Source organism: Exiguobacterium sp. s157 (assembly GCF_018618205.1).
Taxonomy (GTDB): domain Bacteria; phylum Bacillota; class Bacilli; order Exiguobacteriales; family Exiguobacteriaceae; genus Exiguobacterium; species Exiguobacterium chiriqhucha.
The window spans coordinates 1-43,770 of record NZ_JACSLQ010000011.1 but is presented as its reverse complement, the minus strand read 5'-3'; the positions used below and the strand labels follow the sequence as shown (position 1 = coordinate 43,770).

At 49.3% G+C, this 43,770-nt stretch carries 45 protein-coding genes and 2 riboswitches; of the genes, 15 read left to right on the top strand and 30 right to left on the bottom strand.

What is annotated here, in order from left to right; genetic code table 11:
• Nucleotides 1-348 precede the first annotated feature (348 nt).
• On the top strand, nucleotides 349-1,182 hold the full coding sequence (locus KNP67_RS14365; protein WP_029596119.1) for a VanW family protein: 834 nt from the start codon (nucleotides 349-351) through the stop codon (nucleotides 1,180-1,182).
• 20 nt (nucleotides 1,183-1,202) lie between these two features.
• Here KNP67_RS14365 and KNP67_RS14360 read toward each other — a convergent pair whose 3' ends face one another.
• The 6 genes from KNP67_RS14360 to KNP67_RS14335 all read right to left on the bottom strand — a co-directional run bounded on the left by KNP67_RS14360 (nucleotide 1,203) and on the right by KNP67_RS14335 (nucleotide 9,556).
• The gene (locus tag KNP67_RS14360) at nucleotides 1,203-2,564 is read right to left on the bottom strand and encodes an NCS2 family permease (RefSeq protein WP_035385692.1); all 1,362 of its coding nucleotides are present in this window, start codon (nucleotides 2,562-2,564) and stop codon (nucleotides 1,203-1,205) included.
• A gap of 88 nt (nucleotides 2,565-2,652) precedes the next feature.
• Nucleotides 2,653-2,754, bottom strand: a riboswitch (purine riboswitch).
• 137 nt (nucleotides 2,755-2,891) lie between these two features.
• The gene (gene guaA, locus KNP67_RS14355; RefSeq protein WP_029596121.1) at nucleotides 2,892-4,415 is read right to left on the bottom strand and encodes a glutamine-hydrolyzing GMP synthase; all 1,524 of its coding nucleotides are present in this window, start codon (nucleotides 4,413-4,415) and stop codon (nucleotides 2,892-2,894) included.
• A 112-nt stretch (nucleotides 4,416-4,527) separates the two neighbouring features.
• Nucleotides 4,528-4,628, bottom strand: a riboswitch (purine riboswitch).
• A gap of 39 nt (nucleotides 4,629-4,667) precedes the next feature.
• A complete protein-coding gene (locus KNP67_RS14350; protein WP_058765672.1) occupies nucleotides 4,668-6,764 on the bottom strand; it encodes a transglutaminase domain-containing protein in 2,097 nt (698 codons plus the stop codon).
• A complete protein-coding gene (locus KNP67_RS14345; RefSeq protein WP_021065164.1) occupies nucleotides 6,761-7,828 on the bottom strand; it encodes a DUF58 domain-containing protein in 1,068 nt (355 codons plus the stop codon). The genes KNP67_RS14350 and KNP67_RS14345 overlap by 4 nt, the downstream gene beginning before the upstream one ends.
• Nucleotides 7,825-8,778, bottom strand: coding sequence for an AAA family ATPase (locus KNP67_RS14340; RefSeq protein ID WP_021065165.1), 954 nt, complete (start codon nucleotides 8,776-8,778; stop codon nucleotides 7,825-7,827). Before KNP67_RS14340 ends, KNP67_RS14345 begins: the two co-directional genes overlap by 4 nt.
• A 172-nt stretch (nucleotides 8,779-8,950) precedes the next feature.
• Complete coding sequence (locus tag KNP67_RS14335; RefSeq protein WP_214756911.1) at nucleotides 8,951-9,556, bottom strand: flavin reductase family protein; 606 nt, start codon at nucleotides 9,554-9,556, stop codon at nucleotides 8,951-8,953.
• Between the two features lie 261 nt (nucleotides 9,557-9,817).
• Between KNP67_RS14335 and KNP67_RS14330 the strand changes: the two genes are divergently transcribed.
• Complete coding sequence (locus tag KNP67_RS14330) at nucleotides 9,818-11,656, top strand: ATP-binding protein (RefSeq protein WP_251130889.1); 1,839 nt, start codon at nucleotides 9,818-9,820, stop codon at nucleotides 11,654-11,656.
• Nucleotides 11,657-11,858: 202 nt separating this feature from the next.
• The gene (locus KNP67_RS14325; RefSeq protein ID WP_125318027.1) at nucleotides 11,859-12,176 is read left to right on the top strand and encodes a hypothetical protein; all 318 of its coding nucleotides are present in this window, start codon (nucleotides 11,859-11,861) and stop codon (nucleotides 12,174-12,176) included.
• A gap of 61 nt (nucleotides 12,177-12,237) precedes the next feature.
• Here the strand turns inward: KNP67_RS14325 and KNP67_RS14320 are convergent, their stop codons facing one another.
• Nucleotides 12,238-13,500, bottom strand: a complete 1,263-nt coding sequence (locus KNP67_RS14320; protein WP_058765668.1) for a tetratricopeptide repeat protein — start codon at nucleotides 13,498-13,500, stop codon at nucleotides 12,238-12,240.
• 273 nt (nucleotides 13,501-13,773) lie between these two features.
• Between KNP67_RS14320 and KNP67_RS14315 the strand changes: the two genes are divergently transcribed.
• The 3 genes from KNP67_RS14315 to KNP67_RS14305 all read left to right on the top strand — a co-directional run bounded on the left by KNP67_RS14315 (nucleotide 13,774) and on the right by KNP67_RS14305 (nucleotide 16,282).
• Nucleotides 13,774-14,448: a hypothetical protein gene (locus KNP67_RS14315; RefSeq protein ID WP_214756910.1), complete on the top strand. Its 675-nt coding sequence runs from the start codon at nucleotides 13,774-13,776 to the stop codon at nucleotides 14,446-14,448.
• Nucleotides 14,449-14,505: 57 nt separating this feature from the next.
• The gene (locus KNP67_RS14310; protein WP_214756909.1) at nucleotides 14,506-14,757 is read left to right on the top strand and encodes a hypothetical protein; all 252 of its coding nucleotides are present in this window, start codon (nucleotides 14,506-14,508) and stop codon (nucleotides 14,755-14,757) included.
• Between the two features lie 196 nt (nucleotides 14,758-14,953).
• On the top strand, nucleotides 14,954-16,282 hold the full coding sequence (locus KNP67_RS14305) for an N-acetylmuramoyl-L-alanine amidase family protein (protein ID WP_051627752.1): 1,329 nt from the start codon (nucleotides 14,954-14,956) through the stop codon (nucleotides 16,280-16,282).
• 23 nt (nucleotides 16,283-16,305) lie between these two features.
• Here the strand turns inward: KNP67_RS14305 and KNP67_RS14300 are convergent, their stop codons facing one another.
• Entirely contained in the window at nucleotides 16,306-16,830 is a 525-nt protein-coding gene (locus KNP67_RS14300) for a GNAT family N-acetyltransferase (protein ID WP_214756908.1), read from the bottom strand.
• A 35-nt stretch (nucleotides 16,831-16,865) separates the two neighbouring features.
• The gene (locus tag KNP67_RS14295) at nucleotides 16,866-17,708 is read right to left on the bottom strand and encodes a CPBP family intramembrane glutamic endopeptidase (RefSeq protein ID WP_214756907.1); all 843 of its coding nucleotides are present in this window, start codon (nucleotides 17,706-17,708) and stop codon (nucleotides 16,866-16,868) included.
• Between the two features lie 161 nt (nucleotides 17,709-17,869).
• Here KNP67_RS14295 and KNP67_RS14290 point away from each other — a divergent pair, with 161 nt between their 5' ends.
• Nucleotides 17,870-20,227 carry a bifunctional diguanylate cyclase/phosphodiesterase gene (locus tag KNP67_RS14290; protein WP_051627753.1) on the top strand — a complete coding sequence of 786 codons (2,358 nt, stop codon included), beginning with the start codon at nucleotides 17,870-17,872 and terminating at the stop codon, nucleotides 20,225-20,227.
• 77 nt (nucleotides 20,228-20,304) lie between these two features.
• On the opposite strand, the gene KNP67_RS14285 is transcribed toward KNP67_RS14290, so the two are convergent.
• The 6 genes from KNP67_RS14285 to glmS form a co-directional block, all read right to left on the bottom strand.
• Entirely contained in the window at nucleotides 20,305-21,450 is a 1,146-nt protein-coding gene (locus KNP67_RS14285) for a mannitol-1-phosphate 5-dehydrogenase (protein ID WP_214756906.1), read from the bottom strand.
• Entirely contained in the window at nucleotides 21,447-21,881 is a 435-nt protein-coding gene (locus KNP67_RS14280; RefSeq protein ID WP_058765661.1) for a PTS mannitol transporter subunit IIA, read from the bottom strand. Before KNP67_RS14280 ends, KNP67_RS14285 begins: the two co-directional genes overlap by 4 nt.
• 44 nt (nucleotides 21,882-21,925) lie before the next feature.
• Nucleotides 21,926-23,347, bottom strand: coding sequence for a PTS mannitol transporter subunit IIBC (locus tag KNP67_RS14275; protein WP_214716155.1), 1,422 nt, complete (start codon nucleotides 23,345-23,347; stop codon nucleotides 21,926-21,928).
• A gap of 166 nt (nucleotides 23,348-23,513) precedes the next feature.
• Nucleotides 23,514-25,541, bottom strand: a complete 2,028-nt coding sequence (locus KNP67_RS14270) for a BglG family transcription antiterminator (protein ID WP_214756905.1) — start codon at nucleotides 25,539-25,541, stop codon at nucleotides 23,514-23,516.
• Complete coding sequence (locus KNP67_RS14265) at nucleotides 25,531-25,800, bottom strand: PTS sugar transporter subunit IIB (RefSeq protein WP_021065180.1); 270 nt, start codon at nucleotides 25,798-25,800, stop codon at nucleotides 25,531-25,533. Before KNP67_RS14265 ends, KNP67_RS14270 begins: the two co-directional genes overlap by 11 nt.
• A gap of 144 nt (nucleotides 25,801-25,944) precedes the next feature.
• Nucleotides 25,945-27,741, bottom strand: a complete 1,797-nt coding sequence (glmS, locus tag KNP67_RS14260; RefSeq protein WP_214756904.1) for a glutamine--fructose-6-phosphate transaminase (isomerizing) — start codon at nucleotides 27,739-27,741, stop codon at nucleotides 25,945-25,947.
• A gap of 411 nt (nucleotides 27,742-28,152) precedes the next feature.
• On the opposite strand from glmS, the gene KNP67_RS14255 reads away from it, so the two are divergent.
• Nucleotides 28,153-28,488, top strand: a complete 336-nt coding sequence (locus KNP67_RS14255; protein WP_214756903.1) for a hypothetical protein — start codon at nucleotides 28,153-28,155, stop codon at nucleotides 28,486-28,488.
• Between the two features lie 30 nt (nucleotides 28,489-28,518).
• Here the strand turns inward: KNP67_RS14255 and KNP67_RS14250 are convergent, their stop codons facing one another.
• The 8 genes from KNP67_RS14250 to KNP67_RS14220 form a co-directional block, all read right to left on the bottom strand.
• The gene (locus tag KNP67_RS14250; RefSeq protein WP_214756901.1) at nucleotides 28,519-29,274 is read right to left on the bottom strand and encodes an endonuclease/exonuclease/phosphatase family protein; all 756 of its coding nucleotides are present in this window, start codon (nucleotides 29,272-29,274) and stop codon (nucleotides 28,519-28,521) included.
• On the bottom strand, nucleotides 29,271-29,417 hold the full coding sequence (locus KNP67_RS15440; RefSeq protein WP_251130888.1) for a hypothetical protein: 147 nt from the start codon (nucleotides 29,415-29,417) through the stop codon (nucleotides 29,271-29,273). Before KNP67_RS15440 ends, KNP67_RS14250 begins: the two co-directional genes overlap by 4 nt.
• Nucleotides 29,418-29,504: 87 nt before the next feature.
• Nucleotides 29,505-29,816 (bottom strand): AAA family ATPase, encoded by a 312-nt coding sequence (locus tag KNP67_RS15435; protein WP_251130887.1) that lies wholly within the window; start codon nucleotides 29,814-29,816, stop codon nucleotides 29,505-29,507.
• A gap of 35 nt (nucleotides 29,817-29,851) precedes the next feature.
• A complete protein-coding gene (locus KNP67_RS14240) occupies nucleotides 29,852-30,322 on the bottom strand; it encodes a hypothetical protein (RefSeq protein WP_214756900.1) in 471 nt (156 codons plus the stop codon).
• The gene (locus tag KNP67_RS14235) at nucleotides 30,315-30,824 is read right to left on the bottom strand and encodes a hypothetical protein (protein ID WP_214756899.1); all 510 of its coding nucleotides are present in this window, start codon (nucleotides 30,822-30,824) and stop codon (nucleotides 30,315-30,317) included. Before KNP67_RS14235 ends, KNP67_RS14240 begins: the two co-directional genes overlap by 8 nt.
• A gap of 244 nt (nucleotides 30,825-31,068) precedes the next feature.
• Nucleotides 31,069-31,539: a hypothetical protein gene (locus tag KNP67_RS14230; RefSeq protein WP_214756898.1), complete on the bottom strand. Its 471-nt coding sequence runs from the start codon at nucleotides 31,537-31,539 to the stop codon at nucleotides 31,069-31,071.
• On the bottom strand, nucleotides 31,523-31,972 hold the full coding sequence (locus KNP67_RS14225; RefSeq protein ID WP_214756897.1) for a hypothetical protein: 450 nt from the start codon (nucleotides 31,970-31,972) through the stop codon (nucleotides 31,523-31,525). Before KNP67_RS14225 ends, KNP67_RS14230 begins: the two co-directional genes overlap by 17 nt.
• A gap of 1 nt (nucleotide 31,973) precedes the next feature.
• A complete protein-coding gene (locus KNP67_RS14220) occupies nucleotides 31,974-32,402 on the bottom strand; it encodes a hypothetical protein (RefSeq protein WP_214756896.1) in 429 nt (142 codons plus the stop codon).
• Between the two features lie 637 nt (nucleotides 32,403-33,039).
• Between KNP67_RS14220 and KNP67_RS14215 the strand changes: the two genes are divergently transcribed.
• From KNP67_RS14215 to KNP67_RS14200, 5 genes are all read left to right on the top strand, one after another.
• Nucleotides 33,040-33,750, top strand: a complete 711-nt coding sequence (locus KNP67_RS14215; RefSeq protein ID WP_214756894.1) for a GntR family transcriptional regulator — start codon at nucleotides 33,040-33,042, stop codon at nucleotides 33,748-33,750.
• 151 nt (nucleotides 33,751-33,901) lie between these two features.
• A complete protein-coding gene (locus KNP67_RS15430; protein WP_251130886.1) occupies nucleotides 33,902-34,051 on the top strand; it encodes a hypothetical protein in 150 nt (49 codons plus the stop codon).
• Nucleotides 34,052-34,065: 14 nt separating this feature from the next.
• Entirely contained in the window at nucleotides 34,066-34,239 is a 174-nt protein-coding gene (locus tag KNP67_RS15425; protein ID WP_353048289.1) for a PTS lactose/cellobiose transporter subunit IIA, read from the top strand.
• Entirely contained in the window at nucleotides 34,236-35,024 is a 789-nt protein-coding gene (locus KNP67_RS14205; RefSeq protein ID WP_251130885.1) for a PTS transporter subunit EIIC, read from the top strand. Before KNP67_RS15425 ends, KNP67_RS14205 begins: the two co-directional genes overlap by 4 nt.
• A 339-nt stretch (nucleotides 35,025-35,363) precedes the next feature.
• On the top strand, nucleotides 35,364-35,546 hold the full coding sequence (locus KNP67_RS14200) for a hypothetical protein (RefSeq protein ID WP_211779991.1): 183 nt from the start codon (nucleotides 35,364-35,366) through the stop codon (nucleotides 35,544-35,546).
• Between the two features lie 48 nt (nucleotides 35,547-35,594).
• Here the strand turns inward: KNP67_RS14200 and KNP67_RS14195 are convergent, their stop codons facing one another.
• The 5 genes from KNP67_RS14195 to KNP67_RS14175 all read right to left on the bottom strand — a co-directional run bounded on the left by KNP67_RS14195 (nucleotide 35,595) and on the right by KNP67_RS14175 (nucleotide 39,817).
• Nucleotides 35,595-36,056: a WapI family immunity protein gene (locus KNP67_RS14195; RefSeq protein WP_214756892.1), complete on the bottom strand. Its 462-nt coding sequence runs from the start codon at nucleotides 36,054-36,056 to the stop codon at nucleotides 35,595-35,597.
• A gap of 2 nt (nucleotides 36,057-36,058) precedes the next feature.
• On the bottom strand, nucleotides 36,059-36,559 hold the full coding sequence (locus tag KNP67_RS14190; RefSeq protein WP_214756891.1) for a hypothetical protein: 501 nt from the start codon (nucleotides 36,557-36,559) through the stop codon (nucleotides 36,059-36,061).
• Nucleotides 36,560-36,651: 92 nt separating this feature from the next.
• On the bottom strand, nucleotides 36,652-37,557 hold the full coding sequence (locus KNP67_RS14185; RefSeq protein ID WP_353048288.1) for an ABC transporter substrate-binding protein: 906 nt from the start codon (nucleotides 37,555-37,557) through the stop codon (nucleotides 36,652-36,654).
• Nucleotides 37,558-37,784: 227 nt separating this feature from the next.
• Entirely contained in the window at nucleotides 37,785-38,798 is a 1,014-nt protein-coding gene (locus KNP67_RS14180; protein ID WP_214756890.1) for a LacI family DNA-binding transcriptional regulator, read from the bottom strand.
• A 146-nt stretch (nucleotides 38,799-38,944) separates the two neighbouring features.
• Nucleotides 38,945-39,817 (bottom strand): TetR/AcrR family transcriptional regulator, encoded by an 873-nt coding sequence (locus tag KNP67_RS14175; RefSeq protein ID WP_214756889.1) that lies wholly within the window; start codon nucleotides 39,815-39,817, stop codon nucleotides 38,945-38,947.
• Between the two features lie 155 nt (nucleotides 39,818-39,972).
• Between KNP67_RS14175 and KNP67_RS14170 the strand changes: the two genes are divergently transcribed.
• Nucleotides 39,973-41,466: a DHA2 family efflux MFS transporter permease subunit gene (locus KNP67_RS14170; protein ID WP_214756888.1), complete on the top strand. Its 1,494-nt coding sequence runs from the start codon at nucleotides 39,973-39,975 to the stop codon at nucleotides 41,464-41,466.
• A gap of 43 nt (nucleotides 41,467-41,509) precedes the next feature.
• On the opposite strand, the gene KNP67_RS14165 is transcribed toward KNP67_RS14170, so the two are convergent.
• Nucleotides 41,510-41,968: a hypothetical protein gene (locus tag KNP67_RS14165; RefSeq protein WP_214756887.1), complete on the bottom strand. Its 459-nt coding sequence runs from the start codon at nucleotides 41,966-41,968 to the stop codon at nucleotides 41,510-41,512.
• 93 nt (nucleotides 41,969-42,061) lie between these two features.
• Entirely contained in the window at nucleotides 42,062-42,706 is a 645-nt protein-coding gene (locus tag KNP67_RS14160) for a plasmid pRiA4b ORF-3 family protein (protein ID WP_214756886.1), read from the bottom strand.
• A gap of 337 nt (nucleotides 42,707-43,043) precedes the next feature.
• Here KNP67_RS14160 and KNP67_RS14155 point away from each other — a divergent pair, with 337 nt between their 5' ends.
• Nucleotides 43,044-43,553: a glucosaminidase domain-containing protein gene (locus KNP67_RS14155; RefSeq protein WP_251130884.1), complete on the top strand. Its 510-nt coding sequence runs from the start codon at nucleotides 43,044-43,046 to the stop codon at nucleotides 43,551-43,553.
• Nucleotides 43,554-43,770 lie beyond the last annotated feature (217 nt).

Below are 43,770 nucleotides of genomic sequence, written 5' to 3'. Positions count from 1 at the left end.
AATTTGATATAGCTCTTTAAAAATGACGAAGCTTGCGCTTCATTCAAACATTGTAAAACTTTTTTTGCCTCATCGTTCAGTTTTCAAAGTTCGTCTGTCGCTCTTGGCGACTAAATGATAATAACATTTATCATTATTGTGTGTCAACCAGTTTGTTTACTAAGTTGTAAGCAGCGCTGGCAACAGAGATAACTATAGCATCCCTTTCTATCACCTGGCAAGCATTATTCTAAAAAAACTTTAAAAGATTTTTCTCGTCCCCTTACTCGCATCTATTGTATTGGAGAAGGGGATTTTTCCCTGTCGACGAATACTCATCAATACCAACTTATAAGAAGGTGACACTTGATGCTCCAACTGCAGCCAAAGAAACGATCGAACCTGCGCATCTGGGCAGGAACACAGTATTACATATTAAAACGCCGAACACAATGGATGACGGATAAGAAGCGGTACACTTCTAAACGAGATACTGCACCACTGCCCCACCTCATCTATGAGCACCGCACCCCACTCTACCGAAAATTACGAGATATCGATCTCAAAATGCAACAGAATAAAGTCATTAATCTTAATATCGCCATTAAACAGTTAAATGGCATCATCGTTTCTCCAAATGAAGTGCTCTCATATTGGAAAGCCATCGGGCGACCTACAAAACGAAAGGGCTATGTGGACGGAATGATTTTGCATTACGGAAAGGTCACGACTGGAACCGGGGGCGGATTGTGCCAATTATCCAACTTGATTTATTGGATCACGCTCCATAGCCCACTCACAGTGACCGAGCGTTACCGCCACAGTTATGATGTCTTCCCTGATTCACGAAGGGACCAACCTTTTGGGAGTGGCGCCACATGTTCCTACAACTATTTAGACCTTCAAATCACCAATCGGACGGCACAGACGTTTCAACTCCTTCTATATATAGAGGGGGATTATCTCGTAGGGCAATGGCGGTCCAATATCCCACCAACCGTTCAATATGAGATATATGAAGAAAACCACCACTTCACGAATGAATGGTGGGGTGGAACAGTTCGGCATAACCAAATATTTAGAAGCGTCTTCTCCCAAGATGGCACATTCATCCGAAATGAGTTCATCACAGAAAACCATGCTTTAACCATGTACGACCCCTTCTTACCTGAAAACACTGCATACAAAAAAGCCGACTCATAAACCGAGTCGGCTTCATTTCATTACGCGTGCGGCAAGAATATAAAGTAAGCCAAGAAGATCACTAACATGCCGTACATGATTGGGTGAATCTCTTTCGTCTTCCCTTTCGCGACCATCATGAGCGGATACAAGATGAATCCGAGCCCAATCCCCGTCGCAATCGACGAAGTGAGGGGCATCATCAGAATCGTCATGAATGAAGGAATCGCGATTTCTAGCTTTCTCCAGTCGATATCGAGTAAAGCCGAAGCCATGAGTACTCCTACGATAATCAATGCAGGGGCTGTGACCGCCGATGTGACGACTGCCAAGAGTGGCGAGAAGAAGAGCGCCAATCCGAAGAACAAACCTGCGAATACAGCCGTCAAGCCCGAACGACCACCGGCCGCTACACCAGCCGACGATTCTACATATGACGTCGCAGTCGATGTCCCAAAGATTGCACCTGCCACTGTTGCTGTTGAGTCAGCCATGAGCGCTTTACTCGCACGTGGCACTTTGTTGTCTTTCATGATTCCTGCTTGACGAGCTACCGCTACGAGCGTACCCGCTGTATCAAAGAAATCAATGAAGAAGAACGTCAAGATGACGACTAGCATTTGGACCGTGAAGACTTCTGAGAAATTGATGAACGCTTGTCCGAACGTCGATGACATGCTCGGTGGTGCCGAGATGATGTCTGAGATGGCAGTCGGTGTCGGTACAAGATTGAAGATCATCCCGACAATTGCTGTGAGAAGCATCCCGATGAAGATACCACCTTTTACATTTCGAACCATTAACAATGCTGTCACTACAAGACCGAACACCGAAAGGAGTGTCGTCCCTGTTCCGAGTGAACCGAGACCGACGAGCGTCGCTTCGTTGGCGACGACGATACCTGCATTTTTCAAACCGATAAAGGCGATAAAGAAACCAATCCCTGCCGCGACCGCCATTTTGAGTGGTCCCGGAATTGCGTTGACGACTGTCTCACGAATACCTGACAGTGTTAAAACGATAAAGAACAAACCAGAAACGAGAACCCCTGATAGTGCCGTTTGCCATGGAATACCCATGCCGAGAACTACACTGTACGCGAAGAAGGCGTTAAGCCCCATACCCGGAGCGATCGCAATCGGATAGTTGGCGAACAAGCCCATCATGACAGAACCGACGAGGGCGACAAGACCGGTTGCCACGAAAACAGCGCCCATGTCCATTCCTGCTGCACCTAACACGTTCGGGTTAACGAACAAGATGTAAGCCATTGCCAGGAACGTAGTGAATCCTGCGATCAATTCCGTTTTGATGTTCGTTCCAAGTTCATTCAACTGGAAGTAACGTTCAATCCGGTTTCCTGATGGTTGGTGATTTGGTTCTTGCTTGAGCTGTGTGCTCATTGGTTTTCCTCCTTGGCTCGCCGTAAAACGAGAAAAGGTCCCCGATTGATAACCGGAGACCCCACGCGAAACATACAGGGACATAAGTCCCTGATCTATGTCTCGCCGTAGTGAAATCATTTAAGGTGATTTCGTAGAGACTCTCGGGCCATATTCCCGATATTATACGGCAAAATAATTTTTAATTGTTCGGATATGATAAGAACGTTTTTATCTTAACAACGGCAAAATCGAATGTCAACACAAATGACGGATTTTAATCAAATATTTCGATCTATTGTTCGGATTTACCAAATAAAAACAGAGGGGATTTCTCCCCTCTGATGGTTATTCCCACTCGATTGTTGCTGGTGGCTTCGATGTGATGTCGTACAGGACACGGTTGACGTGACTGACTTCATTGACGATACGAACCGAGATTTTCTCGAGTACATCCCATGGAATGCGGGCCCAATCTGAAGTCATTCCATCAATCGAGGTGACGGCACGTACGCCGACCGCATAGTCATACGTCCGCTCGTCGCCCATGACACCAACTGAACGAATTGGTGTAAGGACCGTGAAATATTGCCAAATATCACGTTCGAGACCGGCTTTCTTCACTTCTTCGCGCAGAATCGCATCTGACTCACGCACGATTTCAAGTTTCTCTTCTGTGATTTCACCGAGAACACGAATGCCAAGACCTGGTCCCGGGAACGGTTGGCGCCAAACGATATAGTCCGGTAAACCGAGTTCAGTCCCGAGTTCACGCACTTCATCTTTAAAGAGCGTGTTAAGTGGCTCAATCAACGTGAAGTTCATGTCTTCTGGTAGTCCACCGACGTTATGGTGCGACTTGATTGTTTGAGCCGTGTCCGTTCCACTCTCGATGATATCCGTATAAAGCGTACCTTGGGCAAGGAAGTCCATGTCCACAAGTTTAGACGCTTCTTCGTCAAACACGTAGATGAACTCATTGCCGATGATTTTTCGTTTTTGTTCTGGATCTGAAACGCCGGCAAGTTTCGCCATGAAACGCTCCTGCGCGTCAATCTTGATGACTTTCATATTGAAACCGTCCGCGAACGTCTTCATGACGCTGTCCGCTTCATTTTTACGAAGCAAACCATGGTCGACGAACATACATGTCAATTGGTCGCCGATGGCACGATGAACGAGCGCTGCGACAACCGATGAGTCGACGCCACCTGACAACGCGCAAAGAACTTGCTTGTCACCGACAATCTCGCGAATCTTCTCGACTTCGATATCGATGAAGTTCTCCATCGACCACTCACCTTTGGCACCACACACTTCATAGATGAAGTTTTTCAAGATGTCGTTGCCGTACTCAGAGTGACGGACTTCCGGGTGATACTGTACACCGTACATTTTGAGTTCATCACTCTTGATTGAAGCGACCGGACATGATGGGTTCGTCCCATCGACGATAAATCCTGGCGGTGCTTCCATGACGAGGTCGCCATGGCTCATCCAAACCGTATGTTCCACTGGGAGACCTTTGTAGAGCGCCGACGCTTCCGGTGTCGAGAAGAGCGTCGCTTTTCCGTATTCGCGATGTGCCGCTCGTTCAACACGTCCACCGAAGTGATGCGTCATAAGTTGCATGCCGTAGCAGATTCCGAAAATCGGAATGCCAAGTTCGAAAATTTCCGGGTCACAGCGATATGCGCCTTCCGCGTACACACTGTTCGGTCCACCCGAGAAAATAATCCCGGCCGGAGCCAGTTCACGAATCTCAGCAGCGGTCATCTTGTGGGAATGAAGCTCACTATATACACCAAGGTCACGTACACGACGTGTGATCAACTGGTTGTACTGGCCTCCAAAGTCGAGCACCAAAATCATCTCTTGTTCTATTTTCACAAAACCTCCACCTTTCTGCCTTCTTCTCAAAAAAAAGAGCGAGCTTCTCCCACGGATTCACTAAACCGAAGAAGAAGCACGCCCTTTTCTGTGTATACGAAACGTGCTCCTTCATAGTCGGTCCATTTACGGTGGTCCGGTAGAGACTCTCGCGCCAATTCGCGAGTATATACGAAGGAATGCTGTTCAATTATCTAACTAATGCGTCTATCTTACTGTATGCATCCGCCTACTTCAACTCATAATTCGACGAATCATGATTTTCCAATATTCTTTATATTTTGAATTCGGCGTTTTTTCGGCATAGATACTTTGTTCAAACAAACGGGTCAATCTCGTCATTTCCGTCGATTCATAATAAGCATCGACCTCTGCGGCGAGTTCGGACGGCGTGCGCCCGTCGACTTTGAAACCTGCTCCGCGGAGTCGTTTCACTAGATATCGATGCATGGCGACAAGTCGATTTTCATTCAATGGACGCCGTGTCCACCAAAGCATCATGACGAGGCGTTCAATCGATTTTCGGTTCCATACGAGAACGGCGACCGTAAAGACAATCACAATCCAACCCCACACCGGCATATTCCAGTTCTCCGTTGCCGCCTCTCCCGACGTCACATCATCGAGTGCCAAATCTTCTTGCGGACGATTCGTCGGCTCGTCGTCTTGCGACGCTTGTGGATCATTGGCCGCTGGATCGTCTGCATTCGCTTCGTCCTCCGTCTCGACTTGAAGCAAGTTGGCGTCCGAGAAACTGATGGTCGCCTCGAGCGGGACCCAGCCTGCGCCTTCCACGAAATATTCTACCCATGAGTGAGCGTGACGGTTCCGGACCGTGTATTCTTCTTCCCCTTGGATAATCCCGCGAGCATCACCCATCGTGAAACCTTTGACCCAACGCGTCGGCACTCCGCTCGCCCGGAGAAGGACGGCAGCCGAGGTCGAGAAGTTGTCACAGTACCCGATTAACGTATCGAACAAAAATTGATCGACGTAATCCGTATCACCTTCCGGGACGGCTACATCTTCCGTATTGTATTGGAAATCTCCAGATTGGAAGTAGGCTTGGACTGCTTGGGCTTGGTCGTAAGGTGTCTCACTGTCGCCCGTGATATCGGCCGACAAGTCGCGGACCCGATCCGGAAGTGAATCCGGCAATTGTAAGTACGCCTGCCGCTCTTCTTCCGTCAACGTCGTCACCGGCTCATTCAACGCCAGTTGCTCTTCTGTGAAGGAAGGGACACTGTAGCGAAGTTGAATCGTCTGAGGCGTCGTTTGCCCGTCATTGTCGAACACGATTTTCCCGGACGGTCGGATGTGAATCGTCTCGTTCGGAAACGGTTCTTCGATATTCCCGACTCGGAATTCGGTGCCATTGTCCGTCTCCGTCGCCTGTGGGTATTCTCCACCATACGGGACGAACGTTTGGCGCCGGTCAAATCGGAGCAACGCCTGTTCCGGTGTCGTATCGACAGCTTGGTCGACGAGTTGTCCGCGGTTATATTCGGAATCGAGGACCGGGGACTCGACCCAGCCTTTCCCCGTATAAATCTCTTTTGACTCGATGCGCCAATAGCGCGCCGGCACACCACGGGCGATGAAGACGATGCCGTCATCTTGCTCAAACGGTCCGCCGAGTTGTTCATCGTTCACCCCATAGCCGACTCGACCGCTGCCTGAGCCTTCATCGTTCCCAGCATTTTGGAAACTCGTCGTCAACCGATCGGACCAATCCCCTTCAATTGTCGGCGACACGCTCGCGAGCGCCAACACGACCGAAGCGAGGAGCGCGATACTGACATAGCGGACGAGCGATTTGCTCGGTCGTTTCGCCAGGTCGGTGACGAAGAGCAATAAGAGCGATGCTAAAATTGCGAGTAAAATCTTCCCTTCCCCGTCATAAAGCGTCCACGTGTCAAAGTAAGCCATCAGTCCGAGCGTCGAAACGATCATCCCGAGAACGAAGCCATAGCTCGGATACGTGCGTCCGACCAGGATGGCGAACAGTACCCCGATGAGTGCCATCGCCGAGAAGAAAATCGCCTCTTCCGGCAAAGCCCCGCTCAGTACCCCGCTCAAATCCTCTAACCATAGACCGAACCAATCCAGGATACTCCCGTGGTACACGTACAAGACGATAAAGAAATTGAAGACGACCACACCAATGAAACCATACCAAGGCAACAAGCTCGCAAACATCGGAACGAGAAGCAGGAACAAGAACGGCCAATTGACATCAAATGTCGTACTGCCCACAATCGGCTCGACCCAAAATGACAATAAGTAGGCGGCAAGCGCCGTATAGACGATTCGTTTCAACCATGCCGTCATGTCGTCACCTCGTTCGCCGTGTACAAGTGATAGCTGCCTTGTGTCTCATTCATGATCTCACGCACCCATTTCGTCTCGAGTGGGCTAATCAAAATCAAGTTCCCCACTTCTTGCGGCAGGTTGCGCTTCACTCGTTCGACAAGGCGCCCTTCCGGCTCCGGTGTCGCTGTCAGCAAGTAATGGCCGACCTCTGCGCTTTGGTCCGGCAAATGGAACAGACGGACCTGCTCTTCGATGACATACAGTTCGAACGGCAGATTTTTCCGCTCGAGTTGTCGGATTGCACCGACGAGAAGCGACAATGAACGTTCGAACGCTTCTTCATGCCCAGCCGTTGTCGATGGGACAAAGACAAGCGACAGTTTCTTCTCCTGCTCTTGGTCGAACGTTTTCGTCATTAAGTTTCCGCGTCGAGCCGAGGCTTTCCAATCGATTCGACCGATGCGGTCCCCGGCCGCATACTCACGGACACCACTCGTCGTATTGGCAACCTCGGTATATGTGCGCGTGCGGCGATACTGTTCGCCTCGCCCACCGACTTGCTCGTCACGCGGTAAGTCGAACGGAAGTTCAGCAGGTGAGACTTCAACGACCGTCTCGAGTCGCAACGTCCGTTTGCGGTCGAACAATCCGAACACGTCTCGCACGTGAAGGACAGTCCGATCGAACACGTGGATGCCGCGTCGAATCTGTTCGATTTCGTAATGGACCGTCTCTGTCCGTCGAAAGAAACGATCGACCGTGGTAATGATGACATCAGTGGATGTCGCGAGTCGCGGCGGCGGTGTCTCTTCTAACGTGACGACCCCGACAAGAAACGGGTATTTCCGCTCCACTTGCAGTTCCACGTCCATCGTTTGGCCCGAGACGAGTCGTTTCGTCGTCACACGGCGCGACACGTTCGCGGCTGTGACCGGATAAATCATGAAAATCGTCCAATAGGCGGCCAGGACGAAAAATGACCACCAGAGCGTCGACGCGACGATACTCCCTTCAATCCGGGCGAATGCGTAAAGTCCGAATGCCGCCGCCCACACAAGGAACAGCTTCATCCAATTTTTCATACTTCTTTGACCTCACGATCCATCGGGACCGGAAGTGTGTCGAGCCAACCTTTGACGAGCTGTTCGGCCGTCTTCCCTTTATAGCGCGCTTCTGCCGTCAGTAAAATGCGATGACCGAGCACACTACCGGCGAGCGCCTTCACGTCATCCGGTAGCACGAAGTCACGGTTGTGGATATACGCCCACGCCTGTGCCGCCTTCATCAAAGCGAGTGTCGCCCGTGGACTGCCCCCGAGATACGTGTTCGGGTCGTTGCGCGACTCGTGAATCAAGCGGACGATATACTGTTTGACGGCACTCGAAACGTGTACATCGCGCACTTCGCGTTGCATCTGTTCGACTTCATGTTTCGTAATGACACTCTGTAACGCCTCAAGCGGTTCTGCTTTCTCAAACCGCGTCAGCAGTGCAATCTCTTCATTGAAAGATGGATAGCCCATCTCGATTTTAAGGAGGAATCGATCCAATTGAGCTTCCGGGAGCGGATACGTCCCTTCATGTTCAATCGGGTTTTGCGTCGCCATGACGAAGAACGGGGACGGTAAAATTTTGACTTCACCGTCGACCGTCACGCTGCGCTCCGCCATCGCCTCGAGCAAGGCCGATTGTGTTTTAGGAGAGGTCCGGTTGATTTCATCGGCCAAAACGATATTACCCATCAATGGACCCGGCCGATATTCGAACTCTTTCGTCTTTTGGTTATACATTGAGATTCCGGTCAAATCAGAAGGCAACATGTCCGGTGTGAATTGGACACGTTTGAAATCCAAATCGATGGCTCGACTGAACGTCCGGACGAGCATCGTTTTCCCGACGCCCGGGACATCTTCTAATAACACGTGCCCTCCGGCAAGTAAAGCAGTCAAACTCTTTGCGATGACATCTTCTTTTCCGACGATCACCGTCTCAATGGCATTGATGATCGATTGAATGGCTGGACGATATGACATAGCCGACTCCCCTTTTTTCTCTGATCGCTGACGCGTTAGAAATTAGAATGTTCTGACTTTATTGTGACACATTCGAGCGCTCGTGTGAAAGAAAACCATCATGCCAATGGGCTCTCCATTCTTTACCCGAAAAAAGGCGCCTTGTCTCCGATTCGAGCAGGCACCATGGCATTTATTTCGGTCGTTCGATTTCGAACGTTTCGCCGAGCGTGGCATAGAAGTTTCCGGCGAGTCGACTTACCGGTGCCAATCGTTCGGCGTCGATACGTCCGGCTTCATAAAGCGCCGGGTCAATATGGAACCTCACGACTCGCGCAATCAATAAGTCAGCCGTCACTTTCCCGTCATGCTCAATCGGAACGTGATGGTGCAGTTTACATTCCATTCGGATTTTGGCTTCTTTCACGCCTGGCGTCTCGATGATATCACTTGGTGCGGTCATGAACGTCGTCCGATCAAGCTCACTCTCCGCTGGCCCTAAATTGGCCGCGGTCTCGTTGACGAGAGCCACGTTCGTCTCATCGACGATATGGATGACGAGTTCTTCTGTCGCGACCGCATTGCGGGCTGTGTCTTTCATGACACCGTTCTTACGTTGAACCGATACCGATAGTAGCGGCGGCTCGGACGCCACGATGTTAAAGTAACTAAACGGCGCAGCATTGATTGTGTCGCCGTTTCGAGTCGTCACGAAAGCGATCGGCCGCGGAACGATACTCCCGATTAAAAATTTGTACGTGTCTCGCTCGGTTAACGCTGAAGGTTCAATCGATAGCATAAGAGCACCTCTTCCATAGTCATTTCTTCTCTTTCAAGCTATCCTGTTCCCTTCGCATGTGTCAATCGGAAGCACATTTGAATGTGTAAGATGCTGAAATCCGGGGTATATCCGTCTAGATATGATATTTAAACAGAGAATGCTTGATGGCACATTGTTTGAGCAATTCGGTGTTCATCTAATTTTTCTTTTTGTATATTTCCGTTATACGACAATGGAATTGGAGTTGGTTTTTAGTTAAGGAAGGAAGTAGAGTGTATTATGGGCAAGTGGATTGAACAATTGAACAGTCGTCAAATTCTCGGCATCCTTTATGGTGTTTGTATCACCAGCCTCGTTTTAACAGCAATCGGTGCTTGGTTCGTTCGGGACGATACCGTCTCACCGACCGAACTTCTGACGTTGCGTTGGATCTGGATGACCGGGCTAGTCATGTTTATCACTGCTATTTTATTAATTGGACGTCCTTTGATTACACGAATGGTCAGTCAAAACGAAAATATGCGCGCGAAGCAAACAGAGATGCAGTCCGTGCTCGAGGCGTCGAAACAAAACGAGACCAAACTGCAGTATCGTAACGAATTGATTGAAGTACTCGCTTCGAAGGAATCGTTACTCGACTATTCGGCTGTCATCGAAAAAATCGTCTGGTTGACCGAGGCCGAGTTCGGGGCCGTATTGCTCGTCAAAGACGATGAAATCACGTCCGTCGTACCGAAAGGGATGACCACTGAACAACAAGAAGATTTGAAAGTACAGTCGCTCTTACTCAAACGCGTTATGATTTCAAGAACGCTAGAGGCGAGTTCAAAAAAAGTGGCCGACCAGCTTCACGGCTACCCGTACTATATCCATGAGACCGTCATCCCGGTAAAAGATCCATCAGACGGAACGATGATCGGTTGTTTATATTTGGCCTGTTACGATAAGCCGTTCGATGCGAGTGAAACATCAGAGTTGAACGCGTTCGCGAACCAGTTGGCCATTTCGCTCTTACGGACGCGGCTTTATCGCCAGATGCAACAGGATCGTAAAGAGACGGCACAATTAATCAACTCGGTCCGTGAAGCGATTCTTTATTTCAACTATGAAGAAGACACGATTGTCGGCAACCGCGCCTTTATCCGCATGTTCGATGAACTTCAATTCGAATACGCCGGTTATGAGGAACTGACAACGTTATCGATTGATATCGAACAGTTTGCCGAACGTGTCGATCAACAAGACCTTTTCATCAGTTATATCGAACGTGTCTTCGACCAAGAGCCGCCGGAAGACGGTTTATCGATTTCATTGGATCAAGGCGATTGCTTCCTCCAAGTCTATGCAGAGAGTATTTACCGAGACGGGAAGATTCACGGCACGATGCTCGTCTTGCGCGATGTGACGGCCGAAACTGAAATTGACCGAATGAAATCAGAGCTTGTCTCGACGGTATCTCACGAATTGAGAACGCCGCTGTCATCGATCTATGGATTCACAGAGTTGATGCTCGAGCGTGATTTGAAGGCAACCCGCCGCGAATTGTACTTGAAGACGATTCACGATGAGGCGAAACGTCTCTCGTACTTGGTCAACGACTTCCTCGACCTTCAAAAGATGGAGGCCGGAAAACAGACGTTCGAGTGGGAGACGGTCGATTTGCTCGAGCTCGCCCGCGACAGTATCAGCTTTTATCAAGAGACGACCGATTCGCATCATCTACACCTTGATGCCGATGTCGGACAAGACTTTAAAATCGAGGCCGACTTGGAAGGGATGCGACAGTTGCTCGGTAACTTGCTCAGTAACGCCATCAAGTATTCCCCAGAAGGCGGCAACGTGCTCGTCTCGTTGGAACGACTCGAAGGACAAGTCGTCATGAAAGTCCGCGACAACGGGATGGGTATCCCTTCTTCCGCCTTGCCGAACTTGTTCGGCAAATTTTACCGGGTCGATAACTCAGACCGTCGTAAAATCGGAGGGACAGGACTCGGTCTCGCCATCTGTAAAGAAATCGCGAAAGCGCACGACGGACATTTACACGTTGAATCGATTTACGGGGAAGGTAGCACATTTATTTGTGAATTGCCGACGTTGAAAGAAGCGATTCATCAATGAACACGACCGGAGTCGTTCCGGTCGTGTTTTTTACGCCTTAGCTTCTATTTTTAGCAGGAATGTTTTGGGATAATCTAGAAAAAGAGTAACATCGAGAAACGAAGGCAACATCGATTTACCCTTCCCATTTTTCTCGCAGGTTAAGTCTAGAAAAAGAGCTATACTAGTAAGGAAGAGACAGACAAGATTGGAGGTCATGAAGTTGGATCACCGCGACCCACCGTTTTCAGAACTAGGCGACTTTAAACAATGGGGACGTTTTGATATAAACGTGCCACTTCAAGGCGGGCAAGCCGAACTGCAAGCTGCCGTATCGATTGTTAGACATCATATTCCTTTGCGGTTGGGTGGGTTTTATATCATCGCGAGTGAAGATGGGATTTTGCGAAGCGGCTCTCACGATGCCAATTTGCAAAAACATATCATTCACCTGCTCCAACAAGTTCAAACGGGCCATGTGGAAGATGAAGCATTGATGAACGAACCGATTTGGACGATTCATTATTTCACCACTCCATAAACGACAAGAGACGATTCGGGCGTCTCTTTTTTTGTGCAAAAAAAGAACGCCTGAGGAGGCGTTAATCCCATCGAGACATAATCGCAATGGATTTCTCATAGTACTCAGTAGATAGTTTGTACTTCCCATTTTCACGTAGCTCACGCGCTAACCAAAGGGCGTATTTGTTTGTGTACAAATAGTCATCGAACGACTCAAAGTATTGAACAGCTTTTTTCAAACTACTAATCAGCTTTAATTTATCGAGTTCTTGATAACAATTTTTATAAACTTCAAAATGATGGTGAAATTCTTCTAACCCTTCATGGTTCCCTATAATTTCATATCCATTGTCAAGCCATTTTATAACCCCATCCGAGTCTTCTTGTTCAGCATAAACTTCAATCAAGGAAAGTACACTGTAAAGTTTACTTTTAGGATCCGACTTGTAAGACAGACTCTCAAGAAAGTACTCTAACGCCTTTTCTTGGTTCCCTAACAAAGAATAAATTTCACCCATGTTGTTATACAACATACCGTTATAATACTTTAAGTCAGTTGCACTGGTAACTTTAGTGGCTCGTTCGTAATGGGATAACGATTCTGAATAGCGCTTTCTTCTTTTATAAGAAAGCCCGATGATTAAATGACATTCAATGATTCGTTCTACATAAAAATTATCTTTAAAATAACCAAGCGCAAATTTAACATTTTCAATGGCTTGTAAATAATCCGTCGACTTGTAGTACAATCCTCCCATGATGTATCGCATATCTGCAATCTCCCAATCAGGGATATTCGATGTAGGCAATTGTTCATTTAATTGCTCTAAAAGCTGCAATGATGATTCTTTATCGTTTGATTGAAAATGGGTCAAACTTTGCATGAGCAAATATCTGATTTTATTGTCTCGATCTAATTGGTCTTCAAGCCACCCCAATTCGTTTAAATAACGCCCTTTTCCTCCAGGCATCAAATCGAATCTTGCCAATGTAATCAGCAGCATAATATATAATTCTTTTGATTGATTAACTACTGGATTAGAAATGTATTTTTCAATCTGCTTTCTTCTATCTTCATCTCTTCTCGTTAGAACTGCTTCTCTTAGAATACTTTGAATTTCCTCTCTGACTTTATCAACTTGTTGACTAAAATCAAAATAAACAGGGACATCTATATTTAACTTTTCAAAAATCAATTCTAGTACTTCTTCACTAGGTGTAGTTTGATTATTCTCAATCTTACTTAAATACGATATGGAACAAATACCTCTCGCTAAGACAGATTGCTTCATGTTCCTACGCATACGCTCTACTTTAATAAGGTTACCGTAGTTATATTCCATCTTAAGTAGTAGCTCCTTCGTCCCAAATATGATTAGTTTTTGTATAAATTATTCGCTATTTCCTGCAGTTTAGGAAAACGGAAGCTAAAAACCTCAAAAAAATCGATGCTTTTTGCACTAATTTTCCCAACCGACTACTAAACGAATGACCTAATATTCATGTTAAGATTTAAATAAGAACTAATATATTAGTTCTCAATTTAGGTCCATTGGTTTATTAACAATCTACCACCAGAAAATATGGACATTTAATAATGGAGGTGAATATAGCATATGGGAAAGTTAAACTTCTTGCTTGCTGAAGACTACATTAAACCAAAAATTTATTTTCAATCAAAACAACAAAATATCTTTGATGCATCATATTCTTCGTCTGATCGAAGCCAATTTGAAGGATTAGAACATTTAACCCAATTGTTACGTTCATCAACAGGTTTTATAGTTAACGCTTTCCAAGTTGATTACTATCAAACTTTACCACGACTCATAGCTAAAACATTGAAAGAAAACAAAATGTACAAGCGCGTTTATGTTTTAGGCCCTGAACTATCTCTTTCTATTCTAAAGCGCAGTTCTAAAACCGTCTATGAGAAACATTTCCAGGAATTCGGATATATAAATATAGAACAAGCATATGATAGTGTGCTTAAACAGTGTTTAACACTATTGAAAGAAGGTCATATCTTATATGTTCTTCCTGAAGCCTCTATTTGTTGGAATCCAGAACCACTTACACAATTTAAAAATAGATTTACTCCTTTGTGCAGCACCTTACTCAGTCAAGAAGCAAACGTTCCGATTTTGTCATCAAGCACAAAAGAAAATAATGACAAATTTATTTTACACGAACCAAATATGCCTCAACAGTACATTGGTGACTTAGAATCTCGCATTGAACAGCAATCTGATGCGATTTATTCGTTGCTAGAATCACCATTTTCTGAGTAAAATCATACTAGGGACTGCAGCTTACAAAATACACCACCCTACATTGGAGGAATTATCATGAAAAAATTAACTGGAATTCTCTTTATTGCCACAGCACTCTTTTTACTCGGAACTTCTTTCAAACCACTAGCAGACGATTTTCCACGCCTGACGAAAATCGATATGATTGTAAAACCTGCGGCGGATGACTTTCCACGTTTAACTAAACTTGAGGCTCCAATTCAGAAATTTGCAGATGATTTTCCACGTCTTACGAAAATCGAAGAGCCTGTCAAAACATTCGCTGATGATTTCCCACGCCTTACGTGATTATTAAAAGAGACGCCCTCGTGCGTCTCTTTTTTTATTTCCGAAACTCTGGAAATAAACTTATTGAAAAAAAGTCAAACAATTTACATATTAACCTCCATTTTTTTCTTGTTTCCTTATATAATAACGGAGACATGATGACGATTTCATTTCACAGCTACTTCACCTATCTTATGAATAAAGGAGCGGATCTCGATTGAACCAAACGAAATCATCTTGGAACTTGAAACTGTTGCTTAGCTCTTCCCTCGTCATTGGTGGCATGGCCATCGCCCCATTCGACTTGACGCCGAACGGTTTCGAATCGAGCCGAGTCGAAGCTGCCTCTACATACACGACGACAGCGAACTTGAACCTTCGTTTAAGTGCCGCCACATGGAGTCCTGTCCTTTTAACGATTCCAAATGGGGCGACCGTCAAATATGTTAGCAAGTACGGCTCTTGGTACAAGGTCAGCTACGGTGGCAAGACCGGCTACGTCGCTTCGCAATACGTGAAAGTTTCGACTCCCTCGACGATGACGCCGAGCTCAGCCTCGTACTACAAAACGACGGTCAATTTAAACTTGCGATTGACGGCAGCCTCGTGGAGCTCGGTCTTGACGACGATCCCGAACGGCGCCACCGTCAAGTATGTCAGTCGTTATGGCTCTTGGTATAAAGTCAGTTACAACGGAAAGACGGGCTATGTCGCTTCGCAATACTTAACAGCCACCGGAGCCCCGACTACGACGACTTCTACCACGTCCTACCAAACGACGGTCAACTTGAACATGCGCTTGACGGCAGCCTCGTGGAGCACGGTGTTGCTGACTATCCCAAACGGTGCGACCGTCAAGTACGTCAGCAAGTACGGCTCTTGGTATAAGGTCAGTTACGGCGGCAAGACGGGTTACGTCGCTTCGCAGTATTTGAAGCCGGCCACGACGACGACACCAACAACATCAACCGGTTCAGGTCGGACGATCGTGATCGATGCTGGACACGGCGGGAATGACCCAGGGGCTGTGTACGGATCAGTGTACGAAAAAGTCATCGCTTTCGATATCGCCGCACGTCTCGCGAGTACGCTCTCGAATACATATGGCTATAACGCACGGATGACGCGCTCGAACGACGTGTACTTGTCGCTCGCACAACGCGTTGAATTGACAAAATCGTATAAAGGTAGCGCCTTCGTCAGCATTCATAACAACTCGTCGACGAATACGTCTTACCACGGTCACGAAGTCCTCGTCCCGACCGGTGAAAGTTATACGACGAACCCATACATCTCGGCTAGCCGCAGTTTAGGGGCAGCCATCAACCGTGAACTCGGTGTCCGAATCCCAACGATTCGTAACCGTGGTGTGAAATATCAAAACGTTTATGTCGTCGGCAAGAACAGCGTCCCATCGACCCTTGTCGAATATGGTTTCATCAGCAACTCGAACGACCGCTCGCACTTGACGAGCACCACATACCGGCAACGGATGGCAGATGCCACCGCTTCTGGGATTCATCAATTTATGAGCACTTATAAATAAGCAAGAGACCTGATCGCATGCGATCAGGTCTCTTTTTCACTGGCGGGACAACGCCAAATTTTATGATGCGCCCCCGGACCCCAATAGTGCTCAATCGTCACGAGCGGCGGACCGAGCCGCTTCTCCCAATAGGCTTGTGACGTTGGAAAGCCGGCATCTAAATAAAATGCCGTTTGTTGATTTGCCACGAGTTGCCGTCTCATATTGTCTATCAAGAAACGACCGACACCTTGGCGTTGGGCACCAGGTGCGACGTACATGCATCCGATTTCAGGAACGTTCGGCTCGATGTCGACGTGTGCGGTAATGATGTCATTCGGAGGCAAAATCGCGGCCGTCCCTACGATGACGTCGTCTTGGAGCACCACAAAAATTTGAACGGTCTCGTCTTCGAAACTGTCTTGAACGGTCGTATTCAACCGTTCGACTTCTTCATCCAGCAAGTCGGCATCTTCAAACTGTTCTCGGCGAATCAAATCACTCAGACTCTCCATAAACAGCCGTTGGAGCGGCTTTACATCTTCACGTTCGAGCGGGCGAAAGTTCAATCTCTCCACTTCCCTCTGTTCCTGAATGATACCTGCTAGTCTTTACCCGCGTCCGCTTCTGGCGTAACGTTCGGTTGATGCGACCCTTCCACCGCCTCGAGTTGCTCGAGATGATCGTAACCGAGATGTCCATGCGTTCTCCAGATGAGGACAATTGCAGTCGTGACGAGCAATAACGTCAAATGGAGAAAGCCGATCGGAAACATGCCCGGCTTCATTAGTGGAATGAGTGCGAACGAGACATTGAACATCGTATGGAGCAAGAAAACGGACCATAAATTCATCGTCGTAACATTGTAGAGCCAGGATATGATGAACGTGAACGCGAGAATCGCCATGGCGTATGCCCAAAACGGGATGAGCGATTGCCCGGTCCCCTCCATCAAAAAGAGTGGTGTATGCCAGACGGTCCAAATGCTCCCTACGAACAAACTCGCTTTGATCGGGGTCGTCTTCAATTGACACGCGTTGAGCAGATAACCGCGCCATCCGTACTCTTCTTGCATCGTGCCGCCTAGGAACAACATGTAGAAGAACGTCGGCACGACGAGCCACGGACGCTCAAACAGCAACGCCCCTTCTGCATCGGACCACCAATAGGCAATGAGGAAAACGAAAGGAAGGAACAACAGGCCGAACGCATAGTATCTGCCTGCCATCCGCCACTCGAATCCCCGCTTCCATAACGTCGTGACACCTTCCCAACCGTTCTCCCGGAACGCCATGTAACTCCCGGCAAGACTTGGACCGAACGCTCCGATCAGCACAATCGCTTGAATCGGTAACTCGGTCCCAATAAATAGTCCCCACCACGCCAACCATGAGAACCCGAACGCGATGAGGAGAAATAAGATGATTTCTTTCTTTGTCGGTATCATTCGTCTCCTCTCCTTCTATCCGTAGTTTACCCGCTTTCCGAACGACTTCCCTATTTCATGCAAAAAATATTTTTATTATATGAAGCAAAATGATAGATGGACTTTTGAATTCCAAGGTATAATTGAAATTACAACAAAATTACATTCATAGTGAGGTATATATGGAACCAGTCGTTGAACACTCGATGAGTCACAATGGGTTTCTCGTGATTCTGTCTTATCTGATTGCCGCCGTTTCTGCTTACGCCGCCATCGAACTGGCCCGACGTGTCAATTCAGCGAACCGTTCCACCCAAAACGTCTGGATCATCGCTGGTGGCGCGACACTCGGTCTCGGCATTTGGTCGATGCATTTCATCGCCATGCTGGCCCATGAGGTATTGCGACCGATCACGTATTCGGTCCCGCTCGTCCTATTGTCCGTCGTCATCGCCATGGCCGGTTGTATGTTCGGCTTCTTGATTGTCTCGCGTCGCACGACTCGACCAGCCCTAATCGGTGCCGGACTAGTCATGGGAGGCAGTATCGCCAGCATGCATTACGTCGGGATGGCAGCGCTCCAAGGCGTCACGACTTCCTACAATCCATGGTTGGCGACGCTATCGATTTTGATTGCGCTCGGCGCCTCGCTCGGCGCCCTATGGATTGGCTTCTTTTCGAAGTACACACAGAAAAAGATGCATATGGAACTGAAGGTGTTCTTCTCCCTTTTGATGGGTGTCGCCATCTTCGGCATGCATTTCGTCGGCATGCTAGCGGCGACGTTCACGTTCGTTGAGACAGACAGACCTTTCGCCAATGCGATTGAGCCTTCACTGCTCGCATGGCTCGTGACGGCGATTACGATTCTCTTGTTCGCCATCTTCTTCTTATCACTCACGCTCGATCGTCATCTCCGCAAACGAGAATTCATTCAAGCGACGATTCTTGATTCGACGACGGATGCAGTCGTCACGACGACGAAAGACGGGATGATTCAATACGCGAACACAGCCTTCTATCGCTTGTTCGATGAAGTCGAGCAGGATGCCTTCTTCCAAGACTATCATCCGTCGCTCACAATCAATCAACCGTTCCATGAACCGAGACGCGTCGATCTCGACGACCGGACGATTGAAGTGACGAGTTATCCACTCAAAGGGGAAACAATGGACCAAGTACTTTGGTTCTTGCGTGACGTCTCGGAGACAATTGCCTCACAGCGGCTCGTCGAACATATGGCGTATCACGATACGCTCACGGATTTACCGAACCGGCATAAGCTCGAACGGATTTTAGCCGAACATATTCAAATCGAAGACCCGGTCGCTTGTCTCTACATCGACATCGACCGGTGGCGTTTCTTGAGTGACATGCTCGGGCATCACGGCTCGGACGAACTGACGATGCAAATCGCTGAGCGTCTGCAAGTGACCATTCACCCGGATGACATTTTGACGCGCGTCGGTTCATCCGAATTCATCATCTTGCTGTTTGATAAGCGGAGCACGCTCGCCAAACAGAAAGCCGAGAAGTGTATCAAGGCGATCTCGCAACCGTTCGATATCGACGGGACGACCGTCGAACTGACGATGAGCGCCGGCATCAGTCATTATCCGAAAGATACGAAGTCGGCCGAGGAGCTCGTGCAATACGCACGCCTCGCCGTCCACGAGTCGAAACGGACCGGTAAGAATCAAATTAAAGAATTCGAAGACGAGTCGAAGCATCAAATCCTTCGTACCGTCGAAATCGAAAAGGCGCTCGCGCAGGCGCTCGACCGAAATGAGTTTTCACTCGTGTACCAGCCGAAAGTGTCACTTACGCAAAATCGACTCGAAGGCGTTGAGGCGCTCCTGCGTTGGAACAACCGCGAGCTCGGTCACGTGTCACCGACAGACTTCATTCCAATCGCGGAGAACACCGGCCTGATTCACTCAATCGGCAGTTGGGTCATGCGTGAATCGTGCCGAGCCTGGGTCCGTTGGAAGAAGTCGGGCGTGAAACCATTCACGCTTTCGGTCAACGTCTCCCCGCTCCAGTTCGCGCGTGAGGATTTTGTCGAGTCGCTCCAGGCCATCTTGGATGAGACCGGTATGGACCCGATGTTCCTCGAGCTCGAGGTAACGGAGTCGTCGATGCTGTCATATGAAGAATCGACGCGAGAGAAACTCACCCAGCTCCATCAGTTCGGGATTTTAATCTCACTCGACGATTTCGGGACGGGCTACTCGTCGTTCCGTCAATTGCGTGAGCTACCGGTCCAAGTGTTGAAAATCGATCGGTCGTTCATCGTCAACTTGTTCACCGATCGGAACCAGGAAGCCATCGTTCGCTCGATGATTCAACTCGGTCATAACTTGGGTATGAAAGTGCTCATGGAAGGTGTCGAGACGTCGGATCAGCTCGAATGGTTACTGAACGAACAGTGTGATTACGTCCAAGGTTATTACTTCAGTCGTCCACTTCTTGAAAAGGACGTCGTGAAACATGTCAAATCGGTCACGACGTACATCGAGTTTGGAAAGACACGCGCTTGATCAGACTGCAGCCCCTGCGCTGCAGTCTTTTTTGTATGCCAAAAATCTCCCATGCCACCAGGCACGGGAGAATCGTTTTACGAGACTTGCGCTTTTTCTTGCTCGCGAATCAAGTGGTATTGTTCGAGGATTAGCTTCGTCAGCGTGTCATCCTCATGCAATTGGAGATATTTTTCTACCGTCGAGACGATGCCGTCTTCTTCGATGGAAAGATTAAGTTCAGAAGATTCTGAATCCTCAGGGTTATAATAGGTCAAGGCAGCCGCGATTCCGTAGGCCAGTTCATTCGGTTCGATGCCGTTATCGATGAGTTCGCGGGCTGGTTTGACGAGCCGATCACTCGGTCCGAGCTTACGGATTGGTGAGCGGGCGACACGTGAGACTTCATCTTTCAACTTCGGATTCTCGAATCGTTTGATGATCTTTTGAATGTATTGGCTGTGTTCTTTCGCCTCGAACCCGTACTTCTCGAGGAGGAGCCAACCAGTCTCATACAACGCGCCTTGCACAACTTGACGGACACGGCGGTCTTTGAGCGCCTCGTCGATCGTCGCTTTCCCGAACAAGGAACCGATGTACGACGCGATGGCGTGACCGGTGTTGACCGTGAACAGCTTCCGTTCGATGTATGGCCCAATCTCGTTGACCCACGTCACACCTTGAAGCGGGGGCCGCTCGGCCAATCCTTTCGTCTCGATGACCCACTCGTAGAATGTCTCGACCTCGACGAATAGCGGGTCTGCGTGTTGTTGCAACGGGACGATCCGGTCGACGGCCGCATTCGGGAACGAGGCATTGGCCGTCCCGATACCACCTGACGCTTCGATCGCTTGATGAAGTGATGCGCTACCGCCAATCATGTTCTCGCAAGCAATCACATAAACGGGTGCCGACGTCACGCGTTCACGGAGTCCTTCGCTGATGAGTGGCGCGACTTTCGGCAACAGCGTCGGTCCGACCGCGGTCGTGACGAGATCGGCCTCCGCGATGAGGGCGATGACCCGCTCCGGATCGGTCAAACTGTTGACGCCGCGGACCCGGTCGACGAGGACGTTGTCGACGCCTTCTTCGGCGAATCCGACTTCATAAAATCGCTTGTCTTCTAACGCTTGGATGACGGTATCGTTAATATCGACGAACGTGACCTCGTAACCACTCTGATTGAGCAGCAATCCGATAAATCCACGTCCGATATTCCCTGCCCCAAAATGTACGGCTTTCATGACGCCACCTCTTCCATGAATAGCGACAAAATCTCTTCTTTCGTCTTCGCCTGTACAAGACGCTCGACGTTATCCTCATCTGAACAGATGACCGCGATTTGGGACAGGAGTTCCAAATGTTCGTCATCCACACCAGCAATCCCGATGACGAGTTTCGCCGTCTGGCCACCGAAATCGACGCCGGCCGGCACTTGGAGGATGGAAATCCCCGTCTTTTGAACGGCGGATTTCGCTTCCTCGGTCCCGTGCGGAATCGCGACTTGGTTCCCGATATACACGCTCGAGAGCGCTTGACGTTCGTGCATCGCTTTGACGTAAGCCGGAGATACGCATCCGGCTGCTTCTAACACTTCACCGGCTGCGTCAATCGCTTCGGCCGACGTGTTGAACGATTGGTTGAGTCGAATCATCTCTGTCTGAATGAATGGCATTTTAGTTCCTCCTATACCTTAACCCTTGTCTCTGTTTACTTGTGTTATGAGATTTTGCTGCGTTCTGCTTTAATTTCTTCGATCAATTGATCGTAATAGTCGGCGTTCAAGAAGTTCGTGACCGAACGGTGAATCGCATCTGGCACTTGTGCCTCGGCCCGGTCCGTCAAATCCTCATGGGTGATGATGAATTGGGCGTCTTTCGGCAATTGGCTAATCGATGTGTTCGTGACTCGAATCGGCAAGTTCGCTTTATTCACTTTATTGCGAAGCACCGACGCGCCCATCGCGCTCGAACCCATACCGGCGTCACAAGCAAAGATGATGTGATCGACTTTATCGAGACGGTCGTGAACGAGAGCTGACGCATATGACTGTTTGCCTTTCATCGCGCTGACGTTTTGTGTCGCTTCTTCAAGTGACACTTCTTCTGCCGCGCTCGATTTCAAGATGACACTTGCCACGGCGAACGTGACCGCTGCCGACAAGAGAATCCCTGTGACGAGCCCGAGGTACGAACCGCGTGAAGCCATTGCGAGGATTGCGAAGATACTACCTGGTGACGCTGGTGCGACGAGACCGACATCGAACAAGACGAATGTGAAGACCCCAGTTGCCCCCCCTGCGATCATCGCAAGGATTAAGATTGGTTTCATCAAGACGTATGGGAAGTAAATCTCGTGAATCCCACCGAGGAAGTGAATGATCGCTGCCCCTGGTGCCGTACGTTTGGCCGCGCCTTTCGCGAACACCATGTAAGCGAGCAGTAAACCAAGACCTGGTCCCGGGTTTGCCTCAAGTAAGAACAAGACCGATTTCCCGGCGTCCGCCACTTGGTCGACACCGAGCGGGCTCAAAATCCCGTGGTTGATGGCGTTGTTCAAGAACAAGATTTTCGCTGGCTCGATGAATAGACTTGCGATTGGCAACAGTTTCGCACCGACGATCCAGTCGACACCGGCTGCCATGACTTTATCAAGGCCGCTCATGATTGGACCGAACACTTCGAAGCCACCGATCATGAGAAGACCACCGATGATTCCGACCGAGAAGTTGTTGACGAGCATTTCGAATCCAGCTTTGACTTTGCCTTCGATGAGGCGGTCAAATTGTTTAATGACATATCCACCGAGTGGACCCATGATCATCGCACCGAGGAACATCGGAATGTCCGTCCCGACGATGACCCCCATCGTGGCGAGTACCCCGACGACTCCGCCTCGTACATCATGAATCAACTTACCGCCGGTGAACCCGATTAAGAGCGGTAACAGATACGTGATTGTCGGACCGACGAGTTCTGCTAATTTTTCATTCGGCCACCAGCCCGTTGGAATGAAGAGGGCGGTGATAATCCCCCAGGCGATGAAGGCGCCGATGTTTGGCATGACCATCCCGCTCAGGAAACTCCCGAACCGTTGTACTTTGACTCGAACCCCGCCCGAGCCAGCTTGCGCATTCGCCATGTATAAAACCTCCAGTCGATTATTGTGAAAGGTAGATTGTTGTAGTGTAGCTAACCGGTTTGTGCTCTACACTCGTATTGTAGTCTCAGCGTAAGCGCTTTCTCAATTCAATCCAGTTCACACTTTGGCAACATTCTCTGCCAAATAAAAAAATGACCACGGCGGGTCATTTCTCGTGCAACGTGTCTTGAATCATTTTCTTCATACATTCATGAAGCAAGAGACGCAGTTCTTTCTTTGAACCGTTACTGTATGAGTTCATATGTTGTTCGCTCTCAATCAATGATCCACTGACGGCACTGAGGAACTGGAGTTCGACGTCCTCTGCCTCTTCCGGTGCGAGCAAGACGAGCAGACGGGATACCGGCTCGGTCGATTGGTCCATCATGAGGAGCGGGATCGATTGATTCAAATCGAAAGCGAACACGCTCGCCCGTTCGATCGAGGCGTGACGTCCATGGAACAAGGCCAGTTTCGTGCCCGGAATCCCGAGCCCGGCCACTTCGTGACGCCGGAGCAATTGGGCCGATAACTGGATACCGCTTTGGACGAGTCCACGTTCTTCTAGATGCGTCCCGATATCGAGCAAAATGTCTTCCAGTCGGTCGCTATTATCGAGCGTGACGAGATCGAACTGCCGGTCCATCCGTTCGAACGTCTCGACGAGAGCACCGAGTTCATTGAAGTCGAGCATCGTCGAGTGGCTCTTCTCTTTCGTCTGGAACGACTGCGGGAGCGATAACAGCAAGTGGCGGACGCGTTGCACTTCTTCGTTCGTCAACAGCGGGTTGACGATGAGCGTCGGCACCGATAACGGCGGCAACGGCACGGTCGACAAAATGACGTCATAGTCGTCGAGTCGATGCTGTTCGAGACCGAACAACGACGAGTTGACGACGTCCTGCATCTCTGGAAACTCTTGTTTGACCCGGTTGACGAGCATCTTCGAGGAGCCTAGACCGGCCGAACAGACGACAAGGGCTCGATATTCCCGACGCCGGACCGGTTTGACGAGCGCGGCGGCGAAATGCATCGCCCAAAACACCGTCTCTTCTTCCGTGAACGTGTTTGTCCCGAAGACAATATCGGCCGCCTGTTGAATGGCCGAACGTAAATGCGGATAGTCACGGTCGATGTGCGGACGAACCGTGTCCGTATCCGGAAGGGCTTGGGTGTTCATACTCGACAAGATATGGGCGAGGAGCCCCTTCTCGAGCGCGGCGTCGTCCGTGAAGGCGAATCCGTGAATCAGTGAAACGTGATGGATGAGCTTATGGACACGGATCTGCATGACCCAACGCTCTTCCTCATCTTCTTTCATCTGTTCCTTCAACGACCGGAGCCGATTCGCTTCCTCGGCGAACCAGACCCGCTCCGCCATCGAGAACGGCGTCCCGAGGGCCGTCTCCATATCAAACGCGACTTTCAAGTAATCGTCCGAGCGTCCTTTCGTATACATCTCTAGGAAGAACCCGGCGTCCAGACGGGCTTGTTGCACGCCATAGGCGAACGTCACCCGCATAATCGTCCGGTCGTCCATCCGCTCATACGGATGTTCCTTTAGATAGTCGTAGCCGTCACGAAGCGCCTCGAGCATGACGTCACACGGGACGGTCTTCAAAAAGGTCGGGATGTAATCATCCTCCCCGCGGACAAAGCGATAGAACGCGAGCGTGTCCCAATGAGCGAGCAGCGCATTGATCATCAGCTTCCGCTTCTCGGCTTCGAGGCCGAGCACCCGCGCGCCGACCCCTTTCTTCCGCTCGACTTCAAGGTGATACTCGTCGAACCAACGATCGAGTTTCTCAAGGTCTTGTGTGAGCGTGCTCGGTGACACGTGCATCTGTTTCGCGACCGCCTGCAGCTTGAGCGTATCTTTTTCAAACAGGAGCCTCCAAGCGAGCTCGAAGATGCGGTCCTCCGCCGTTGGAATCGCCTCGGCCGACAAAATCAAGTCTTCGCGCAACTGTTGCTTCGCATCGGAACGACCGATGAGACTGAGGCCGTGCCCGCGCTGCCAAGCGAGTTCCAATTCGAACTCGCGCAGGATGCCTTCGAGCAGTTGACGTTCCCGTTGAATCGTCCGCTCAGACAAATTGACCGCTTGCGCGATTTCCGCGAGCGGGGTCGAGGTCTCCGTTGCCAATAGATGTAGTAAAATCGAGCGCTCTCGGGCGCTCCACTCATGTTTCATATGCATTCACCCATTCCTCGACGAGTTGTCGATATTCCGTGAGCGATAACATGTGTCTGACCGAGCGAACGTGCGCGGTCGGATGATCGACCGTCTCAGTCCCGGCTTGATAGATAATCCAATCCACGTCTTCCGGGATGTCTCGATACGTGCCGTGTTGAATCACACACGACAATTTTCCCGAACACGCTTCGGCAAACAGCTTCGCCGCCATCGCGCTCGTGACGAACCCGCATGGACAGGCAATATATACGTTCATGTCAGACCTTCTTTCATCGCTTATCTTTATCTAACCATACGATGCAACCGCTTACTTCACCTACTATTTTGCTTGTTGGCAAAGATATCGGCAAGCAGTAAAAAGCACCTCTCTCTTTAGAGAAGTGCTTTGACAATCGCAGTGTTATTCTACCGTCACCGATTTCGCCAAGTTACGCGGTTTATCGACGTCACAGCCACGTGCGAGCGCGGCGTAATACGCCATGAGTTGAACCGGTAACACCGTAATGAGCGGGGCGAGAATCGGTTCGACGTGCGGCAAGATGAACTCATCGTTCTCGTGCTCGACGCCTTGCATCGAGATGATACACGCGTTCGCACCACGGGCGACGACTTCTTTGACGTTGCCGCGGATGTTCAAGTTCGTCTTTGGTTGCGAGATGAGCGCGATGACCGGTGTGCCGTCTTCAATCAAAGCGATCGAACCGTGTTTGAGCTCTCCGCCCGGATACCCTTCCGCTTGGATATACGAGATCTCTTTTACTTTGAGCGCGCCTTCGAGACAGACCGATGCATCGAGTCCGCGTCCGATGAAGAATGTGTTCGGCGTCGTCTTCAAGTAACGGTCCGACAAATCTTCGAACAGCTCTTTTTGCGACATGATCGAGTCCATGATCGTCGCGACGCGCGCGAGCTCCGGCATCAACTCGAACGGCAACTCTTTCCCGTTCGCACGGGCGATATCATACGCGAGAATCGCGAGCACGGCGATTTGGGCCGTGTATGCTTTCGTCGACGCGACCGCGATTTCCGGGCCGGCGTGGAGGAGCATCGTCTCGTTCGCCTCACGCGAGAGCGTCGATCCTGGTACGTTCGTCATCGTGAGCGCCTTGTAACCGCGCTTCTTCACTTCGACGAGGACGGCCCGGCTGTCAGCCGTCTCTCCAGACTGTGACAAGAAGACGAAGAGCGGACGTGAACTTAAGAGCGGCATATTGTAGCCGAACTCTGACGAGACGTGTACCTCAGTCGGGATGCCGGCAATTCGCTCAAGGATGTCTTTTCCGACGAGCCCAGCGTTATAACTCGTGCCACAGGCGACGATATAGATGCGGTCCGCTTCCGAGACGAGCGAGCGCACGCCTTCCGTGAGCTCGATGTCACCGGCGTCGTTCTGGTAGTGCTGGATGATGTTGCGGATGACGGCCGGTTGCTCGTCCATCTCTTTCAACATGTAGTGCGCGTACGTGCCTTTCTCGATGTCTGACGCATCGATCTCGGCCGTATACGGGGCACGTTCGAGGACGTCGCCGTCGAGTGTCTTGATCGTCGCCGATTCGCGCGTCAAGATGACGATCTCGCCGTCGTGGAGCTCGAGGTACTGGTCCGTCACTTGGAGCATCGCCATCGCGTCAGACGCCACGACGTTGAACGTGCCGTCGCCGAGTCCGACGAGGAGCGGTGACTTGTTCTTGCCGATATAGAGGCGTTCATTGTCCTCCGAGTCGATCATCGCGATCGCGTACGAGCCGTGGAGCTCAGCCAACGTCTTGCGGAACGCCGCCTCGACGTCATTTAGCACGACGAAGTTCTTCTCCATCAACTGGACGATGACTTCCGTGTCCGTCTCCGAGAGAAACGGCACGTCGAGCGTCGCCTTGATCTGTTCATCGTTCTCGATGACACCGTTGTGGACGAGCGTGAAGCGGCCCGTCGTGCTCTGGTGCGGGTGGGCGTTCGGGACGCTCGGCACGCCGTGTGTCGCCCAACGTGTATGGCCAATCCCGATGGCGCCTTCCGCTTCGACCGGTACGATGTCACGAAGTGCGGCGATGCGGCCGACTTCTTTGAACACATGAACATCATCACCGACGAGCGCGATTCCGGCTGAGTCGTAGCCCCGATACTCGAGCTTTTCCAACCCTTTCAATAAAATCTCTTTCGTTCCGACTTGACCAATCATTCCTACAATTCCACACATAACAATTCTCCTTATCGATTCGATTTCTCGAAAAAGGAAACGGGCTTTTTTGAGTACTGTCAACGTGTTCCTCGTTGTCCGTCCGGTCACCCGAACGTTTTAAAAGAACACTTGTAGTCGTGACAGGCGACTAGGAGGCATCCGCCGAAACATCGATTACCCCCACCTCGTCAACTCCGCAGAGTTCTGGCGCTTTTCTTTCATAGCTGGCCGTTTCTCCAGATACCCTTTCATGCTAGCGGTTCTAGATGTAAACGAATAGCGATTTTGTCACAACGCGCTTCAATACTTTTTTACTGTTCATGCAAAAGTCACCACTTTCACTAAAAAGCCACTTCTTTTACAGGCTTGTCCCATCGACCTCGTTCGGGCATGATAAAGGTATCTATTAGATGAAGTGGAGGAATGGCTATGAATATCGTCTTTCTCGTCATCGGCATCATCTTATCAACCGCATCCAAATGGCTGCAAATTGAAGGACAGAGTGAACTTGGCGATTTTCTCGTGTTTCCAGCCGCCTTTGTCTTGGCGCTCGCACTCTTGTTCAGCTTCCCGTTCTTTAAAGAATGGTGGGACGACCCGTCGCTTCGTCCGAAAGCGTATCGCTTTGCCGGACTTGCTGCCGGCGGTGTCTTATCGTTTCAGCTCTTCGCTTGGCTTCTGTTCGGACAAGGGGAATGGCTCGGGGCACTGTTCCTCATCCCGTTCCTCATCTGTCTCTACTTCGTCATCCGCACGTTTAAATGAAAAAGGGGAGCGCCTAGGCGTTCCCCTTTTTTAAGATATGTCGAGGTCGAGTAGCACCCCATAATGATCACTCGGCACCACGTTGGCGTCGGTGACGGACGTCTTCCCAAACACGTCCACGTTCAAGATGAGGGGGTCATCTTCGACACAACGCAATAACATCCAATCATAACGCGACGGTCGTTTCAGCAAGGCATCCTGTTTCAAATACGGATTGTGTCTATAATCCAACGTCGGCTCATCCCCACCACGACCATGCATGGCGACATCCATCCAACGATGCCCGGTCAAATCGCGATGGATCTCCGACTGTGGGTCGTCATTGAAGTCCCCGCATAACAGCTCGTAACGTTCTCCCGCATCGATCCACTCGCGGACGGCCCGCACTTGCGTTTCCCGAATGTCCGGCGACCGCCAATTCAAATGGACGTTCGTCAATCCGAACGCGTGACCTCCTGCTTGAAACGTCACCCGCATCGCACAGTAGTTCGCTTCTTCTACCTCGTGGTGCCAAATCGCATCATTCGTATCGAGCGGAATATTACTTAAGACAGTGAGCCCTTCATCGGGTGAGTCCGGATAGGCGAGAAATACGCAAAACGGATAGCCCGTTTCGTTGGCGATTTGCTCGGCCACACTGATGCCTTGCTCCCCTTCCACATACGTTTTGACTTCTTGAAACGCCAGCACATCGGCGTCAATCATCTTCACTGTGGCACAGATGGACTCGATCCGCTCCGACCATAATGTCGGATTGTTCCAGAGGTTGAACGTCGCAATCCTCATGTACTGGCTCCACTTTGTTGCAAATCTGTCAGCACGAATTGTTCGCTTTCTTGAAGCTGTTGAATCATTTCGCTCAACTCACCGACCGTGTTGTCTAAATAGTAACGGTCCGGTGCACCCGAGCTTAGAAACTCGTTCCGCAATATGATGACCCGCTCGCCCATCTGCGCATCGCTCGGCCGGTGTTGATCACGTTGGACGTGAACGTCTTGCTCCGCCCATAAGATGACCTAGCTCACTTCAATACCTTGTTCAATCCAGTGCGCCGTGTAGCGCTTCACGTCTTGCCAAAATGCGACCCAGTCGACGACGACATCATATCCCGCTTCAAGAAAATTATCGGTTAAAGATACGATGTTCTTCCATACCAGGTCGTTCGCCCGCTCCGATTCCCATGGCCTTTCACGACCGGACACCGTCATATGACTGATGTCGTCACCAGACACATATGCACTCTTCTCCATGTCTTGAGCGAGCCGTCTCGCCGTCGTCGACTTTCCGACGCCAGCCGGTCCCGAGATAATCCATACCTTCCGCTTCATCAATTGTTCCCCCTTCAACATGTAAAAGGAAGCGCCTAGGCGCTCCCCCACTTTTGCTCTTCTCGTAATTCGGCTTCCGTGACGTAGTGATCGTCGAGCTGAGCCATGTGACGCTCGTACAGACGATGCTCAAGAATAGCGAGCCCGTATGCTCCTAGCCCAATCAAAGCGAACGTTTGGAGTGTAATCAAATCCGTGAACAATGCATAAACCCACACTAGGAAGAATGGTAGCGTCACGAGCCCGAAAATGGAGTTAAGATGGATGAGGCGCTTTGCTGCATCCGACTTCAAAAACTGCTTTTTGATGTTCTCGCGTTGCCACATCTTACGAAAATCAGGAAGACCCGCTGCGACACTGAGAAATATGACTGTCATGGGTGAGAGCCAATTATACTCTAATGAGAAAAAGAGAAGCGCGGCAAACACCGCTGACAAGAATACTTGTGTGGAATGCTTTCTCTGATCGAACGCCGTCAATTCTCGCATTTGGCTACGCTTATCCATGCTCTCGCTCCTGCTCCATCTCACGGGCTTCCCGAATCAACTTTAAATCCTCTCCCGTCAAATAATGACCGTCATGCTTTTGGATGATACGGTCGAGCCATCTCCCCAAAAAGGCAGCTCCCCAGAAAAAGGCTTGCGACAACAAAAATGCCTGGAACGTTTGTGGCTGTGTCGTCTCATAAAATACGACGACCCCGTAGTATCCGATTGCGCTAAACCCAATCAAATAAACCGTGTACCGCAACGTGAGCAGCTTTCGTGCTTTTTCGTTTTTCACGAATCGGAGCCACATGAGGAATCGAGTCGTTTCGATGCTAATCAACATAGCGAAAATCGCTACTAAGAACACTAGAAAAAACGAATCGGGCATCTCCCAGTACGATGCGTAAACGAGCATCCCAACGATTGCAGAAACAGCCACGATGCCAAAACCCCAACCGGTCCACTTTTCAAATCGAAGAATCGTATCAATTTGTTGTTTTGATTGTGGTGATAACTCCATTCAACTCATCCTTTCGATTACTTGATCATATGCCGGCATCGTCGGATCACACGCCGTTTTTTTTGCTAAATGACACACTCGAACCGTTTTATCAAATACTTGACCGCCGGAAAAGTAAGGTAAGAAGCGAGGAACATATAGAAAGGTTGTGAGCCCGTCGATTCACTCGTCAAAAGTATGGCTAGCATCGTAAACCTTTCGTCACCACACTTCTACTTTTTTAAAATCGTATTGATTTGTAATTTTATTTTTGGCGATAATTCCATGAGTCTTTCTCTTTTTCCAATATATCTGAATAGGTTAGCAACTGCGGTTGATGCAGCTCGATTCGTTGTTTCCATTTTTTCTCCCGATAAGATCCTGTTAAATTCCAAAGGGCGACTACGCCGCCAGTTAAAATAAAGGCACCCTCGTTTACGTACAGCGGAATGAACAGCGCAAATAATGAAGCGGCTCTAATCCAGCAGTCAATGAGTCGGTAACGTAACACCTGCACGACAGCTTGATGTTCGGCAAAATGACGTACGACTCGATATTCCATGTATCCTTTATAGGCCATTCCCATAGATACGACTAACATGACTGGGATGACCCACGTCGCCTGTGTCCATAACATAACGACTAACGAGATCAAGAAAATGAATAGTATCGGCCAGCCAAAGAGCCGTTCGAATTGTTTGGCACGTTCTAACGAGATATCAAATTGACGATCCATTTGGGACCTTCCCTTCAATCACTTCCTCATACGTTGGCATTTCTGGTTCGACCTGTTTGAGTTTTTTGACAAACCACTTCTGCCGAATCGGACTCAAGGCTCCCCATATCCCAAAAAAGAGACCGATCAAGAGACCGAGATCTTCCGCTGTCAGCAGCGTCACCATGAGTGTCGTCAACAAAAACGCGTCCATCAGTTCAAACACGTATTGGAGAATAAGGATTCGATGAGCCTTAGGATGCTCCGTCATCCTCCACATGAGGCGCATTTCTTTATAGCCTGTCGCGATGATTATGAAAGAGACCGAACCCATGATGGGAATGAGCCACATTTTCTCCAGCAAGAGGGCGACGATGACGGCTGTGACATATAGTATCAACACCGGAACACTATATCGCCGCATCTGTTGAATCCATTTCATATCTCGTTCCATCTTAGATCGCCTCCTTGTCTAAATGTTTATACTCTATATCATGACGTTTCGTTTGCATTTCAACGTTCCACGTCCATAGTACGGCCCCTCCGATGAAGGCCGTGACCCACACATAAGTCACGTTTGCCGTGAACAAAAGTTGATGATTTAACGCGAGAAAAAAAGCGACACTGTTCACGCCGTCTCGCGCAAGTTGGCGTCTATACAATCCCTTCAATTCTGGGTGGAGTGTTAGGCGCATACGATAACGTTTCATATATAAAATATTGAGTGGAATGAGTGTAAACGCGATGTACAAGGCGCCCCACTTGAGGTCATCCATCCACAAATCAATCGGTAGCATCAGGACGAAAAATGTTCCAAAAAGACCAAAAATCCATTGATCAAAAAGTCGGTTCCATGCCCTCTCTTGTGTCATCCGCTCATTCATCGCTTGTGTCGTTCCTTCTCTGATTGCTCTAACAATGGGAGACGTTCACTTAACTGCTTCTGGAATGATCGACCGAACACTACCCATAGGAGCAGTACAATGAATATCGTCAAACTGTCATATTGCAAGAAGAGGAGCGCTACGGTTATTGAAATGAGAATCGTCGAGTTCACCAAATCATATACGAAATCCCACTTAAGTAAGCGCACTAAATCTTGTTCGCTTATATGCGCACGCCGCATTCGATACGTTTTCACATCCAACACAATCATGGCGATTCCAATCACGACAAGCGGAATGGTCAACCATAAATAACTTCCGAAGAAGGATATAGCGAGCGCCATCAATGCGAACGCAAGGGAAGCATAGCTTATGCGAAGAGGTGACTTCCCCCATGTGTCCTCCTCCATATACCAACGTGTCTCTTTCACTTAAGGCACACCCTTTCATTACAATCCTTACCTTACTGATACGTGCCCTATCCTCTAATTGTTTCATATTTTCCAAATATTCTCGCAATGAATCGTTCGACTTTTTCAACAATTGCTAAAGGATCGTCCGCCACCCTGATTCAATTTCTGATATACTGATAGCGTATTCATACCTACAAATTTTGTTGCGAAAGGTGCAGAAAGTCATGGGTCCAAAGTATAAGCAAGTCGCTGAACAGATTGAGACGGATATTATGAATCACGTCTATCAACATACGAACAAGCTCCTCACCGAGGAAGAATACGCCACGAAATACGGCGTCAGCCGCAACACGATCCGAAAAGCGATTGAGATTCTTGTCAATAAAGGCTACGTCTATCAAGTGCAAGGGAGCGGTGTCTTCGTCCGTGACCATTATATGAGCGATTATGTGAACCTCGAGAAGTTGCAAGGTCTCACGAGTGACTTCAGTGGACGGAAAGTCGAGACGTGCGTCCTAGATTTCGAATTGACGACAGCGAACGATGAAGTGGCCGAGCGGATGAAGTGTGATATCGGCACACCCGTCTATTACGTCAAACGCCTTCGTCTCGTCGATGACCATCCGTTCTCGGTCGAGGATTCGTATTTCCGGAAAGACCTTGTCGTCTATCTCGATCGGAACATCACCGAGAAGTCGATTTACAACTACTTCCGCAACGACCAAAAACTCGCCATTGGTTTCGCCGATCGTGTCATTTACGCCGACTTTTTGAACGCAGAAGATGCCAAACTACTCGGGTTGAACGAAAACGATCCGGCCCTCCTCGTCGACAACACCGTCTATTTGACAAACGGTCAAATCTTCGACGTATCGCGCTCGACACATCATTTCCGTCATGTGAAGATGCTCAAAGTCTCAAACATCAAGTCCTAAACGCGCTCGAGAGATTGTTCTCGTGTGCGTTTTTTTATGTTCGCATTTCGGACAAAAGAAAGGGTTTACATGTAAGCGGTATCGTGCACTATCATCTTTTTATAATTTGTAACTATGAATTTTGGTTATCCATACAAAAAGGAGAGATAATATGGTTTCTGAAACAATTGAAATTACTCCCAAAGATATCTTCGGTTTAATCGCCCTTTCAGGCGACGCGAAAGCAAGCTACCATCATGCGATGCTGTTGATGCAAGAGAAGAAGCGGCTGAAGCGGTCAAAGCTGGTGACGCGACATTAAAAGAAGCACACGCCATCCAGACGAAATTCGTCACACTCGAGGCACAAGGGAAAACGGCTACGGTCGGAGTCCTCATGGTGCACGCGCAAGACCACTTAATGAACACGATCCTCGTAAAAGAGATGCTCGGCTATATGATGAACATGCAAAACGAAATCAACCAATTGAAAGGAATGGATCAAAAATGATGAAAATCGGACTCTTCTGCGCAGCAGGTATGTCAACAAGTATGTTAGTCGAAAAGATGAAAGCGGTTGCCGAGCATACGTTCACAGAAGTCGTCTATGACGTGCTTCAAGCACCACTTCAAAACTTGACCGACACACTTGCCGGAGCCGTCATCATCGTGGTGCTCATGTCAGTCATGTGGTGGTGTGGAATTCACGGTGCTGCCATCCTCATGGGGATTAAGGGACCACTCCTTACAGCTAACACGCTCCAAAACCAAGCACTCCTCGATGCGGGTGAAACACTCCTTGCCGGTGAGAACGCGAAAATCGTTACAATCCAGTTCCTCGACGTGTTCACGAAGCTCGGTGGATCAGGCATCACAATCGGGTTCATTATCGCAACACTCATCGTCGCCCGCTCGGCTCACTTGAAGCAACTCGGTAAGCTCTCGCTTGCACCAAGTTTCTTCAACATCAACGAGCCGGTCATCTTCGGGATGCCGATTGTGTTCAACCCGATCATGTTCGTACCGTTCGTCATCGTTCCTGCCATCGCATCGTTCATGGTGTACTTCTCAATCCTTTGGGGCTGGGTCGACCCGTTCAACGCGCTTCAAGTGCCATGGACGACACCACCAGTAATCTCCGGTTTCTTAATCGGCGGATGGCGTGCAGCGCTCTTGCAGATTGTCACGATCGCTATGGCCGTAGCCGTCTACCTCCCGTTCGTCCGCATGCAAGACCGCGTGTCGTATGGTGAAGAGTTGAAAGCACAAGAAGACGCAGACAAAGCGTCAGCCTAAGCAAAAAACGACAGCCCTTCTCAGCGATGAGAAGGGCTGTTATATTTAGGGAAACAAGTAATAATGTGGATGGTCCTCAAACATTGTCCGCTCAGTCGCCACGACTTAGAAATGAGGAAAGATCTCTATGACAAGAAAAAATATGCAATGGATCGCGTTTGCTATCGCTATTTTGCCTACGTTCGCTCTAGCGATGGCTATGATTGTCGGATTTCAGTTATCAAGAGAAGACACGAGAACTATCTTGTCTATAGCTTACGGGCTATCGGTGGCCCTACTCTTGATTTCTCTTCTTCTACCTAAGATAGTTACTAACAAATAGATAAGGAGTAACTGGATATGAAAAACTACACCCCTAGCTTCATGATCTTATCGAGTGCAGCGCTCACCTTCGGGCTTGGGTTCAAATCCATCGTCCCGTATGCGATGTTGATCGGCATCGGGCTACATATGATTTTTCTTCTATGTGCCGCCTACTCGTTAGGCAAGTACCGGGCCAATAAATCACAACTCGATTCGTAACGCCATGACACTTACTGTCACGGCGTTTTTTTCATCTGTTTCGTCTTATTACAAATCACTCTCACGTTCCCGGACCGGAAATTCAGCAGCGATGTCTCGCAAGCCTTTTAGAAAGTGCTCCACGTTCGCTACAGAAGTTTCAAAGTTAATATCAAGTTCTTCCGTCTCGTCCCCGAGCGGGTGCTCCAGATGGCCTCGCACGTCCACTTCGTCCCCATCGCCGCCTCTCCTCGTCACCGTCAAGCGGATATACGGTTCTGTCGGTTCGAACTCGACTTTTTGTGTGTCACCGGCAACGAACGACTCGAACACCGGTATGTAGTGTGCGACGAGCAAACTGTCGAGCATGATGTCATCGAACGTGATGCGATGGTCCGGCGTATGGAGCCCGACCCAATTCCGATGCCACGCCGCATCATGGATGTCATCGGCGTCAGGATAGGCATACGCATAGCTCTCGATCGTCACATCAATCGTTTCGTCGCGCGACGCCAACTTCGTGAGCGCCATCGTCAACCGTCCTTCCTGAGCGAATAGCCGTCAATCTCCAAGAGGCGCATCCGTTTCTGATCCACCGCTGCGTGGACGATGACCGTCACGCCTGGATTGAGTTCCATCATCTTCTTGATTTTCGTCAAGTCGTCCCCTTTGATTTCGACCGGCAAGACGAACTCGCCTTCCTTCAAATGGATGAACTTGATCTTTCCTTTGTCGTCATAACCTGTCACTTCATACGTTGCATACTCGCGTTTCATCAACATCTCCCCTTCTTCCGAATCAATCTCCACACCGAGATCACGAATTTCCCGTTCCCGTTCAATCCGTTTATTCCGTTCCAACAGTCCTCTCACGCCTAAAAGAGAAGAGAACAACACAAAAAAGATCACGAGGACATTCGAATAGACCAACCCATAGAACAACCCGTACATGAACCAGCACAGCAACGACATCATCATAAGCGTGGTCGTCTTACCCTGTTCCCGCTCTTGATTCGTTCTATGGTGTGACGCCATCGTCCGTCCTCCTCTCCCTACTTCATACGTTCCCCGCTTGAATCGGTTCCACACAAAAAATCCATCCCTGTAGCGGCAGGGATGGATCCATCTTACGCCTCGACGCTATCCGCGTGTTTGGCTTTATGGTCACCGATGACGCCGGCGTACCATTTCGCGCTGTCTTTCCAGACGCTGTGGAGACCCCATGTCGGAAGGACGTAAGAGAAGACTTGTGTCTCTGTCTCTTTGCCGCCTTCTTTAACTTTGATCGGCTTCGACATCCCTTCGAACCAAGATGGTGACCATTCTGGAGCGAGTGCCGTGTATTGTTTCTCACGAAGCTCCTTCGCGTAGTCCATGTAGTTGATCTTGTCTTCTGTCAAGACGAGTTCGTTCTTGTCGTTTACCCATGCTTCTGGGTTCGCGCCTTGTGAGAACCAACGAATCGCGCCTTCGTCCGGGAACATTTTGTAGCCTTTTTGCTTCATCTTCTCTGCAACTTCGAAGACGCCGTCCATCGAGCTCATCATGTTGCCGATTTCAGCCGGATCGTCCATACCGAGCACTTCTTTCGCTAAGCTACGTTTGTAGTAGACGCCACCTGGTGTCGTTTGCCACGAAAGCGCGCGCACGTTGCCATCTTTATCTTTCCCGAGGTCGAAGACGTAAGGGATGTAATCGTCTGAGATATCGTCGACGTTATAAGGCTCGTCTGAAAGGTTTTCCCAGTATCCTGCGTCAACCCATTGCTTGAGGAACGCGATTTCTCCTGTGAAGACGTCCGGTGCCCCAACGCCGCTTTCAAGTGCCGGCTTAAGTTTTGTCGGATAGTTCGCGATTGGAACGATTGTCAATTCAACCTTAACGCCGTTCTTCTCTTCGTATGTTTTGATTGGCTCTTTAAGCTCGTCCGTGAACGACCAAACTTTAAGTACGTCGTCTTTGCCGCCTGTCGCTTCTGAAGATCCTTCGTCGTTTGAGCACGCGCCTAAGACGCCGACTGATAGTGCTCCGATCGAGAGTAAGCTAACTAATTTTTTCGCATGAGTGAACCGTCCTTTATAAGTAGTTTTTAGAAAGCGTTTTCAAGAAGAGGTAATAATTCATCGAAAGCGCTTTCTAAAATAACTAAATAAAATATCGAAAGCGGTTTCGATTCGAGGTAAATGATTTTCGAAATCGCTCTCTCCTCTCCATTCCGCTGAAGCGAACAAAGCGACTTCGAAACATCATCGTGACTTCTTTACTTTTTAATCGGTGCGCATGACGCCCGTTCAATCAAGCGGACTGGGATGACGCGTCGTTCCGTGCGTCGTTCTTTGGCCGTCATCTGTTCAATCAACAGCTCGGCCGCCGCTTCCCCGATTTCGTCCGTATCTTGACGAATCGTTGTCAGCTTCGGAGTGATGTACTTGATCATCTCGATATCGTCGTAACCGATGATCGAGATGTCTTCTGGCACCCGGAGGCCATGTTTATGAACGGCTTCGATCGCGCCGATGGCCATTTGGTCACCTGCGACGAAGACGGCAGTCGGCGGAGATGGGAGTTGCAATAGCTGCTCCATCGCTTGTTTGCCTTCCTCGACCGAGAAGAACCCGGCGTTCACCAAGTATCCTGGTTGAATCGGTAAATCGAGCGCGTGCATGGCAAGCTCATACCCCTTGACCCGGGCCGCCCCAGCGTCAATCGACGAATCGCCGGCGATATGTGCGATGGCGCGATGGCCTAACTCATACAAGTAGTTCACAGCCATGCGGGCCCCTTCCGAGTTGTCGGAATAGACGACGCTACAGTTAGCGCTGTCCATATCGACCACGACGATCGGGATATCGCTTTGCATGAGCTCTTGCACTTGTTCATCCATTCGGTCCGAACAAATAACGACGATACCGTCGACCGCTCGGTGTTTGAAGTGCTCGAGGTAACTCATGTCGCGGTTGCGGAGGTTACGCGAGGCGAAGATCAAATCATATCCGTGTTCCTCAGTGGCGTGACGGAAACTTTCAATGATGCCATTGAAGAACGGATGCTTCATTCCGACTTCGTTCGCCTCCGAGAACATGACGCCGATCGCCCATGACTTCTTTGTCGATAACGACTGTGCGTGTGCGTTTGGCAAATAATCCATCTCAGCGGCAGCTTGTAATATTTTGGCTCTCGTCTTTTCGCTGACGTCTTTATAGTTATTCAACGCTTTAGAGACGGTCGTAATCGAAAAGCCGGTTTTTTTTGCTAAATCATAAATCGTACCCATGTCAGTCTCCTCTTCCCGAAAGCGCTTTCGGTAATTTGATTGTAGCGTACGAATTTGTAGGAATCAATTCTTTTTCGTGGAATATTTTAAGATTTATTTTCGTACCGTGTTTCTTCTATATTAACGGATAAAATCACTTTTTGTCGTTAGTGTGTCCGCGTGTATAACCAAACGAGGTTCGTGAACTTTTGAACTTCCGTCTCTCCCGTCTCACCTTTGAACAAACGTTGGAACGGTTTCAGCAACTGTTCAAGGACGATTTTCCGGAGCCGGTCTTGATGGAGCTCGTACGTGATTGCTTCGAATAAATCGGCTTGTTCCTCGGTCATCTTCACGTGCTCATGGATGCGCGCCGCCATCCCAATCAACTCATCTTTCGTGACGAGATTCTTATCCGTCGTCCCCCGCATTTGATCGACAGTGACCGGGTTCAAGATATGTTCTCCGGTGTCGACCATACGCGCCGCCATCAACTCGACGTAGGCGTACAAATTACGAATCAATCGCTGAATCGAGTAGGCCGTGTTCGTGATGCGGAGTGTGAACAGGATATGTTGCAACATCCCGTTGAAGAGCACGGTCAACTCGACCGAGTACGGACGAATCTCCTCACCGATAATCTCGGTCAAACGCATGGCGAGCCACTCGATCTCATAAACACGGTGCTGCAAGACGAGCTTCTTCAGCTCGGGCTCATTCGCCGACATGATCGACTCAAATAAGGCGTGGAGGTTCCGCTCTTCATTTAATTGAATGAGGATGGAAATCTGCTCGATAAAGACGTCCTTGTCACGCTTGTCCCGCCCCATCTGCATCTCGATGCGGCGCTGGCCGGCGTCATAGCGCAAGTTCTCAAGGATATTGGCGACACAGTCCGTCTTCGAGGCGAAGTAATTGTAGAACGTCCCTTTCGAGATGTTCGCCCGTTCAATGATTTCTTGGACCGACGTCTGTTGGACCCCGTTCTCAATGAAGAGATTCATGGCGACATCGGCGACTTTTCGTTTCTTATCTTTCATATCATTTCCTGCTCCGTTCTGTTTCATTTATAGATTCAGTATATCATTTTGAACTGATAGTACAAAATGGTTGATTTATTTATACGACGGGTATAAAATCACTACATCGACACTTACTAGTATATAACTATTCAGAACATAAAGGAGCAACTCGTATGAAACCAGAATTTCAAAAGAAACCGCCGTATCTCATGCTCGCGGTCCTCTTTGCCGGGGCGTTCATCGCCTTCCTCAACAACTCTTTATTGAACGTCGCACTCCCATCAATCATGGTCGATTTGGAGATTGCCGACTACTCGACCGTCCAATGGCTCGCGACCGGCTTCATGCTCGTGACGGGTGTGCTCGTCCCGGCATCAGCCTACTTGATCACCCGGTTCTCGAACCGAAGCCTATTCATCACCTCGATGGCGATTTTCGCTGTCGGGACGGCCATCGCCGCCTTTTCACCGAACTTCGGCATCTTACTCGCCGGTCGGATGATTCAAGCGGTCGGTGCCTCGACGATGGGTCCACTCCTTATGAACGTCATGCTCGTCAGTTTCCCGCGTGAAAAACGTGGAACAGCGATGGGGATTTTCGGTCTCGTCATGATCTCCGCACCAGCCATCGGACCGACGCTTTCAGGTTATATCGTCGAGTATTACGACTGGCGCGTCTTATTTGAGATGATTCTCCCGCTCGCCATCATCGGTCTCGGCCTCGCCATTTGGAAAGCTGAGAACGTCATGGTCCAAAATAAAGATCAATCGCTCGACTATTTGTCACTCGTCTTATCGACGCTCGGTTTCGGTGGTGTCTTGTACGGAGTCAGCTCGGCGAGTTCGGATGGCTGGGACAACCCGATCGTCTTGACGACGATGATCGTCGGATTCGTCGCGTTAATCGCCTTCGTCATCCGTCAGCTCAACATGGAGAAGCCGCTGCTCGACCTTCGGGCGTATAAATACCCGATGTTCGCACTCGCTTCCATCATCGCAATCGTCAACGCCGTCGCCATGTTCTCCGGCATGATTTTGACACCGGCTTACGTGCAAAGCGTCCGCGGCATCTCGCCGCTCGACTCTGGGCTCATGCTGTTACCGGGTGCCATCATCATGGGGATCATGTCACCGATTACGGGGAAACTGTTCGATAAGTTCGGACCGAAGTTGCTCTCGATCACAGGTCTCACCATCACAGCGATTTCGACGTATATGCTCGCTAACGTTCAACTCGATTCGACGTACACGTACATCGTGACGACGTACACGCTCCGCATGTTCGGGATGTCGATGGTCATGATGCCGATCATGACTAACGGTCTCAATCAGTTGCCGACGAGCCTCAACCCGCACGGAACGGCCATCAACAACACGGCCCAACAAGTATCCGGTGCGATTGGGACGGCAGTCCTCGTCACCATCATGAACTCGGTGACGAAGACAGAAGCCGAATCACTCATGACCGGCGTCGACCCAGCGACACTCACCGAAAGTGCGATGGGCGCGTTGACGCAACAAGCGTTACTGTCAGGGATTCAAGTTTCATTCTATGTCGCACTTGGGATGAACCTACTTGCGCTTGTACTGGCATTTTTCGTAAAACGAGTCGATGTACGCAAGCTCGACTTCAAGGAAGAAGAATCAGAACTCAAAAAAGCGAATTAACACAACAAGCCGTCCTGTTCGAACAGGGCGGCTTGTTTTCTGTTTATCCTTTTGTAAAACTCAAGTTATGCCGACTCGGATGCTCCGGATCGAGCTGGCGAATCTTGCGTTCGTAATACATCGTCGTCGCCGCTTGGCCCGCGACCGCACCAAAGAAAATCATCATCCATAAGAACAGATTTGACTGGAATCCATTTTTAAACAACAAACAGAACCCGATGGCCCCGAACAACGAGACAGCGTTGCGGCCGAGATACGTGCGGCGAATGAACTTCTGGACGGATGGTTCGTCTGTCAACCGTTGCATGAATTGGCTTTCGCGCCACTCCAAATAAATCAACACAACGAGCGCCGCTAAGAAGGCGATTCCATAACCCGTTTGAAACTCATTCATAACCAATAACGCAAATGACATCCCGACCGCGATGACGACGGATACGTGCAAGGGCATCCATCTTTTTTGATACGATTGAATCGAACGCATCCGTGCTTGTTTCTCCATTCCCATCACCTCGTTTCTATTTACGCAAGCAAACTGATTTTAGTTTCCTTAAAACGTGGGGTTTTTATAGAGATATTCACTCCGCCGCTTTTCTCATTTCACTCTCTTCACAGTCACATATTCTTGCAATAGGAAATTGATTTTATCCTTTTGATAGAATTGTACTTCTTTAGATGCTTCCACATACTCCTCGTGTTGCGGATGAGACGTATCGTTTAGGATGTCTTGAATCATCTGATTTCCAGTCATCCCGCCCACGTCTTCGAATGGCGTCTCCCCTTCCCATTCTGTCACCATCGGATATGGATACGGATAGTCGTCGATGACTTTCTCTAACGTCAGTTTATGCTTCCAGTCGTCCCCGTAGTCATACGTATAGTAAAGTTTCGGATTCGACTCGATGACGGTCGGCAATTTTACGTTCTTCATCTGGCGAATGGATAATTGCCGATACATTTCATAAATCTGTTGTTCGAATGCTTGTAATTGAGACTTAGACTTGAAGTAAGACAACCGAGCCTTATGCTCCTCGGCTTCATCTGAAGATAAGACGAACCGGAACGTCGGCTTTCGTAAATCATTTTCAAACTTTGCCAAGTGAGAGTCGTCCCACCACATAACGATTTGAATCGCGTCATGGAGCCGTTTGAAGTTCGTCTCGGCCGGGATGCTAAAGCGGCGCCAGACCGGTGTTGGGCTGTCGAGAAGTTGAATGTGGAACTGATACGCTTTGAACATAAAGTCGATTCCTCCTAATTTCGTTTCGGTCGCTTCTTTTTCTGATGATGATTCTTCCTGTTTCAAAAATACCTGAATGAACGGAAACTCGCCACTTACAAAATAGCACTTCATGATTTAGTTGCATAAATTTGGATGATTCCTCCCGCTTAATCAAAATGAAATAATTAAAAAGCCTAATATATGGTATTATTTGCATAGTTTATTTATTGAATAGGGAGGAAGAAGGATGAAAAACGTGTTCGTTTATTCGATCGGAATTGCTTTAATCCTATTTTCGTTGATTATATCGATGCCATCTGTTTCAGCTGCGTCAAAAAAAGAAAATCGTGCTATTATGGGAACGTCAGCATTAACACCTCAACAGATGGCGGACTTTGTCAAAAAGAAAAATCCGAAAAACGTCCGGCTTCAAGGTGTGACCGTCGAAGAGCTCGCCAAGCTGTTCGTCGTCATCGGAGCAAAAGAAGGTGTCCGTGGCGATGTCGCGTTCGCGCAAGCGTTGAAGGAGACCGGCTACTTCAGTTACAAAGGTGACGTGCTCCCGAGGCAACATAATTATGCGGGCATCGGAACGGTCGGTAACGGGGTAAAAGGTCATACGTTCCGCTCGCCTTTCCAAGGCGTCACGGCCCATATTCAGCACCTGAAAGCATACGCTTCGAAAGACAAACTGAACATGAAGCTCGTGGACCCTCGCTTCCGTTACGTGAAACGAGCATCCGCACCAACATGGCCCGCCCTCCAAGGCAAGTGGGCGATGCAGCCGAGAGGCAACTATGGCAACGACGTCCTTGCAATCTACAAAGAGATGGAACGGACAAAACTTCGCGTCGCCAAAAAATGAACGACTACAATGACTTACAGGGGTGAAAGATAGTGACTTGCAACCAAGTACGATTGTTTAGCGGACTCGCACTTCTCGTGACCGGCGTCGCTTTACTACTTAAACGTTAACAAGCATTCAGGGCATCTTAATCTGTACCCCATGTAAAGGACATTAATAAAAAAACTTATGCTGCTTCAAGGAGATGATTCCTGTACTGTACGGGAGTCATCTTTTT

What these genes read in the sequence shown, in the direction of transcription:
- KNP67_RS14175 (WP_214756889.1), bottom strand. Translation starts at nt 39,817, where the DNA reads ATGAAAGATAAGAAACGAAAAGTCGCCGATGTCGCCATGAATCTCTTC.
- KNP67_RS14215 (WP_214756894.1), top strand. Translation starts at nt 33,040, where the DNA reads ATGGGTCCAAAGTATAAGCAAGTCGCTGAACAGATTGAGACGGATATT.
- KNP67_RS14350 (WP_058765672.1), bottom strand. Translation starts at nt 6,764, where the DNA reads ATGACGGCATGGTTGAAACGAATCGTCTATACGGCGCTTGCCGCCTAC.
- KNP67_RS14200 (WP_211779991.1), top strand. Translation starts at nt 35,364, where the DNA reads ATGAAAAACTACACCCCTAGCTTCATGATCTTATCGAGTGCAGCGCTC.
- KNP67_RS14335 (WP_214756911.1), bottom strand. Translation starts at nt 9,556, where the DNA reads ATGCTATCGATTGAACCTTCAGCGTTAACCGAGCGAGACACGTACAAA.
- KNP67_RS14220 (WP_214756896.1), bottom strand. Translation starts at nt 32,402, where the DNA reads ATGAATGAGCGGATGACACAAGAGAGGGCATGGAACCGACTTTTTGAT.
- KNP67_RS14195 (WP_214756892.1), bottom strand. Translation starts at nt 36,056, where the DNA reads ATGGCGCTCACGAAGTTGGCGTCGCGCGACGAAACGATTGATGTGACG.
- KNP67_RS14285 (WP_214756906.1), bottom strand. Translation starts at nt 21,450, where the DNA reads ATGAAAGCCGTACATTTTGGGGCAGGGAATATCGGACGTGGATTTATC.
- KNP67_RS14160 (WP_214756886.1), bottom strand. Translation starts at nt 42,706, where the DNA reads ATGTTCAAAGCGTATCAGTTCCACATTCAACTTCTCGACAGCCCAACA.
- KNP67_RS14240 (WP_214756900.1), bottom strand. Translation starts at nt 30,322, where the DNA reads ATGGATAAGCGTAGCCAAATGCGAGAATTGACGGCGTTCGATCAGAGA.
- KNP67_RS14280 (WP_058765661.1), bottom strand. Translation starts at nt 21,881, where the DNA reads ATGCCATTCATTCAGACAGAGATGATTCGACTCAACCAATCGTTCAAC.
- KNP67_RS14265 (WP_021065180.1), bottom strand. Translation starts at nt 25,800, where the DNA reads ATGAACGTATATATTGCCTGTCCATGCGGGTTCGTCACGAGCGCGATG.
- KNP67_RS14340 (WP_021065165.1), bottom strand. Translation starts at nt 8,778, where the DNA reads ATGTCATATCGTCCAGCCATTCAATCGATCATCAATGCCATTGAGACG.
- KNP67_RS14290 (WP_051627753.1), top strand. Translation starts at nt 17,870, where the DNA reads ATGGAACCAGTCGTTGAACACTCGATGAGTCACAATGGGTTTCTCGTG.
- KNP67_RS14365 (WP_029596119.1), top strand. Translation starts at nt 349, where the DNA reads ATGCTCCAACTGCAGCCAAAGAAACGATCGAACCTGCGCATCTGGGCA.
- KNP67_RS14225 (WP_214756897.1), bottom strand. Translation starts at nt 31,972, where the DNA reads ATGGAACGAGATATGAAATGGATTCAACAGATGCGGCGATATAGTGTT.
- KNP67_RS14170 (WP_214756888.1), top strand. Translation starts at nt 39,973, where the DNA reads ATGAAACCAGAATTTCAAAAGAAACCGCCGTATCTCATGCTCGCGGTC.
- KNP67_RS15435 (WP_251130887.1), bottom strand. Translation starts at nt 29,816, where the DNA reads ATGAAGCGGAAGGTATGGATTATCTCGGGACCGGCTGGCGTCGGAAAG.
- KNP67_RS14310 (WP_214756909.1), top strand. Translation starts at nt 14,506, where the DNA reads ATGAAAAAATTAACTGGAATTCTCTTTATTGCCACAGCACTCTTTTTA.
- KNP67_RS14255 (WP_214756903.1), top strand. Translation starts at nt 28,153, where the DNA reads ATGAATATCGTCTTTCTCGTCATCGGCATCATCTTATCAACCGCATCC.
- KNP67_RS15430 (WP_251130886.1), top strand. Translation starts at nt 33,902, where the DNA reads ATGGTTTCTGAAACAATTGAAATTACTCCCAAAGATATCTTCGGTTTA.
- KNP67_RS14235 (WP_214756899.1), bottom strand. Translation starts at nt 30,824, where the DNA reads ATGGAGTTATCACCACAATCAAAACAACAAATTGATACGATTCTTCGA.
- KNP67_RS14270 (WP_214756905.1), bottom strand. Translation starts at nt 25,541, where the DNA reads ATGAAACATGAGTGGAGCGCCCGAGAGCGCTCGATTTTACTACATCTA.
- KNP67_RS14205 (WP_251130885.1), top strand. Translation starts at nt 34,236, where the DNA reads ATGATGAAAATCGGACTCTTCTGCGCAGCAGGTATGTCAACAAGTATG.
- guaA (WP_029596121.1), bottom strand. Translation starts at nt 4,415, where the DNA reads ATGATTTTGGTGCTCGACTTTGGAGGCCAGTACAACCAGTTGATCACA.
- KNP67_RS14330 (WP_251130889.1), top strand. Translation starts at nt 9,818, where the DNA reads ATGGGCAAGTGGATTGAACAATTGAACAGTCGTCAAATTCTCGGCATC.
- KNP67_RS14165 (WP_214756887.1), bottom strand. Translation starts at nt 41,968, where the DNA reads ATGGAGAAACAAGCACGGATGCGTTCGATTCAATCGTATCAAAAAAGA.
- KNP67_RS14315 (WP_214756910.1), top strand. Translation starts at nt 13,774, where the DNA reads ATGGGAAAGTTAAACTTCTTGCTTGCTGAAGACTACATTAAACCAAAA.
- KNP67_RS14230 (WP_214756898.1), bottom strand. Translation starts at nt 31,539, where the DNA reads ATGGATCGTCAATTTGATATCTCGTTAGAACGTGCCAAACAATTCGAA.
- glmS (WP_214756904.1), bottom strand. Translation starts at nt 27,741, where the DNA reads ATGTGTGGAATTGTAGGAATGATTGGTCAAGTCGGAACGAAAGAGATT.
- KNP67_RS14345 (WP_021065164.1), bottom strand. Translation starts at nt 7,828, where the DNA reads ATGAAAAATTGGATGAAGCTGTTCCTTGTGTGGGCGGCGGCATTCGGA.
- KNP67_RS14250 (WP_214756901.1), bottom strand. Translation starts at nt 29,274, where the DNA reads ATGAGGATTGCGACGTTCAACCTCTGGAACAATCCGACATTATGGTCG.
- KNP67_RS14360 (WP_035385692.1), bottom strand. Translation starts at nt 2,564, where the DNA reads ATGAGCACACAGCTCAAGCAAGAACCAAATCACCAACCATCAGGAAAC.
- KNP67_RS14155 (WP_251130884.1), top strand. Translation starts at nt 43,044, where the DNA reads ATGGGAACGTCAGCATTAACACCTCAACAGATGGCGGACTTTGTCAAA.
- KNP67_RS14320 (WP_058765668.1), bottom strand. Translation starts at nt 13,500, where the DNA reads ATGGAATATAACTACGGTAACCTTATTAAAGTAGAGCGTATGCGTAGG.
- KNP67_RS14190 (WP_214756891.1), bottom strand. Translation starts at nt 36,559, where the DNA reads ATGGCGTCACACCATAGAACGAATCAAGAGCGGGAACAGGGTAAGACG.
- KNP67_RS14295 (WP_214756907.1), bottom strand. Translation starts at nt 17,708, where the DNA reads ATGATACCGACAAAGAAAGAAATCATCTTATTTCTCCTCATCGCGTTC.
- KNP67_RS14180 (WP_214756890.1), bottom strand. Translation starts at nt 38,798, where the DNA reads ATGGGTACGATTTATGATTTAGCAAAAAAAACCGGCTTTTCGATTACG.
- KNP67_RS14275 (WP_214716155.1), bottom strand. Translation starts at nt 23,347, where the DNA reads ATGGCGAATGCGCAAGCTGGCTCGGGCGGGGTTCGAGTCAAAGTACAA.